The organism is Jeotgalibaca sp. PTS2502 (assembly GCF_001975685.1).
In the GTDB taxonomy this organism is placed as follows: domain Bacteria; phylum Bacillota; class Bacilli; order Lactobacillales; family Aerococcaceae; genus Jeotgalibaca; species Jeotgalibaca arthritidis.
The window spans coordinates 1,610,001-1,667,671 of record NZ_CP019433.1; the positions used below are offsets into that span (position 1 = coordinate 1,610,001).

Below are 57,671 nucleotides of genomic sequence, written 5' to 3' on the forward strand. Positions count from 1 at the left end.
TATTTGAACAAGAGCTGATTTCACGGTACGTGTCTTGCGCTGGCACCCATACTTCAACGTCATATGTTTTAGCTGCAGAGAATCCCATATCACCCGTACATAAAACGATTGTGCGGTGTGGTAAGTTTAAGTTTCTTAAAACAGATTCTGCATTATTAGTCATTTTTTCTAATTCATCGTATGATGTTTCTGGTTTACTAAATTTCACCAATTCAACTTTGTGGAACTGGTGCATACGAATTAATCCTCTCGTATCACGTCCTGCACTTCCCGCTTCTGAACGGAATGATGGACTCATCGCTGTAAAGTAAACAGGCAAATCATCTTCAGATAAGATTTCATCACGGTAGTAGTTGGTTAGCGGTACTTCTGCTGTAGGAATCATTGAGAAGTTACGGTCGTCAACAACTGGGAAGACATCTTCTTTAAATTTAGGGAATTGTCCCGTTCCGAACATTGATTTCTCATTTACCAGATATGGTGGAATCATTTCTGTATAACCATGCTCACCTGTATGTAGGTCTAACATATAATTGTAGCACGCACGTTCTAGGCGAGCACCTAATCCTTTATAGAAGACAAAACGAGATCCTGTTACTTTAGCTGCACGTTCAAAGTCAAGAATACCTAAGTTTTCTGCAATGTCGTAGTGAGCTTTTGGTTCAAAGTCAAACTCACGTGCTGTTCCCCATACTCTTACTTCAACGTTTTGGTCTTCATCTTCACCAACGGGTACTGACTCGTTAGCAATATTAGGTAAGCGATTTGCGATATAGCTCGTTTTTTCTTCAATCTCTGCTAGATCAGCATCCAATTGCTTGATTTGGTCTCCTACTGTTTTCATTTCTGCGATTTCATTATCAGCATTTTCTTTGTTACGTTTTAAAGTAGCAATCTCTTGAGATACAGCATTACGACGTTGCTTTAGATTTTCTGTTTCGACAATTTTGTGGCGACGTTGCTCATCGAGGATTGTAAACTCCTTTAATAATGATTCATCTACCCCACGTTCCGCTAATTTACGGCTGATACTAGCGTAGTCATCTCTTAATTTCTTCATATCTAACATTTCTTTTCCCCCTTTTTTGTATAAAAAAAGCCACTCCATCCCTATCAATTGGGACGAAATGGCTGTAAGTTCGCGGTACCACCCAAGTTCAGCTGTACCTAGCACAGCTGCACTTTCAGACGATAACGGGTAGACCCGAAACAATTTAGTCAATGGTTATTGTTTTCATTGTTTGCTTCATGTGTGGATTCAATAAAGTAACACATCGGTTTTCACCAACCACCGATTCTCTACGCCTATTACAAATATTTACTAATCACATGCCTAGCTTCCTATTAAGTTGTTTTTATTTTACTAAACTGAATAGCAAAGGTCAATCAACTAGTTGAAAAAACCTGTTACAAAGTCAGTTACTGCGTTCCATCCTTTTGCGGTTGTGCTAGCAACCCATCTCCAAGCTAAGGCAAAGGGATTTGCCTTTTCAACAGTTGTTGCTACTGCAACACTAACTTCATCACTTTGTGAGCCCAAGTAACCTAAATCATCGCCCTCAATTGAGACAGCAACTTTACCAACAACTGTTCCTTTTTCGATAGGCGCTTCAATCATACCATCTTCATTAAGAAGATCTTTATTTAGTGTTAAGGCTGTATCAATTTGACGGTCTTCGGAAATTGGTGTGACAATCGTCAAGTCATCGCCGTAAATCAAGCCAACCTCTTCTTCCTTACCTTTAGCAACAGCAATGGTTCCTTCTGTCTCCACAGCTGAGCCATTTTCGATAACTGTTACTTTTTCAAAGTTATCAAAGGCAAAATCCATCAAACGGCTTGTTTCCATAAAACGTGTCTCATTGTCAGTTGCGCCTATTACAACAGTAATGATACGCATATCATTCTCAACAGCTGTTCCTGTAAATGAGGCTCCTGAATCGTCTGTTGTTCCTGTTTTTAGCCCATCTACGTTCTCTCGGTAGTAAATCATACCAGGAAGCATATAGTTGTAAGTCAACATATTGATTTCATCTTCTGAACCCTCCATAAAGGTTTTTTCTACGATAGAAGATGTTTCAATGATTTCTGGGTAGTCATCTAATAAATGGTCTGCTACTATAGCAACGCCACGAGCAGTCATATGATTTTCTGTATCAGTTGCTGCTCCCGGATACAATTCGCCGTATTGCTCAGCATAATCGTTTGGAAGGCCAGTTGAGTTATAGATGCTGTAGTCTGTTACGCCCCACTCATCTAGTTTAGCTGTCATCATATCAACAAAGTCAGCCTCTGACCCAGCAATCAATTCTGCCATAGCAATTGACGCACCGTTTGCTGAATAAATTAGCATCGCTTCATATAAGTCTTTTACAGTATATGTAAAATCAACTCGAAACGGTACATTCGATAATTCATAATCTTGGCTAATGCCTAATGCGTAGCTACTAATCGGAACTTGAGTATCCCAATTAATTTGTCCTGCTTCAATCGCTTCTAGTACCAAATAAACACTCATCATCTTTGTCATGGAAGCAATTCCTAAAGACTCATCACCGTTTTGGTTAAATAAAATTTTATTTGTTTCATTGTCGATAACGAAAGCTGCTTTCGCATCTACTGTAATAGGCTCTACTGCTGCAGAAGCTGCAGGTGCAAATAAAACACTGCTCGCTACCATAGCTGTTGAAAGAGCGCCGATTGTCCATTTTTTCAAGTGATTCATTTTCATTTCAATAACCTTCTCCATTTCAATTAGCATCTATAAATATATGTTGACCATTATGTTCATTCAAACATCCTTACTCATGGTATCGGAAATTGCTTAAAAAAACAACAACTTCCCTGCTTTTTTTGGCATTCAAACAAAAAAACTCGCTAACGGGTGGACCCGTACATAGCGAGTTAACAGCTCGTTTGTTTGAGAGGCAGATGCATCACAAACTTAGTTTCTTTATCGTTGGATTCAGCATAAATATAGCCGCCATGAAGCGACACAATACTCTGAGCAATAGCTAAACCTAAGCCGGTGCCACCCGTTTGTTGGGAACGTGAAGCTTCTACGCGGTAAAAGCGATTAAAGAGCTCGTCCAGTGATTCTTTGGGTATCATCTTACCATTGTTAATAACGGAGACAACGGCTTCTGAACCTACCTTATCGGCTTCGATCCGAATCAAGTTGCCATCTTTTCCATATTTTAAAGCATTTGAAATTAAGTTGTTAAACACGCGTGCCATTTTATCAACATCAAACTCAATTTGTAGCTCTTTGGTTTTCATCTCTACTTCAATAGCCATCTCTTTACGGCTGGATTCCAACTCGAACTCTGCAGCAATCTGTTCTAATAAACGGTCGAGTTTAACAGTTTGCACAGTCAAAGGAGTCGAGGTTTGCCTTACCTTGGTATATTCAAATAAATCATCAACCAGTACCTTCATCTGCAAAGACTTGGTGTAAGCAATATGAATATAACGTTTCAAGTCTTCTTCAGAGCTGTATTGTCCTTCTTCGATGAGTCCTAAGTAGCCAATAATAGATGTAAGTGGTGTTCTAATATCATGGCTGACATTCGTAATGAGTTCATCTTTAGATTGTTCAATTTTTCGTTCTTCTTCCATAGCCATAACCGTACTTTCAACAAGACGGTTAATACTATGAACAACATCATTCATATTTCCAGATAAATTAGCTTCGATGCGATGCTCAAAATTACCTGCCGCCACATAACGCAATTCATCCAAAACATGGCGCAGCTGCATTTGTTTATAGCGACGATACAACCGCCACCATGTAAATAGCATGGCAACAATAGTCGCTGTCACTAAGATAAAGCGACGGTAACGGACTAAGACCAAGTCAACGAATAACGTTAGTTCCCACAACGTATCCCACTTTAATAGTCCTGGTGGGGGAGATTGAACCACCCGATTGAAGATAAGGACCAACCCCATGTAGATAAAGTACATAATCCCCATGGTGACGATCGCTTCAAAGATGAGTTCCCCCAATTCTTTCTTCGTTAATTTTGTTTTCAACACACTATTGGCCTCTCTCACTCTGAAATCTTATAGCCTACGCCCCAGACGGTTTGAATCACTTTCTCGCCGGCTGTCGCTTTTTCAATTTTATCGCGTAAGTGACTAACATGGACCATCACGGTTTTAGCTGACACGATACTTTCTTGTAGCCAAACCCGTTCAAATATTTCGTCGGCACTAAATACGCGATTCGGGTTGCTTGCTAATAGATACAAAATACCGAATTCTAAAGCCGTTAATTGAATTTCCTTGCCTGTTAGTGTCTTTACTTCATGCGATTCCTTGGTAATGAGTAGCGGACCAATTTCAATCACACTCTGCTCATTTTCTTGTTGTGCCATTGAGGAGCGGCGCAACAATGATTTAATACGAGCCATAACTTCCAAAGGATTGAATGGTTTGGAAACATAGTCATCTGCTCCTGATGTCAGCCCTTGGATTTTATCCATATCGGTTGATTTAGCGCTAAGCATTAAAACGGGAATATGGTTATCTTGATCTCTTAGTTCTTTTAATACACTAATGCCGTCTTTTTTAGGCATCATCACATCAAGAATAATTAATTGGATATCTAAGTTTTGTTTTAAGAGTTGCAAAGCCTCCATACCGTTATAAGCCTTTATTGCTTCGTAACCTTCGTTTTTACTATATATACTCAAAAGCTCAACGATTTCATGATCGTCATCCACTATCAAAATCTTTGCCATGCTTACACCTCTTTTTCTGTTTTTGTCTACTTATTTTAACAAATGAAAGTAAAGGAATAATTAAGAAAATAACAATTTTATACAATGATTATAGCATAGAGAGTGTGACAAAAGGCGTTTAGCTCCGAATCGTTGGACCGAAAAAACGCAGGGTAGTCGTAGACCATTCGAGTATTGTTCGGCTAACGCATGTCGGGGCTGCCTTTTGGAACACCTTTGCGCTATAAATAGACAAGACTAAGAAAAGCGGACAAGTCCGCCTTGGCCTATGAAAAAATAGGACATTTGACCCTGAATTGTCAGGAGACTTCACGCTTCAGCGGGTTAGTCGAATGATATGCGTTAGCGAGCAGCGAAGCGCGCAATGGGGCAAATTTATCTTTTTTTCACTAGGTCAGGACTTGGGAGCTAGACATTGATGGCTGAACTTATAATCCCCTAGTCTACTAAAAAAGATGCTGGGATTTTATCCCAGCATCTCATCTCGATTATCTATTAATCGAATAGTTTGGTGCTTCTTTTGTAATATGCACATCATGTGGGTGAGACTCGATTAGGCCAGCACCTGACATACGAATAAATTGGGCATTTTCGCGTAACTCTGCTAAGTTACCAGCACCAACGTAACCCATTCCTGAACGGATTCCGCCTAATAATTGGAAAATAATATCGCCGGCAGCACCTTTGTAAGCGACGCGACCTTCAATACCTTCTGGTACAAGTTTCTTGGCTTCGTTAACGCCACCTTGGAAGTAACGGTCACTTGACCCTTTTTCCATAGCTGCTAGACTTCCCATTCCGCGGTAAGTTTTAAAACGACGACCTTGGAAAATTTCGAATTCACCTGGTGACTCATCTGTACCTGCTAACATACTACCTAACATAACGGCATGACCACCAGCTGCCATCGCTTTAACGATGTCGCCTGAATACTTGATCCCACCATCGGCAATAATAGTCTTGCCGTACTCACGAGCCACACCAGCAGCGTCATAGATTGCCGTAATTTGTGGAACTCCAACACCTGCAACAACGCGTGTTGTACAAATTGAACCAGGTCCAATCCCTACTTTTACAACATCAACACCGGCATCATAAAGCGCGCGTGTTCCTTCAGCAGTTGCGACATTCCCAGCAATTAAGGTTGCTTCTGGGAATTGAGCACGGATTTCTTTTATTTTACGGAGTACACCAGCACTATGGCCATGAGCCGTATCAATGACAATTGCATCTGCGCCAGCATCTAACAAGGCTTGCGCACGTTCAAAGGTATCACTCGTCACACCAACTGCCGCAGCTACTACTAAACGACCATGCTCATCCTTAGCAGAGTTAGGGAATTCAATCACGCGCTCAATGTCTTTAATGGTGATTAAACCAGCTAAACGCCCTTCTTCATCGACAAGCGGTAATTTTTCAATTTTATATTTTTGAAGCATACGCTCTGCTTCTTTTAGAGAGGTACCTACAGGTGCAGTCACTAAGCGCTCTTTCGTCATGACCTCACCAATCGGTACTTGGTAGTCCTCAATAAAGCGTAAATCACGGTTCGTTAAAATCCCAACCAAGGCACGCTCTTCCATATCATTAACAACGGGTACACCGCTAATACGGTATTTACTCATCAATGCTTCTGCTTCAGATGCTAAATGATCTGGTGTTAAGAAAAAGGGATCAATAATTACGCCACTCTCTGAACGTTTTACTTTGCGAACCTCATCAGCTTGCGCTTTAATGGACATGTTTTTATGAATAACCCCTAATCCACCTTGACGTGCCATCGCGATTGCCATCTCAGCTTCGGTAACAGTATCCATACTCGCACTCATAATCGGTACATTTAATAGAATATTTTTAGCTAATTGAACTGATACGTCAATATCATTTGGCAACACGTGACTTTCTGCGGGTACTAAAAGCACATCATCAAACGTAAAACCTTCTTTTGCAAATTTTGATTCCCAGTTAGACATCCTAATATCTCTCTCCTTTTTCGCTACAATTTTTTAATGACTAACTTAACACCCATTCAAGGCCGAGTCAAGAATAAAGTGAAAAATCTCATTTTTTATTTTTTAAAAAGTTATCGTTCGGTTTTTGACCCAATATTGCTGCCTTCCATTCTTGTTTTTTATAATTTGTTCGTGTTTCACTTGTTTCGAGAAATAGAAAAAGAAGCTTGGCATCTGCCAAACTTCTTCTTATTTATTAGAAAATACCGCCTGTGATGCGTAGTCTTTTCTTAAAGTAAATCTTAGCTGCAAAGCCCACACCTGCAATGATCAAGTAGGCAACTGCTGGCAACGCACGATTAATGCTTACTGGAATAAAGGCTGTTGCTAAGGTCATGGCTAACATCCATATTAACATTGCCCCTGTTGTTGCAAGAATATACTTACCATAGCCACGTTTACCCTTTGGTGCATCAGGGTTCGGCGTAAATTTAGAAATGATTAACATCGCTAAACCACCAATGATAAAGTTAATCAGCAAGCTGATAATCCCCATCCCTTTTTGTGCATCTGCTCCATCTGCTGTAAACAAGCTAATACCTGATATTAAGGCAAACATAGAGCCTAATAATAAACCACCATCCATAGCAATTAAGAAGTCTGACGAGCGTCCAGGTGCTTTTTCCGGTTGTTGAAGAATACGTTCTGCGCATTCAGAAACTGTTCCGTATAATTGGCGTGCTGTCACACCTGTTTTTTGATTTTCTGCTAATTCTGTCATCATTTGATTGTAGAGCGTCGCACGTTTATCATCATCGTAATTCGCTGCTGTTAACACTTTGTCTAAACCAAGCATATATTGTTCGTTACGTTTTGTTAACTGTTCCCACAATGCCGTGTTTGCTGCTTGTAGTTCTTCTTTGGTTTGTTGCGTATTCGTTTCTGCCACTTTGCAGTCCTCCTAGGATGATCTCTTATACGTTAAAGCGGAAAAGCATAACATCGCCATCAGCAACGATATAGTCTTTTCCTTCTTGGCGAACGCGTCCCGCTTCTTTTGCAGCTGACATATTTCCGTAAGATACTAAATCATCGTACGACACTGTTTCTGCACGGATAAAACCACGTTCAAAGTCAGAGTGGATAATACCTGCTGCTTGCGGTGCTTTCATACCCAATGTGAATGTCCAAGCACGCACTTCTTGTTCGCCAGCAGTAAAGTAAGTTCCTAGTCCTAATAGCGTGTATGCCTTTTGAATCAATTGGTCTAAACCAGACTCTTCAATTCCCATTTCTGCTAAGAATTCAGCTTTTTCTTCATCATCTAAATCAGCTACTTCTTCTTCAATACGGGCACTTACGGTAACAACCTCTGCCCCTTCAGACGCTGCAAATTCACGAACCTCTTTTACCATGTCGTTGTCTTCGCCAGCCATCACATCTTCTTCAGAAATGTTAGCTACATAAAGAACAGGTTTCGTTGTTAATAGGAACAAGCCTTTAACAATGACTTCCTCTTCAGGCGTTACTTCAACCGTACGGGCTGGTTTTCCAGCTTCCAAGGCGGTCTTCATTTTATCAAGAACGGCTAATTCTTGTAACGCTTCTTTGTCTTTCGTGCGGGCAATTTTACTTACGCGTGTATGGCGCTTGTCAACTGACTCCAGGTCAGCAAGAATCAATTCTAAGTTGATCACTTCAATATCATCTAACGGACTTACTTTACCACTAACGTGAGTAATGTTCTCATCTTCAAAACAACGCACCACATGACAAATAGCATCCACTTGGCGGATGTTTGCGAGGAATTTATTTCCCAATCCTTCACCCTTGCTGGCACCTTTTACAATTCCGGCAATATCGGTAAATTCAAATGTTGTTGGTACAGTTTTCTTTGGTTTAACTAATTCTGTTAATTTATTTAGACGGCTGTCAGGTACTTCAACCACACCGACGTTTGGATCAATGGTCGCAAACGGATAGTTCGCGGCTTCGACTCCTGCTTTTGTAATTGCATTGAATAAAGTAGACTTACCAACGTTTGGTAGCCCTACAATTCCAGCTGTTAATGACATACGTTCCCACTCTTTCTATTATTAAGCTTTTTGTTACGATTCAGCAACGGCAGCTTTAATTAGTACTTTTTTCATTTTTTTCTCAAAATCACGGCGTGGCATCAAAACCATTTGACCGCATTTATGACATTTGATGCGGATATCCATCCCCATCCGAATGATTTTCCATGAGTTACTCTGGCAGGGATGCGGCTTTTTCATCTCAACAACATCATGAAGGTCATACTCTTTGTGATTCATTTGCTGAAACACCCCTTTCTAATCATCAAAATCAACATTTAATAATTCTAAAATACGATCGAGATCGTTTGGTGATAAGTATTCAATTTCAATCTTTCCTTGTTCACCTTTTGGCGTAATCTGGACGGATGTCCCAAAACGATCCATCAAACGCTCTTCACTCTCCAAAATATAAGATGGTTTTGCAATCTTTTGACGTTGTTTCTTTTCTTTCGTCTCAGTTGGCTCTGTCATCTGTTGCACCAGTAGTTCCAATTGACGAACAGTAATACCGTCTTGAACAACTCGTTTAGCCAGTTCACTCATCTGTTTTTGGTCTTTTAATCCTAACAAGGTTCGCGCTTGTCCCATTGTTAAATCGCCATTTCGAAGCAACACCTTTACGTCTTCGGGCAAAGTTAACAAGCGTAAGTAGTTTGCAATGTATGGACGACTCTTGCCAACACGTTCTGCAACTTGAGCTTGTGTTAGTTTCAATTTATCACTCATCATTTGGTAAGCTTCGGCCTCTTCTAAGGGTGATAGATCTTCACGTTGTAAGTTCTCAATCACTGCAATCTCAATCATTGCTTGCTCGTCAAACTCACGGATAATGGCTGGTATACTTTCTTTCCCTGCTAAGCGAGACGCACGAACACGGCGCTCACCGACAATGATTTCATACCCTTTTACGCTTGATTGACGCAAAATAATCGGTTGAAAGACACCATTTAATTGGATCGAATCGGCTAACTCTTTTAGAGCCTCTTCGTCAAAAGTTTTACGCGGTTGGTAAGGGTTGGGGCGAATGTCATCTAAGCTAATTTCTTGAACCTGTTCTGTTTTCTCGTCAATTTGTTCAATATCTTCAAAACTACTGAATAGTGCGTCAATGCCGCGGCCCAAGCCTTTGCTATTTTTATTCGCCATCTGCTAACACTTCCTTTGCTAGTTCTAGGTAAACTTCCGCTCCTTTTGAACGAATATCATAGTCGATAATAGACTGACCATAACTTGGTGCTTCAGAGAGACGAACATTACGTGGAATAATGGTCTTATAAACTTTCTCTTTGAAATACTTCTTCACTTCTTCAACGACTTCAAACCCTAAATTTGTGCGGGCATCCAACATTGTTAGTAACACACCTTCAATTTTCAAATCTTTGTTAAAGTGCTTTTGCACTAAACGGAAGGTATTCAGTAACTGACTCAATCCTTCAAGGGCATAGTATTCACATTGAACAGGAATTAAGACAGCATCACTTGCTGTAAAGGCATTAATGGTCAAGTGACCTAATGATGGCGGACAATCAATGAAGACATAATCATAGTCATCTTTTAAATCTGCCAATGCCTTACTCAATCTTGCTTCTCGATGGGGTTGATTAGTTAATTCAATCTCCGCTCCTGCCAACTGAATCGTTGCTGGCACTACCCATAAATTCTCACGTGAAGAAGGTTGAACGGCATCTGCGATTGAAATCTGGTTAACCAAAACATCATAAATATCCTTGTCTACATCTGCTTTTGAAATTCCTAATCCACTTGTTGCATTCCCCTGTGCATCACTGTCAATCAGCAATACTTTTTTTCCTGAGTATGCTAATGCTGCTGCTAGGTTGACAGTAGTGGTTGTTTTACCAACACCACCTTTTTGGTTTGCAACTGCAATGATCCGTGCCATTTACTTTCCTCCAGTTCTTCTTAGTCAAAATAAAAAAAGAGAAAAAATGTTAATGAGCATCTTTTCTCTTACGCATTCTTCAAAATGACTGCATCATTTATCGCTCATGTATAGTTTCTAAAATACTTAATAGGAAGCTCGTCCTCATATACCAACTTATTGTACCAAAAAGCTTGTTAAAAAAATACCCTTTCGCTTGCTTTATTGGCTTATAGTGGGCTCTTATTTGGTGTTCCTGGTTTTCTTGGGTACTTTTTAGGTGTTTCTTTTGTTTTGTTAATCATAACGATGTGGCGTTCACCAGCATCTAATGGCAAGTCAAAGGCGTAATCCTCTTCAATTTTACCACCTAGTGTTGCGATCGCTTTTTTTGCATCATCCAATTCAGCTTGTGAACTTGCTGCCTTCATCGCTACAAAGTAGCCGCCTTTTTTAACTAATGGCAAGCACAGCTCACTCAACACACTCATTCTCGCAACAGCGCGAGCTGTTACAAAGTCATACTGTGCTCTAAATCTTGGATTTTGACCAAATGTTTCAGCACGGTCATGGAAGCAAGAGACACCACTTAAGCCTAATTCATCAATTAGCAGTTGTAAAAATTGGATTCGTTTATTTAATGAATCAACAATCGTTACTTTTATTTCTGGAAAAGCAATTTTTAATGGAATACTTGGGAAACCTGCACCAGCTCCCACATCACATAAGGAAATCGGTGTTTGAAAGGCCTCAACATGTAACCCTAATGTGACAGAATCATAGAAGTGTTTTAAATAAACTTCTTCTTTCTCTGTAATTGCTGTTAAATTAATTTTTTCATTCCACTCAACAAGCAATTCATAATAACGTTGATATTGTGCCATTTGCTGGTCGTTTAAGTTAACGCCCGCTTCTGCAAGTGCGTCTTTAAATTGTTCTGGATTCATTTATTATTCCCTCATTCTGTTAATGTCAATGTTGCTGAAACGGCTTGCCCGCTAATTTGTTTAATAAGGCGGTAGTTTCCTTCATTCAGCGTATTCTTATCTAATAAGTCAAAGCTAATCGTTTCATTGTTTTCACTGTTTGCTTCCAAAATATAAGCAATCATAATCCAAGATACTTCTCCTTCAAAAGGCACCTCATACCACTCACCCGCTATTTCTTTTTCCAGTTTAAACTCAACCCCGTAAGAGTGTTCTTCATTGGATTCATTTTTGATGGTTAGTGCGATTGATTCGGTTGTTACAGGATATTCAGTCGGTGTCACTAGCATAGTCACACCATCCAATTGATTTAAGTCTGAATCTTGATAGGCTGATGGTTCTAAATCTACCGTTTTTTGACAAGCAGACAGGAAAGCAAGCAACAATAAAACCGTAAGGATAAACGCATTTTTCTTTTGAAGAATCATTTCTGTTCACGTCCTTTTTAGAGTAGCTGACTTTTTCCTTTCTATTATACATGAATGTTATGGTAAATGGACCCTCCTATTTAACACTAATCATTTTAAAAGTAAAAATCGAGTGTTTTCATAACTATATTTATATTCAATTATTAGACATCGTTCCGTATTTTTGTTATAATTCTATAGTAGAAATCAAGATATACTCAAAAAGAGTGTTCATTTATTATCTTTCGAAAGGAGTTTTGTGTATTGAACGCACTAACAGAAAAATTTAGAGAAATAGCCATTGGCGTTCTCCCAATTGTGGGGACTGTTCTCTTATTACACTTTTTTGTCACACCGCTAGAAGGCGTCATTCTTGGCCGTTTCTTGCTCGGTTCTGCATTAATTTTAATTGGTATGCCACTTTTCTTGCTCGGCGTTGATATCAGTATTAGTCCGATTGGCGAAGATATGAGTCACTCTCTCATTCAAACCAATAAGATGAAAATAGTTGTTCTCGGCAGCTTCCTTTTTGGTTTTATTATTTCAGTCGCTGAACCCGATCTTCATATTTTAGCTAAGCAAGTCAGTGTTGTAACGAATCATTTAATTCCACAAATGCTACTTGTGATTGTCGTGTCCTTAGGGATTGGTCTGTTAATCGCTCTGGGTATGTATCGTATTTTAAAACGCATCCCCTTGAACCGCTTCATGACCATCATTTACGGACTTATTTTTATTTTAGCCCTATTTTCAAGCGGGGATTTCTTAGCGATTGCCTTTGATGCTTCCGGATCAACAACTGGTTCGGTAACGGTTCCCTTTATGCTTGCGATGGCAGCCGGAGCTTCTGCTATTACCCGTAGTGGTAGCCAAGAGGATTCGGATAGCTTCGGTCTATTAGGGATTGCGTCTTCTGGTGCAATCGTGGGTGTTTTATTAATGGGGATTATTGGTGGAAAAGGTGAACTAACCGGCGCTCTGCCGCTAGATGAGGTGGCCTCTGGGTCAGTTATCAGTGCCTTTACTCAAATGATTCCATCGACTGCTATGGAATCGTTACTGTCTCTTTTACCCGTTCTTGCTTTGTTTTTAATTGTCAATGCGATTAGTTTGAAAAAGAAAAAACGTGAGCTACAACGTATTGCCGTTGGTTTGTTTTATACTGTTGTCGGCTTAATTTTATTCTTAACTGGGGTAAATGCCGGCTTCATGGATGCCAGCCGTCGTTTAGGCTTTTTACTGGCTGAAAACCACTCTGCTTTCTTCGTTATTTTAGTGGGTGCCGTCTTCGGTATTCTCACTATTCCGGCCGAGCCGTCTGTTTACATTTTGAACAAACAAATCGAACGTGAAACAACCGGTGCGATTAAATCACGTACGGTCATGATCAGTCTCTGTATTGGTGTTGGTGCAGCAGTTGGCTTGTCTATTTTACGGATTATGGTGCCAGCCTTGCAACTTTGGCATATCCTATTACCAGGTATGATTATTGCCATCGTTCTTTCTTATTTCGTTCCCGATATTTTCGTTGGGATTGCTTATGATTCCGGCGGTGTTGCTGCAGGTACGATGACGGCTACCTTCATCCTTCCTTATACGCAAGGTATTGCTGAATCTTACCCAATGGCGAATGTCTTAACCGATGGCTTTGGTGTGATTGCTCTAGTTGCTATTACGCCGATTATTACGGTACAATTGCTAGGTTGGATTTATCGACTACGCACCAAAAATGATCATCAAAAAACGGAGGGTGAGGTTTATGAATAAAGAAATGCTGTCACAAACGAATCTTTCTGAATTAGACCAGAACTACACGCTATTAACTGTCATCGTTAATCAAAACAAAGCTGAAAAAATTACCCAATATGCCAAGCGAATTGGGATTAAACGCTATACTAGTTTCCGCGGTAAAGGAACGGCAACAAGTGCCATTTTACAAATGCTAGAAATTAGTGACATCAACCGCGAAGTGATTATCTTTATCATTCCGACTGTTCAAGTCGATGAAATGATGGCAAAGTTAACGGAGAAATTCCATTTCGAGAAACCGAGTCAAGGGATTCTCTTTACAGTCAAGTTATCGCACGTACTTGGTATTACTCACAAAGCGCCAGAAAATAGCGTTCCCGACACCAACCTTCACACCGATTTAATTGGGATGTGTACGATTGTTGATAAGGGACTAGCTAGCGACGTCTTGGATGTTTGCAACCGTGATAGTTTCCTAGGTGGAACGATTCTGCCAGCTCACGGCTCTGCTCGTGAATCGGTTAAAATTTTTAACTTTGCGATTGAACCGGAAAAGGAACTAGTTTTAATGCTTATTCCAGTAAATAAGGCCAACGACATGAAAAATCGATTGGTTGAAAAATTGAACTTAACGGATAAAAATTCCGGTATCTTCTTTACCTTTGCCATCGATCAAGTCAGAGGCCTGAAGAAAAAAGAAGGCTACGAAGATAGCGAACATGATATTAAAGAACGACTAGCTGACTGGGAACATGAAGAAGCGCATTACGATGCGATTTGGACTATTGTGCCAGAAGGTTATGACGGTGATGTCGTACGAGCTGCTGAAAAAGGTGGCTCACAAGGTGCAACCATTCTTTCTGCAAGAGGTGCCCATGTTCGTGACCATAGCTTGATGATTGCTGATATTGAACCGGAACGTGAAGTGGTCATTGTGATTACAAAACGTGACGCAACGTATGGTATTTGTAAAGAAATCAACGAGAAATTCCGTTTGGATGATCCCGGTCAAGGTGTTGTTTTCGTCTTCCCTATTCATGAGCCAGTTGGTTTGTTAAATAAATAAAAATAAGATTACTTGGGGCGCCAGCTAGATAAAAAAGCTGCCATCCCAAGTTTTTTATTGCTCAATAAGGTGAATCATGTCGAGTGAGGCGGAAAATAGAGGCCTACTCGACATGATTTTTTTTTTATGTCGACTGAGCCCAAAATTGATATGCTCCCCCTAAAGTAGACACTTGAAAAAGTAAAACTACTTAAGGGGGAGCATATCACTTCTGTCTTTTTGTTGTGTCTCGGTTGCCCGCTCTTTTTTTCTATGCCATAATAATAAGTATGTTTAAGTGATGTCACTAATTAAAAAGGAGGTTCCTATGCTTAAACGATTTTTCTCCTATTATCGCCCTTATAAATCATTGTTTATCCTTGATTTTACATGTGCTGTTATTGCAGCCATCTTAGAGTTGGCCTTTCCTGTTGCGGTCAACAATGTGATTGATTCTATTCTACCATCAGGCAAATGGAGTCTCGTTATTATCGCATCTTTAGCCTTGTTATTACTCTATGTCATCAACACGGCTATGCAATACATCGTTACATACTTTGGACACAAGCTAGGCGTTAATATCGAAACCGATATGCGTCAAGAACTGTTCAGTCATATGCAAAAGCAAAGCTTTAGCTACTATGACAACAACAAAACCGGTAAGTTGATGACACGTCTCACCACCGATTTGTTTGAAATTTCAGAAGTGGCCCATCACGGACCTGAAGATATTTTCATTACGATTATTACCTTGTTGGGTGCCTTCTTACTGATGTTGCAAGTCCATACTAAATTGGCGATTGCGACAGTCTGCTTGATTCCACTCATCATGTTCGCAGTGTCTTACTTCAACCGCAAAATGACGAAAGTAAACACACGCATTTATGAAGACTTAGGCGAATTCAATGCTGGCATTGAGGCTTCGGTCAGCGGTATTCGCGTTGTTCAAGCTTTTGCTAATGAAGATCACGAAGCGGAACGCTTTAAGTTTTTAAACCAAGCTTATCGCAAATCAAAACTGCACTTCTATAAAATGATGGGCTTGAGCTCGTCTTATAACTATTTGATTATTCGTTTAATTAACTTGTTTGCCCTTTTCTTTGGTTCTTACTACACCATTCAAGGTGAGCTAAGTTACGGTGACTTTGTTGGATTTATTTTACTATCCAATATTTTTGTTCGTCCGATTGAAAAGGTTAATAATATGATTGAACTTTATCCTAAAGGAATTGCTGGGTTCCGTCGCTTCGCTGAGGAGATGGACCGTCCGTCGCTGATTACTGATAAGGCAGATGCTATAAGCGTTGACGGCTTAAACGGGAATATTTCCTATGAGAATGTCTCTTTTTGGTACGACGAATCAGAAAAAGTATTGGATAATATTAGCCTGACGATTAAAGCAGGCGAGACGGTTGCCTTTGTCGGTCCAAGTGGGGCTGGTAAAACAACCCTATGTAATTTGCTGCCACGATTTTATGACATTAAGGAAGGCCAGATTACGGTTGACGGCTATAATATTCAAGATGTGACGATGGCGTCGCTGCGGAATGAGATTGGTGTCGTTCAACAAGATGTTTACCTCTTCCCAGGAACCATTCGAGAAAATATTGCTTATGGAAAACTGGATGCTAGCGAAGACGAGATTAAACGCGCGGCTCAATTAGCCAACCTTGACCATGTGATCGCTGCTATGCCAGAGGGATTAGATACGGTGATTGGTGAACGGGGTGTAAAACTGTCAGGCGGTCAAAAACAACGTCTTTCTATTGCACGTATGTTCTTAAAGAATCCACCTATCTTAATTTTAGATGAAGCAACCTCTGCACTTGATACCGAAACAGAACAAGTCATTCAAGAATCACTTGATTCCTTGGCAGTAGGTCGAACAACCTTAATTATTGCCCACCGTTTAGCAACCATTAAACATGCAACACGTATTGTGGTGGTTGATGAAACAGGGATTTCTGAACAAGGAACTCACGATGAACTGATGGCCATTAACGGCACTTACCGCCGCTTGTACGAAGCACAGTTTTTAGATTAATGATTGCCATAAGGAGGAAACCTAATGATAACCTTTTTCGATTGGACCTTTTACTATCCAGATCATTTCAGAATTTATAGCGATTTAGAAGAAAAAAGAATTGCTTTTCTATCCGCAGGAGATGATGAGATTCACCTCACCTTAGAAGTCGTTGATAACCAACTTGTTTTTCATCCACGTTGGAATGTCAATGTGATTGTTTTAGGTGATAAGGAATTCCGTATCACAACGAATGATTAAGAGAAAAGGCTAGAAGTTCATCTTCTAGCCTTTTTTTGCAGGCATTTTTTTGATGAAATCCTTCTTTTATTAAATTACTATGTTAAAATAATAGTAATTTAATTAAAACGGAAGGAGTTAGATAATGGTTATAGCTGTCTTTAAGGAAACATGGCGGCATTTGATTCGCCATAAGAAAAATAGATTAGTCTTTGTACTGGCGCTCATTGGCATGGTCGTCTACAGTGGGTTTTTACTACCCCACCAAGACGATATTCATACCATTGATCTTGATAAACTAGAAATGAGCATCCACGCCAATAAAGGAATTATGGAAACGGCTGCTGAAAAGGAGAATTTCAGTGTCAACCTCTTTACTGGCAGATCGGCCTATGTGGACGGGAAGCTAAAATACGAAAATAGTAGCGCCCTTCTTAACGCCATTGAAAATGGTGACGTGTCACGCTATCTCGCTATTAGTAGGCAGTATGTACCCGATTTCCATAGGGAGAAACAAACTGAATTCTACCAAAAGAACTCGCTCTTCCCTGACAAGGACTACCTTTTTGATTCACTGACATACAGCAAGCGATTAGAGAGCTATCCAGCTGAAGATTTATCTTTTCATGTTGTCCAAGAAAAAACAGCCTGGCAGCAAATCCAAGTCTTCCTAAGTAAGTGGGGCCCAACTGTCCTCGTGACACTTACCCTTTTTATTGCCTGTGATGTCTTTGTACTAGGCGTAAAAAAACGAACCCAACATATCGGCGTGCCAATAGCTTGGGGGAGCTACCTCTTCATCCAATCACTCGCTATTATTGCCTTTATTTTGGTAATGCTATCTACTTTGGCAGCCAGCTTCTTCCTAATAAACGGCATTTTATATGGCTTTGGCTCACTCAATTGGCCAGTGGTTCTCTTTAACTACAGTGAGGACTTTTTCTTTTCAGAAGTTTCCCCCTTCACCTTAGTGAGTATAGGAAGCTTTTTAGCTCAAGCACTTCCTTTTTTAATCGTATTTATTTACTTTTTCACACGACTATCAGCCTTTTGGTCACTCATTTTCAAGCAAGAAGTCGTCGTTTTCCTAGCAGGATTATTTACCCTCCTCTTTGAGAAACTCTACTTCAGCCGCACAACGAGGGACCTACTCGGCATCGACATCAGCTACTTCCCCCAAACCTACTTTGACTTTGGCAAGGTGATGACCGGGGAAAAGAACTACCTCTTGAATACCTCTACAGTGACTGCTGGACGAGGTATCGTGGTTGTTTTGGTGGCGGTTGTCTGCCTAGAACTTCTACTCGCTCTTGCAGCACGCTTACGAACACGACAAACATTTATTGGTTAAAGGAGGAAAAAGATGCATCTAGCAAAATGGGAATGGAAAAAAATAATGCGCGATTGGAAAACCCGTCTCTTGTTACTGGGCTTTTTCCTCTTCTTTAGCTCATTTTCCCTTCTATATAAACAACAAACGCTCACTTTCCCTGAAGCGGAAATGAATGAGCAGTACCAAACCATTCACCAGCTCTTTAACTCGATTCCAGAAAGTGTCTTCACTGGTGAAGATGGTAAAGATGTTTACGATACCATGGCTAAACAGCAAATGTTATATGGTATGCAGCTATATATTTTGTCTAAACGAGATGGCAATGAAATTAAGGGTTTGGAGCATGTCTTTGACAGCTATTTAGAAAACGGGGTTAATATTGCCCGCAATAATGCCTATTTACTCGAACTCGATCAGTTTGAATACTATGATTATTTGATTAGTTATTTGCCTGATGAAACGGATATTTATAGAGACTTAGCCTTTTTCAACTATATGGACGAAAAAGGGATTGATATCGAATGGAACGCCTTCTCGGCTAGCACTATTTTAGTTGAAGAAGTCAATATGATGATTGGACTGGTTCTGTTTCTTTTCGTCGCTCTACTCGCTTGCGACAGCTTTAGCCGCGATCAATTGAAAAACTGGAGTATTACTCACGGCTTACCCGTTCATTGGAAAAAACAATGGCGGTTGCGTAGCTTGCAACTCTGGTTATTGATGTGGGCAGCCTCTCTTTTAGGGCTAGCAACGAGCTACATCATTAGTTTAATCGTGGAAACGAGCGGAAGCTTAATCTACCCAATCATGATTAACTGGCAAGGCGGTTATTTACCTATTCCCGTTTGGCAGTATGTCTGCCTTGCTTTAGCCTTTGCCATGATGGTTAGCTTTGTCCTCATGCTCTTAGCAACCGGATTGAGTTGGATCTTTAGAACCATTTATTTAACCATTGTGACCATCGTTGCCTTATTCTTTCTTCCATCATTATGGACAGTCATTCAGCCCCTGTCATCGTGGCAGCCTAGCCTTTACTTCCATATTGAGGATGTCTTTACGAGCGACACATTCGCACAACTCGGTGTCAACATTTGGAAGGGCCCGATTGTCATGATCGGACTAGTTGTGATAATCGAACTGATTTTCCATGTGGTTTTCGACCACATTCAAACCCAAACACTCGGATTAAAAAGGAGGACGAGTCAATGACTTTATCCATAGCTGACTTAACCGTCCAATACGGCGATCGCACTATTCTAAATCAGATTAGCTTTGATATTGAAAAAGCATCCATTATCGGTTTGGTTGCACCTAACGGAACGGGAAAAACCACCCTATTCAATGCTATTATGCGCTACATCCCTATTAAAGGTGGCAGCATCACCATTGACGGCAAAACCTATAGCAACAGCCGAAAAGATATTTTAAAGCTCCATCAACAAGTCACCTTTTTTCCTGACCAAGCAGACTTGTACGAGAATTTTTCAGGCCGCGAACATATCCAAATGTATGCTGATATTTGGCAAAAAAAAGCCGGACAGACCGTTGATCAAATTATTGATCGACTACATATGAATCACTACGTCGACCGCCATGTTCACACTTATTCATTAGGAATGCGTCAACGCCTCTGTTTCGCCATGATGTGCGCTGCCGATACTCCTATTATGTTGATGGATGAAGTGATGAACGGACTGGACCCTGAAAATGTCAATCTAGTATCGAGCGTTCTGAATCACTTACGCTCTGAGGGGAAAATTATTATGGTTGCCTCTCACTTACTCGACAATCTCGATGAATACGCTGATAAGGTTTACTTTTTAGAAGATGGGAAGTTTGTTTATATTTCTGACCACCATCAAGAAAAAGATCAGTATGTCAAAGCAAAACTTGCAAAAGCCGACTATGATCGCTTACTCCCACTTCCAGAAGGCAGCCTTTATTTAGACAATAATCTCTGCTGTATTCCGGTTAAAGACGACCAAGAAGCCCTTCATTACGTTAGCCAGCTACGTCACTACAAGGTGGAACAATTGTCAGTTGGGCCATTAGGAACGGCTGATCATTATATTCGCATCTATGATTTTACAACAGAGAATAAGGAGTGATGGCATGAAAAAAATCACAATTCCTTTGCTTCTCGCCATCACGGTTTTAACAGGCTGTTCATCCTTTAAGGGGTTAGCTAGTGAACGCTATGATGGCCGCGTTATTGAACAAGATTCCGCTGCCATTCTGGCTTATCAAGAGAATCAAGTCATTCTTGGCGAAGAGAAAGATGCTTTAAATCCATCCCTTCCCGATTTCTTTTTCCAAGAACCACTGACCTTTGTAGGAGACGAGCTCTTTATACCCTTGAGTGAAACGCCAGTTGTTGTGGGCGATGATGTCCCCCAAGGCCGCTATATGATTAACCGCAACTTTACAGCGGCTCAAGTCACCATCGCTGATGAAACTGGTGAAACGCTCTTTAACTACGTAATGACTGACCAATCTGGGCACTTGGAACTTAATCTTTACGACGGGATGCAACTAACCGCCAATCAAGAAAATGACCAGCAATTTCTTTACCTCACCAATTCCGATTCACCGCCGCCTAATGTGCCCGTTGTGATTATCGGCCAAGGTCAACCCCTGATTGAAGAAGGCGACTATGAATTAAATAATGGGGCCTATTATGTCGGAACTGATTTAGAAGCAGGCAGCTACGAAATGTCATTGTCTTTGTCTTATGGCAATGACAGTTTGAAGTATGTCTATATCTTCAATCCCGACCATAGCTTCCAAGTCATCGAATTACTATCTCGTTTCGAAAGCAAGCCGACTGATGTCAACCCTGTTGTAACCCTTGAGGACGGACAATTCCTTTATATTCAAGATATGTCTTCAGTCTTATTAAGTCCAATTTAAATGAAATCAAAAAGAGGAGCTGAATTTTTTCCAGCTCCTTTTCATTTACTCAAGTGTGCGATACAGCTTTAAAAATTGAGCTGTATCGCACACTTTTACCTTGAAATGTAAGATACAGGCCACTTCAAACAGTCTGTATCTTATATTTAGGACCTTGAATGTAAGATACAGCCGATATTTTTAGACTGTATCTTACATCTCGACAAAAAGAGAGGCTGGAAAATTCCAGCCTCTCTTTTTCGTTTACTTAGAATCAAATGATATCGTCCAGTTTTCCATTGCAACATGGGTTAAATCTGCTTTTAGGTAAGTTGTCCCATTTATTTCAAATTCAGCTTGTGTTTGGTCTATTAATTGCTGGCGCAAATGGTCTAGCCCTGCTTCTGAAACATGATGAAGGCTACTTTCTCCCTCTCTATTAGTTAGTTGAACCTCACTTTGATAATCAAACACCATCTGATAAGAATGGCCATTCTTTTGTCCTGCTTCTAACAACTGAATACCTCGTTTGTTAGGGAGTTCACCTATTTCACCGTGCTGATCAGCCATGCCATGGAAAGGCTCCACGCATAAGAACGGTGCTTCAACACCTTCTTCTGTCCACACACATAAATAAGGAAAATCATTCATGAAAATGGTCACGCTATGCTCGGTTTGATCAGATACTAGACTGGCTTTTTGAAGAGCGCCATCCTGGCCATCAATAATGAGACCCGCACCAAACAGCTCACGGTCTACTTTCAATTTCCCTTCCTTAACGGCAGTTAGCGGACGTTTAATACCACTCACATAAGGCGCAGGATTCATCTCGTGATACTCAAAATCGGTCAGCGTGTTATTGTTAAAGTGAAGCTCATAATCTTCAAAGCGACCCTCGCCATTTAACGGCACGTTAAAGGCTGGATGCCCGCCTAAGGAATAGGGCATTGTTTCGTCAGAACGATTTTCGACTTCAAATAAAACGGTGACTGCATTTTCAATTAAAGTATAGGTTAACTTTAATTGAAAGGCATAGGGATAGCGCGCAAGTGTCTCGTCATTTTCCACTAAGACAAAAGAAGCCGATTCTGCCGTTTGTTCCACAAGCTCAAAGTCATTATCCCTAGCAAAGCCATGTTGAGTCATCTCGTAAATTTGGCCATCCTTGATGTGCTTATTATCAATCAAGCGACCGACAATCGGGAATAAATTAGGTGACTGTTTCGACCAAAACCCTTCCGCCCCTTGCCAAATATAATCAAACTGCTCTGGCTTATGAAAGACACTTTGAAGCTCCGCTCCTTTTTTGGCAATTGTTACTTTCAATCGTTCATTTTCTAAAACAACCATATCATTCGCCCCACTTTGCTCTTTTTTAAAATTATACCCTAGACAACAAAAAAAGCACAGAAACGGCTCGCTTCTGTGCGGATTGTCATAGATTAATCTTGTGGGCTAACATCTTTACGTTTGTCTTCAGTGTGTTGGGTCATCATGTGCTCAGCAACTAATAAGAGAATGGGCAGCACGACATCATCCGCATAACCTGCAATCGGTAGAAAATCAGGAATCACATCAATGGGACTAATCACATACAATATAATCCCCGCAATCAGCCATCTTTTCCGTTTATCTAACTGACCGCTCATTACGGCTGTTGTTAATTGTTTGATCTTTGATGTCGGGGTTGTGGTTAAGCGTTTCTTCGTTTTCATGGTCTCCCTCCTTCAATACCATAATTATAAGAAAAAGGAGCGGTTTTGTTATCGGTCGGAAGGATGATTTTCATTCAAATTCGAAGTAAAGCATTTGTCTTTCCGCCTGGTTTGCGTTATCCTTGGCTTGTAAGACAGATGATTTACTAACCAAATTTGAGGAGGAATACAGATGTTGAACATTGGAATCATCACAGGTAGTACTCGCCCAAACCGTAACAGTATCAAGGTCGCAAATAAGCTAAAAGAATGGGCTGACAAGCGACAAGATGCAACATATGAGGTAGTAGATATTGCTGATTACAACTTGCCCCTTTACAATGAGCCCATCTCCGCTGCTTACAGCCAAGACTATCAAACGCCAGAGGCAAAACCTTGGTCTGAAAAAATTGCATCGCTAGATGGTTATATTTTCGTGACACCTGAATATAATCACGGAATCACATCAGCTCAAAAGAACGCCATCGACTATCTATATGTCGAATTCAATAACAAACCTGCCGGAATTGTTAGCTACGGCTCATCAGGCGGTGTCCGCGCAGCAGAAGCATTGCGTATTGTTTTAGCAGAATTACAAGTCGCATCCGTTCGTACCCATGTAGCTATGTCACTCTTTACTGACTTCGAAAACATGAGCGAATTTACACCAGCTGCCTTACACGAAGATACCTTTAATGCCCAACTCGACCAAGTCATTAGCTGGGGCGAAGCATTAAAAACCGTTAGAGAAAAATAACTGATAATTGCCCATAATAAAAGCATCACATCCACTCATCAAGAGCGGTTGTGATGCTTGTTTATTTATTATAGGAAAATATCCCCTTGCCATTCCCATTGATCGAAGTAATCAAGGTCGGCTTGTTCCAATTTGAAATCAAAGATTTCAGCGTTTTCTTTAATTCGTTCAGAATGAACGGATTTTGTTAACGGAATATAGTTTTTATCTAAGCAGTAGCGTAATAACAATTGTGCAATGCTTTTTTTGTATTTCTCTGCCATCTTAACAATAGCATCGTCCTCTAACATTTGTGGAATCGGTGATAGTGGTGACCACGCTTCAATCGCCATACCCGCTTCACGACTCATCGCAACTGTTTCTGTTTGTAAAACACCTGGGTGAAGACGAATTTGGTTAACCATTGGCTTAATACGACAGTTTGGTAGCAAGTTCTCTAAATGCTTTACTTTAAAGTTGCTGACACCAATTGCTTTTAATTTGCCTGCTTCATACGCTTCTTCTAGCGCACGCCATGTTTCAATGTTATCTTCTGCCCAATCCTCTTCATGACCCGCAACCTCTGGCCAGTGAATTAAGAACAAGTCCATATAGTCAGTTCCCAATTTCTCTAACGACTCATCAATCGTACGAACCGCATTTTCATAACCATGGTTGGAGTTATTTAACTTGCTCGTTAAGTAGATTTCCTCACGCGGCACACCGCTCAAGCGCATCCCTTCCCCAACCAACGCTTCATTGCCGTACATTTGCGCTGTATCAATATGACGGTAGCCTAATTCTAAAGCAACCTTCACACCTTCCACACACTCTTTCGGATCTGTATTACGCCAAGTTCCGTAACCTAGAACTGGAATCGTTGTTCCATTACTCAATGTCACTTTTTCATTTCCAAACATATCATTCACTCCTCAAAACAGTTTCTTTTACTATTGTAACCCATTTCAACTAAGAATTTCTTCTGATTTGATTTCTTTTCAGATAAGAAAAGCGGACAAGTCCGCCTTGGCCTATGAAAAAATAGGAAATTTGACCCTGAATGAGCAGCGAAGCGCGCAATGGGGCAAATTTATCTTTTTTTCAGTAGGCCAGGACTTGGGAGCTAGACATTGATGGCTGAACTTATAATCCCCTAGTCTATAAAACAAGATTAAGCAATAAATAAATGAAGTAAACCACCAGCAGAATCAGTCCTTCTCGCTTACTAATCACCAATTTTTTAGTATTAAAAATAAAATAGGTCAGCATCCCGATGACGAGGACTGCCAGCGGAAAATGAAGCTGGTAAAAAATAGTCGGCACGCCCAATCCTGCTGGCGAAAAGGCAATGGAGACACCGAGTACTAAAAGTAAATTGAGGCTATTGGCACCAATAATATTTCCGATTGCTAATCCACCATAGCCTTTCTTAACTGAGGCATAAGTGGTGCTCAATTCAGGCAAACTCGTTCCCAAAGCAACCACCGTTCCCGCGATCACTGCTTCTGAAACGCCCAGCCGGCTAGCGGCCGTCTCAACCGTGCTCACCAAAATACTGGCGCTGGCAGCCACCCCAACGGCACTAATGAAAATAATCAATCCTTCTTTCAAAAATAAGGCAGTTGGTTCGTTTGGCTCAACCGCTTTTTTCTTTTGTTCTGCTTCCTCAGCTGGTTTTCTAAATGACAACCTCATATAGAGAACTAACCCTAATAAAAGAGTCACTCCGATTAGTGGATGAATCTGTCCTGCTGAGAAAAAATGCTGGTCAAAGGGATATTTGCTCGCCACTATCATCAAAAGAATTGGCCCAATTAAAAAGGGTAATCGACTGGCGGTTGTTTTGGCTACGGGCATACTGCCTGCTAAACTGCCTATGCCTAATACTAAGGTAGTATTGGTTACCACAGACCCAATCGCATTGCCTAAAGCAAAGTCAGTTGTGCCGTTGATAAGGGCAACGACAGAGGTGGCTAGTTCGGGAAGAGTGGTTCCGAGTGATACAATGGTTGCACCAATGAGAAGTTCCGATACGCCGAATTGACGCGATAACGTTACTGCGTGGTCAACCAAATGATCCGTCGCCTTAGATAAAAGATACAAAGATGCTGCAAAAATAAGCATTAGAATCGGCCAAGATTGGCTAGAAATAAAAGTTGTCATTGCTACTCCTCCTAACATGAACATAAAAAAGCGCACGCTCAATAACTTCTTCCCACCCCTGAAGAAAAGTCCTTGAACGCATGCGCTCAACCGTATGTCATTATTTCAAGACTATTATATCAAAACACTGTGTCCTGACAAGAATAATCGACTTTTATTAGTTACTTGTTTCCAACACCGTATATCTCCCGCTTTGAACATACACCATTAAAACAGAAATATCTGCTGGGTTTACACCACTGATGCGGCTAGCTTGAGCGATTGTTTCAGGTTGAATTTTTTTCAATTTGTCTTTTGCTTCTGTAGCAATGCCATTGATGGCATCGTAATCGATATTTTCTGGAATGCGTTTCTCTTCCATTTTCTTCAATTTTTCTACTTTAGCAATGGCTTTTTTAATATAGCCTTCGTACTTAATTTGGATTTCGATTTGGTCAATGACATCACTTGCTAATTCTTCTTCAAGTGGTGCGAATGGCGATAATCCTTTGTAGTCCAACTCTGGACGTTTCAGTAAATCACTGAATAAGAACCCATCTTTCAATGGTGCTGAATTGCGTGACGCTAGGAAAGCTTGCAAGTCTTCTGTTGGTTTAAGGCGAATCGTTTTAATACGCGCAATCTCTTCGTTAACAGCTTCTTGTTTTTCTAAGTATGCTTGGTAACGATCTTCGCTCAACAAGCCAATCTCATGGCCGATCTCTGATAAACGAATATCAGCATTATCGTGGCGTAATAGCAATCGGTATTCGGCACGAGAAGTTAGTAAACGGTAAGGTTCTAGCGTTCCTTTTGTAACCAAATCATCGATCATAACGCCAATGTAGCCATCGCTACGTTTTAAAACAAGCGGCTCTTTTTCTTGAACCGAAAGTGCGGCATTAATTCCGGCGATAATGCCTTGTCCAGCAGCTTCCTCGTAACCAGATGTTCCGTTCATTTGGCCTGCTGTAAATAGATTTTTTACCAATTTTGTTTCTAGTGACGGACGTAGTTGGTGAGGTTTGACTACATCATACTCAATGGCATAACCTGTCCGCATCATTTTAGCATTTTCTAAGCCATCAATAGAATGTAGAACTTGCAATTGAACATCTTCTGGTAAAGAAGACGACAAACCTTGCACGTAAACTTCTTCGGTGTTGCGTCCTTCTGGCTCTAAGAACAATTGGTGACGCGGTTTATCGCTAAAACGAACGACCTTGTCTTCAATTGATGGGCAGTAACGAGCGCCGACCCCTTCAACAATACCGGTAAACATTGGCGCGCGGTGCAAGTTATCACGGATAATTTGATGGGCCTCTGTTCCTGTATACGTTAACCAGCAAGACAATTGCTCTTGTAAGTAATCCTCATCTTTAGAGCTAAAGCTAAAATGATTTGGTTCTGCATCTCCGGGTTGTTCTTCCGTTTTAGAGTAATCAATCGATGATGATAAAATTCTTGGCGGTGTTCCTGTTTTAAAACGTGCCAAGTCAAAGCCTAATTCGATTAAGTTTTCAGACAGTTTAATCGATGGTTGTGAATTGTTTGGACCTGATGAATATTTTAGTTCACCAATAATAATTTGGCCGCGAGACGATGTTCCTGCTGTTAGGACAACCGCTTTTCCTCGGTAAATAGCACCAGTATGGCTAACCACACCTTTAACTTCACCGTCTTCAACGATTAATTCTTCTACAATCCCTTGTCTCAATAACAAGTTATCTTGCTTTTCGATAGTCTTTTTCATTTCTTGGGCATAGTCATTTTTATCTGCTTGCGCACGTAATGCTTGAACAGCAGGACCTTTCCCAGTATTTAGCATCCGCATTTGCACATAAGTTTTATCAATATTACGACCCATTTCGCCACCGAGAGCGTCTACTTCACGTACGACAACCCCTTTAGCAGGGCCACCAATGGATGGGTTACATGGCATAAATGCCACCATATCTAAATCAATTGTCAATAAGACTGTTGAGCTACCCATTCGAGCCGCTGCAAGTGCAGCTTCCGATCCCGCGTGTCCAGCACCAACGACAATCACATCAAAATTTCCAGCTTCATATCGGTTCATTCGTTTATTCCCTTCTTTATGTCGACCTTTATTTTCCGAGGCAGAATTGACTGAATAGTTGTGTCAGCAATTCATCCTGAACAGTGTCACCTGTAATTTCACCTAATAGTTCCCAAGCTCTCGTAAAGTCAATCTGAACCAGATCAACCGGCATAGCCATTTCAATACCAGAAATAACTTCTTCTAAAGCTTCTTGTGTGTCATGTAAAAGTGCGATATGACGGACATTAGAAATGTAAGTCGCGTCCTTCTCACCCGTTTCGCCAGCAAAGAACATAGCAGCGATTTGTTTCTCCAATTGGTCCAATCCTGTTTGTTCCAACATAGAGGTTGTAATAATTTGCTCTGGCTTGCTCCATTCGGTTAGCTCACTAACCGATACCTTTGCGGCCAAGTCACTCTTGTTTAATAAAATAATGCGGTTCATATCTTGCGTTAAGTCAAGTAAAGCGCGATCTTCATCAGAAAGCACTTCATTTTGGTTAATCAATAACAAGATTAAGTCTGCCGCCAACAAAGCTTGACGACTACGTTCTACACCAATTTGTTCAACAATATCGTCTGTTTCACGAATTCCCGCTGTATCAATCAATTTCAAGGGAACGCCGTTAACATTGACATATTCTTCAATCGTATCTCGGGTTGTTCCTGCAATATCCGTTACGATTGCTTTTTCTTCTCGAATCAAACGGTTCAACAAGCTTGATTTCCCAACATTCGGGCGACCAATAATGGCAGTTTCTAGTCCATCACGCAAAATTTTCCCTTGTTTAGCTGTTTTCAGTAGTTGGTCAACATGACCTTGTACTTCAATGGTTTTTTCCTTCAATAGTCGCGTTGTCACTTCTTCAACATCATCGTACTCTGGGTAGTCGATATTCACTTCCACTTCTGCCAATGTATTTAAAATAATTTGGCGAATATCGCGAATCAGATGAGACAAATCGCCATCCAATTGGCGCAAAGCCACATCCATCGCTCGGTCTGTTTTCGCCCGAATCAAGTCCATAACAGCTTCCGCTTGGGAGAGATCAATCCGCCCATTTAAAAACGCCCGCTTAGTAAACTCACCCGGTTCTGCTAACCGCGCGCCGTGTTGTAAAATAGTTTGTAAAATGCGGTTCACACTTACCACACCACCGTGGCAGTTAATCTCAACAACATCTTCTTTCGTAAATGTCTTAGGCGCACGCATAATCGTTACCATGACTTCATCAACTACTTCATCCGTCTTAGGATTATGAATATGGCCATAGTGAATGGTATGGCTATCAACATCTTTCAGTTGCTTCGATCCTGACTGGTATAAGCGATCAGCGATTGCGATCGCATCATCACCACTTATTCTTACAATTCCAATTGCCCCTTCTCCTGGAGGCGTTGAAATAGCTGCAATTGTATCAAATTCCGTTATCATCATGAGGGATTGCCTCTCCTTCCTATCAGTGTTTCATTTTTGCGCATGAAAAAAGTGCCCACTCCACCCGTTGTCTGTTCGGATGGTTAAGCACTTTGACTGCGTCACACATGTTGGTTATTTTATTGGTTCTTTCACAATTGAATTCTAAGAAATTATACCGACATTGCTTACTAAATGCAAGTCCTTTGTTTCAATTTTAATATACTTTTGAGACTAGGTTTTTTCATAAACATCGTGTTAAGATAGTTGGAAGACGATATGAAGAAAGGACTCACTTATGAAAATCATCATCTCACCCACTAAAAAAATGGTCGCCGAGACTAACAGTTTCTTGGCAGAAACAACGCCCCTTTTTCTTAAAAAAACACAGGTCATTCTCGATACTCTCAATAGCCTCACCTACGAGGAAGCGAAAGCGATGTGGAAGTGCAATGATCAGATTGCCGCAGAAAATAGAGAGCGCTTGAAGCAAATGGAGCTGGCTAATCAACTATCGCCAGCTGTGATGAGCTATAAAGGTTTGCAGTTTCAATATATGTCTCCGGATTTGTTTAGCGAAAATGCTCTAGCTTATATGAAAGAAAATTTGCGAATTTTATCTGGTTTTTATGGGGTCTTGCGCCCGTTTGATGGCATTACGCCCTACCGTTTGGAAATGCAGGCGCCACTTCAAGTCGATGGCCACAAAAATCTCTATCGCTATTGGGGACGTCATTTGTATGACGCCCTTGATTTCAGTGACGGACCGGTCATTAATCTAGCTTCCAAAGAATATACTAAAGCCATCAGCCCCTACCTCAAGGAAGGTGATCAGTTGATCGAAATCATGTTTGCTAATCTAATTGATGGCAAGTTGAAGGTAAAAGCAACACTAGCTAAAATGGCACGCGGACAAATGGTGCGTTATATGGCTGAAAATCATGTTGAAGCGGTCGAAGACTTACAACACTTTGACCATCCTCATTATCAATTTTCAGCAGAGCATTCGACCAGCCAAAAATATGTTTTCATTTATCAGGACTAAATCACTGACCTTCCTTCGATTTTACTCACTAATTATGATAAAATTTAAGGGAGAAGGCGCATACCAGAAACAGACCAGTATGGGCTAAGGAGTTAAGGAAAATGAATAAATTTCATGAAATTTTTAGAGACCTCAAACAACGAATCGAACAAAGAGAATACCCTGCTGGCAGCCTGCTGCCCAGTGAATTAAACTTGGCCCAAATGTACAGCGTATCACGGGAAACCATTCGAAAAGCACTGCGTTTATTATTGGAAAGTGGCTATATTCAAAAGCAACAAGGAAAAGGCTCGATTGTCTTGGACATCCAGCGCCTGCAATTTCCCGTTTCTGGATTAACCAGTTTTAAGGAGCTTCAAGATGGCCAGCAAATTAATAGCGAGACGATTGTCCTTCAAAACAAAGTAGAAACCATTCCGCGCTACTTAGCCGAACGTTTCCACATTCCCGAAGACCAACAAGTGATTAGCTTAGTGCGCTTGCGTAAAATTTCAGGCGAAGTCATCATTTTGGATAAGGATTATTTGCTGCGTGATATTGTCGGCTCTGTGCCAACCGATGCAGCCGAAGTCTCCCTTTATGACTATTTAGAACAAGAACGACAGCTCAATATCGCCTACGCTAAAAAAGAATTCGTCGTCGAACCGATTACCGAAGAAGACAAACATTATATGAACTTGAAAAACGATACCCATGTCGTTGTCGTTAAGAGTGAAGTCTATTTAGAGGACACCCGCCTCTTCCAATATACCGAATCACGACACCGCCTAGACCGCTTCAAGTTCGTTGAGTTTGCTAGACGAAAACATAGTTTGTGAGAAATAGTCAGCAACAAGAGCGCCCCTTAGAAAAAGGAGCGCTCTTGTTTTGTTATTTATTTTGTTCCGATTAGTTGTTTACCATAAGTTGCTGGCGTTGTTGTTGATGATAGAACTTTACGTCCTGTTTCCTTATCGTTGAAGTATGTTACCTCTACCACTTCTACGATTGAGCCGTTTGTTCCTTCTTGGTTGAAAGACTCACTTGCTGATTTAGTTGGGTCTTCCGTTACCACTTTACCCGCAATGATTGGTGTTGTTGTTGTTACTTGTTTTACTGTTGTCTTTTCCATTGTTCCTACGATATCTGTTGGGAATTGCGGCTCTACATTAATATGTTTAATAACTTCTACCGACACTCTGTCCCCATTTACAAATACTTCTTTTGATACGTAATGGGCTAAACCGTTAACTCGTTTACCCGTTGTGATTCTTTTACCTTTTTCTACCGTGTTATCATACTTGATAATCTCTCCGATTGGTATAATATTTGCCTTATCCTCTCCAAGATACTCTTCTACTGTTTGTCCTTTTTCGTTTTTATATTCTTTTATTAAATCAAATCTACTAATCAAATGTTCATTGTCTACTTCTGTTAGAGCCGTTGTAACATATGATTCACCTGTATTAACTTCGCTGATTACTTTCTCAGAGCTTACTGCTGCACCGTTTTTGTGTTCGATTGTATATGTTTTTGCTACCGGTGTTTCAGGTGTTACTGGCGTTTCTTCTTCTGGTGTTTCAGGTGTTACTGGAACCTCTGGTGTTTCTGGAACTTCTGGTGTTTCTGGCGTTTCTGGTTTTTCTGGTGCTTCTTCAACTGGTTTTGATACTTCTGGTTTTGATTCTTCTGGTTTTGATTCAACTGGTTTTGATACTTCTACTGGTGCAAGAACTACGTTACGGTCAGCTTCAAGAACATTGATTAACAAATCGCCTACTAAGATAAAGTCTTTATCGCCAATTCCGTTTGCGGCTGCTAATGTGTCAACGTCTGTCCCGATAATTTCTGCAACAATACTTAGCGTATCTCCCCATTGAATCATATATGCGGCTAAGCCAAGCTCTTTTTGACGTGCTATTTCAGCCTTGACTTGATCTAAGGTGTTTGGACTCCAAGAAATCGTTACGCCTTCAAAAGCTTTCTTTGATTCATCTGCTACTTCTTTAGCTAGGTCTACCTTACCTTCAAATGATGTCGCGTCTGACCTCAGTACATACGCAATTGCTGTGTCTGATACTATGGTTGCTTGAGCAATGTCTGCGCCAAGCGCAACTACACCAAATAATGCAACCGCTACCCAAATCCCTTTTACTTTACGCATGACTTTGTTTCCGCTTTTTGTTCTTGCCGATCTCACATCTAATCCCTCCCAATAAAGTTAATATCTAGTTATTATCATATCTTTTATCTTAATATAGATTGCAATTCATATTATATTCTGTTGCATAAACGCACAAAAACAGGAAATAGTGCCAGCCCTTTTTTCGTGATGTAAGATACAGACTGTTTGAAGCGGCCTGTATCATACATTTCAAGCTAAAAGTGTGCGATACAGCTCAATTTTTGAAGCTGTATCGCACATTTGAGTAAATAAAAAAAGAGCTGGAAAAAATCCAGCCCCAGCCTATCCCTATTTTTTTCTCTTCTATTTAAAGCCATCAATTTCTTCTTCCCAAATCAGGTCGTCTAGTTGGTAAATTGCCTGTAGTTCTTCGTAGCGACTTCTTAGGCGTTTTGCAAAGAAGCTTGCTTCGATAAACATGAGATTATGGTAAAGGCGCGCAATTTTCTGCAAGTCTTCTGGACGCTTTTCTTTCACCGCATTGTGAAGAGCTTGAGAAATAGTGAAGTAACCTTGTACGCTGTGGAAGGTGCGATTAACAACAAATTTTTCAAACTGCTCAATCACATTTTGTGCATGGCTTAATTCTTTACGTTTTAAAAGCTCAAAATGTGCTTCATCGGTTAGGATGATGAGGTTCAGATTGCGCTCAAGGAAATAGGGATCCGCGGCTCTTCGAAAGGTCCGATTAAGGTAGTACAGAATTACCGAACTCTCCATGCGGTCCAAGATAAAGGTAAACAGATACATTTCCTTGAAATCCCAATTTTGGACTTTAAAAAGATAATCCTTAAGGTCTTGTTCTTGCTTAGCAGCCGTTTCGCCACCCATTTTTAGTCGCACTTGAATCGCCATCATGCCGTAAATATCATAGGTTCGCTTGGCTTTGCTTGCAAAAAGGTCTGCGATTTCTTTCATATGGGCAACATCATTGCTAGTCATGGCATCCATCATCAAAAGGGTATCCTCATTGCTACGCTGGATATTATGATCAAATAAACCAGCCTCTCTAAAACTCAAATCCATTTGACGCAAAATATAAAGGAGCTTGTCAATCGCCAATGTTTGACCCTGTTTAACAAAGCGTGAATAAGAAGAATGCGAGACATAATCACCGCAAATAACTTGCATGGACAAGGCTTTCTTCTTACGTAGGCTCTCAATTAATTCTTTATGGCTCATGGTCATTATTTAATCAGCTCCATTTCTTGGTGTGGGATATTTAATTCACGACAAGTTTGGGCGATAAATTGCGATTGATGAGCCAAGTTTAAATCAGAATAAAAAGCGCTCAATTTGTTAATTTGGTCGACCGCTCTCTCAGCATCAGCCGTAAAATAAAGATGAATATTCTGGTAGAATTGTTGGGATAGTTTCCACCCCAAATCGAGTGGATCCAAGTAAATCTCTTCTAACATTTTGTAGTAGTGGGCAGCTTTTTTTCGTTGACCTGCGGCGAGGTTTTTGATGTACATCATGCCGCAAACATAGAATAAGTTTTCAGCCAAGGCCGTTTCTTTTAAATCCGTTAGTTGTTTTAATGGTTTTTTTACAACGGCTTCGGCATCCGCTAATGTCATATAAGGCAATAATAGTTTCAGCGCGAAAAAGTCATTATCGCTCAGCGCTTTGTACTGCTTGATGTGGTCTTGGACGACTTCAAGCTGCTGTTGGCGATGAGGGTCTTCAGAAAGTTGACTGGCCAGAGCAGTTGATACCATTAAAAAGCGTTCGTCGTAAATGCCCCAGTCCTTTGTCTTGTGAGGACTTGCTTGAAAGTCCATATATCTAGCTTGATAATCAGCGACTAACTGCTGAACAAGTGCTAAATCATGGTAGCCTTTCGCATGATTTAACATCGCGTAGTGGTGTTTAATTCTGAAAAAATCTTGATAATCTTGTAAAAACATCGCAAAAGTCATATGTAATCGGAAAACTAATTTCATAAAGGAGTCTGCTGCGATCATTGTCTTCCCGCTGACAAAGCGAGAGTAAGTCGAAGGTGAGATAATCCCTTCGCATAGGGCACTGATTGTCATATTACGATTGCGTCGTATTCCATCGATTACTAAACCTAAATCTGATTCATCCATAGTTGGGCCGTCCTTTTTAATGTAATGTGCATTGTAATTTTAATCACAAGTATATCATATCGTTACATTAGTTTGTGCTTTATATAGAGCAAGTGGCCGTTCAATAATGCTATTTCACTCTTTTTTCTTCACAATTGTGTTACATTATTATCATCTTTTAAAAGAGGTGATGTTCGTTGCAGTCAGATATGACAAATGGCCCAATTGCCAAACTGCTGATTCGATTTTCGATTCCTATGATTTTAGGGAATCTGATTCAGCTTTCTTATAATGCCTTGGATTCTATTATTGTTGGTCGCTGTGTCGGCAAGAATGCCCTTGCCGCAGTCGGAACGTCCAATCCGATTATGACCATTATTGTTTTGAGTATTAGTGGGATTTTATCCCAGCCTTACAATGGTAATACGACTTGAAATTGAATGTGCTGATTTGAAAGAGCTAGCGCATGAATACTGCCACCATGTTGGTGAACAATCGCTTGAGCCAACGATAGCCCAATCCCATAGCCACCAGCACTTTGATTGCGCGACTCATTTTCGCGATAAAACCGATCAAACAGTCGGTCCAAATCTTCTGGCATAACCGCCACCGTATTTTGAACCGATAAAACAGCTTTTTTATTGTCCGTTTTTAAGAAAAGCGGACAAGTCCGCCTTGGAAGCTAGACATTGATGGCTGAACTTATAATCCCCTAGTCTATCAAAAAAGAGCGCCCATTCTACATAAGCACTCTCTTTAAAATCTTCTTATTCAACCTTACTCAACTTATAATATTCCAATGTTTGATAGTCAGCTAAGATGATATTATTATCGTCCATAAAGTTTATCAACAAGGTCAGCTCTGTCTCACTATCATAGGTCTGTCCGTCTATTGTTTCTGTTAAGTAATCAAGTTGGAGTAAAGCATATTCGGTATCATTCTCTGGATGGATAAGCGGAACAACATCCGTCACATCAATTAATAATACATTTTCTTCTTTCATGTTGCTGTCTTTATACCATTTTAATTCGCCTGCATTAAAGTGCAGGTAGCCTGAGTCGCCAGCATCCCATGTCCCATTAAGTACTGTATGAATCTCTTCTTTTGTTTTTGTCGGTTCATGACTGAAATCAGCCATGCCTAAAACTTCTTCTATTCGCTCGTTTGTGAGTGCAACTCTCTCTTGATCATTATATTCTTCTTTTGGAGCTGTTAACTTAAAGGTATAATTATACAACTCAAAACCAGAACGATAATAATACGTTTGATCAACTGATTGCAACTCTTCGCCGTCTGATTCGAAAGTTATTGGTGCTGTTTCAACATGAAACCATTCTCGATTGTTTATCGTTACCCTTTCTTCTTTTACAACTTCGGTAACGCTAAACTCCGTAAGCTCATCATCTTGCAGATAGTAATAAGGTAGGTAATCATAATCAAGCGGAACCAAACGATAACCAACATCTACAGTTGATAGCAGAGATTTTTCATCTGTAAACCAAAAATTATTGCGTATCTGAATTTCATCCCCCATACTAAACTCTTGATTTAATGTGGGTTGCAACAAATCCGACTCAAGAATCGGCATTTCATAGGTCAATGAATTCCCCAAAGTAAAGCTTTCAGTTGTATATTCAACTTCATATTCTGTACTACATGCTCCTAAAAAAACAGCTAAGCCAGCCACAAGTAAAATCTTTTTCATAAGCGCCTCCTCTTTTCATACTATTGTTTCTTATATTATACTGAATTAATAAAAAGGTTTCATTTGATAGGGTCCTGTAGAGTTTAAAAAAATAAAAAACTGTCTTCATGTAACAAAGAGCACTTTGCCTATGATGACAGTTTCCATATTTTTTTACTTTCTTATCACGAATCCGATAGGGGCTGCCATTTACGATGATGATCAAAATGAGCAGCTTCTTTTTGAGCTGATTGGATAATCTCGACAGGATAATCTAAAACTTTAAGCAAGGAAATCGCATTCCTTACTCGTGCAGGTCCTGATTTTAGCAGATAATCAAAAACGACTCCCTCTTCTTTCGTGACACTTTCAGCAAAATGAACATTCTTGCAACTTGTTTTTAATATTTCGGTCAATTCAATATCATGGGTCGCAATAAATGCCAGACTCGGAAAATTCCGAAGCCAATGAACGACACTTGATGAAGCAGCAATCCGTTCAATTGTATTCGTCCCTTTCAGAATCTCATCTATGAAACAATAACACTTCTCATTTGTTTCCACTTGTGTTAACAAACGCTTAATCGACTTGATTTCCGCAATAAAGTAACTATCTCCTTCAAAAATATTATCTTCTACCGCCATAGAAGTTATGACGTGTCCCGGGGCCAAAGAAAAGCTGGAAGCAAGAGCCGTTTGTATGGTCTGAGCAAGGATACAATTAATTGCAACACTTTTGATATAGGTAGACTTTCCAGACGCATTTGAGCCCGTAACCAAAGTATTCTTTTTCCAATGTAATGGATTAGTAACAGGTTCTTCTAAAAGAGGATGATAAATGCTTTCTGCAGTGACACCATCTTCTTGAAATTCCGGCTCACAACTCAACGGCATATAGGTCCGGAAATTTAGGATGGCAACTGCTAGCTCTAACTTCCCTAAAAGCTGCCAAACTTGAATCGCTTTTTTCTGATTTTTCTGCAAGCTGTTCAAAACAAAACTATAAGAAATAAAAGGAAGCATGACTACCATATTTAAATAATCGAATATCAAATCCGCTTCCGTATTGCCTTTTAAACGAAAAGCGAAGCCGAATTGAGGAATAGTTCGGAGTGGCTTTAATGCCTCTTGTAACGGTTTTTGCAAAGGTGTTTCAATCTTTGCTAGTTTGTTTGCAGTCGCAATCATCTGAACGAAATAGCGCATGCTGTTTAATTCCGTTTCAAGAGAAAGTTTTTTTATCATATAATAAATCGGATTTAAGACCGCACTAGCCAATAAAAAAAATCCCCCAGCTAGTTGTCCGAAAAGCAAAAGAAGTACGCCGATAAAAGGGAATAAACCTAATGCTAGATAGATATACAAGTTACCTAGTTGATTTTGCGGCTTTGACAGATAGGCTGTTACTAAGTTATTATCTTGCTTTCCTAAACGTGCGAACTGATATTGTACTTTCTCTCTTGTTTGAGGATTTTCCTCATAATATTTTATTACCTTCTCCAACTGTTCATCTTTTTTAAAATGATAATTGCGAAGTTGACAGTATAAAGCCTGAGAGCCTATGCTGGAATAAGTAGCATTGATTGTTTCAAAAACGTCAAATAAATCCAGATCGTTCCAAGTAAGATCATCAATTTCAGAGTCCCATTCAGAAAAGGTTTTTTCAGTTTGCCAAGCTGTTTTCAAGCTTTTCTCCTTATCAAAACGAATTTGGTAGGGAGCTTCCCCCCACTGATTCCGTACTTTCGCTTTCAGTTTCAGGCGGTTGCGTATTTCCATGAAAATAATTACGCAACACACAGCCACTACGATACTTATTACTATATAACGATCCCCCATTGCTAACTCCCTCTATAACCCCTATGAGATTACTTCCTTTAAAATTCCAACTCAATTAAGAGCGGTGTGTGATCTTGCCGAATTCCAGAATCAAGCATTTCCGACTTGACTACTTTATCTGCTAGTCGATCGCTTACTAGAGCGTAATCAATTCTCCAGCCTGAATTATTAATTTTACTTGTCTTTCTTCATCCGTGAATCCCGCAGAGAAATGATTGCGATCGGGGTGAGCCAAGTCTATTTCCTCATGAGCGACATTAAAGTCTCCCACTGCCAGTACTGGTTTTGTTTGGTCTAATTGGGATAAATATTCTGCGTATTTTTGATCCCAAATTTGGCGGTCTTCTAATCGTCCCAATGTATTTCCAGCATTCGGAGTATATACTTGTGTGACAAACAAATCTTCAAATTCCAAGGTAATGATTCTACCTTCTGCATGTTTCTTTGTTAATCCTTTTGCGGTTAGTTTTGTTTCTTGAATCGCAATGATATCGGGATTCAAAGCAAGTATATTCCTTAGTACCTCTCGCGTCAGCAGTGCACGATTTGAATCACTGGTTAAAGCAGCATTTAATGAATCTATATTCCATGAAATTAACTTCATTTCGTTTCATTTTTTCATTAATTTTTCGTAAAACACTTCGTTTTTTTGTTTCAGCAAACTATTTTTTGGATAAATAAAATATAAGGGACGATTGATTAAAAAATCCTTTATATTTAGATAGCACAATTCACCTTTTTCGACTTCTTCTTTTGCAACTTCTTCATACATGAATGAGACAGCATCTGATTTCTTTAATATATTTTTTATAATTGAAAAACTACTGATTTCATGAATCTTTGAAACGGATAGCAGCGAATCATTTGTTTCATATAAAAAATTTTCGTAAATTTCTCTTGTTCCCGAGCCTTTTTCTCGTAAAAGCAAAGGATATTCATGTATATCGCTTATATTCACTTTGGAATTTTCCAAGGGGTGACCTTTTCTGCTTACGGGAAGAAATTTTGTATTCTGAAACTCAAAATAATGAAACAACGATTTATCAAATATCCCTTCGATAAATGCACAAGATAATTCATTGTTCAGTAACATATCAATAATCATTTCTGTATTTTTTACAGACACAGAAATGACTTCGTCAGAATCACTTAAATACGCACTCAGATAATCTGGTAAATAGTAATCAGCGATCGACAATGTTGAACCAATCTTAATAGATGTCTCAACTCTCTTTATTTGATCGATTAATTGCTTCTCATTTGCAAGCTGAAAATTTGCATAACTGTATAGTAATTTTCCTTGTTCAGTTAAAGTCACTGTTTTACCATCGATTATAATCAAACGACATCCATAATGTTCTTCAATTTTCTTTATATGCTGGCTAACAGCAGGTTGGGTTAAATTCAACGCATGAGCCGCTTTTGTATAGTTTTTATATTTAGCCACTTGCACAAACGTGAGTAGTTTTGTATCTAGCATGGAACCCTCCTTAATGTGATTTTTACTCCTTTTACCATAACATAACCTTATCAACGATAACAAATCATAATTGGATTTTATCGTTGTGCCCTTGTAAAATTACATTAGATTTATAAATTATTCTTAATGGAAGGAGAAATGTATGAAAAAGCTATTAAATTATTTACCTGGTTTTTCTCTTGCTTTATTACTTGCCTTAGTCGCACGGTTCATACAGTCTTTATTGCCTATACCCATTGTTAGTGATTCTTTGATCGCACTATTTCTTGGGATACTTTTAAATAATTTTTGGAAACCTAGTAAAGAAGTAACGGTGGGGTTAACATTTACGTCTAAAAAAATACTTAAATTTTCAATTATATTATTAGGTGCTTCTTTAAGTATTGAAACCATTCTAACTGTTGGACGCTTATCTTTAATTGTCATGCTCTTTACTTTAGTAACCTGTTTTGGAGGAGGATACTTTGTAGGGAAATGGCTTGGTTTGAATTGGAAACTCTCTAACATGATTTCTGCCGGGACAGGAATTTGTGGTGGTTCTGCCATTGCTGCTCTCGCTCCTGCGATTGATGCGGAAGACAAAGATATTGCTTATGCAATGTCTGCAACCTTTCTTTTCGATGTAATTATGATTATCTTATTTCCTATTATGGGACGGGCGTTAGGTTTAAGCGATATCGCATACGGTTTATGGACGGGTACTGCAGTAAACGACACTTCAAGTGTAGTTGCTGCTGGATATGCATTCAGCGAAGCAGCAGGTGATTTTGCTACAATGGTCAAGCTGACTCGCACCCTATCTATTATTCCAACTGTATTGATTTTCTCTTTAATTAACACTTATTCAAATAGAAAAAACTCGGTTACTTTAAAAACAAAAAATGAAAAAGTAAATTTAATTTCTCTCTTTCCCTGGTTTATCATTGCATTTGTGGGTATGTCTGTGATCAATAGTATGGGATTCATTCCTCTTCCGTTCTCTAATGCATTGAAATTATTAAGCAAGTTCTTAATGGTTTCTGCTCTAGCCGCAATCGGTATGAATACAGACTTCAAAGAGATGAGAAAATCTGGCCTTAATCCCATGATTCATGGGTTCATTATTTCTACTCTAGTCGTGATTGTAGCAATCACTGTAGAATTTTTCATGGGAATAGTGTAACAACAAGAATTTCAGGCCAATAGCTACGATTCGTTTAATTTCCCGGAGGCAGAAAAAAACTTATATTACCCTACTCCATAAGAAAAGCGGACAAGTCCGCCTTGGCCTATGAAAAAATAGGACATTTGACCCTGAATTGTCAGGAGACTTCACGCTTCAGCGGGTTAGTCGAATGATATGCGTTAGCGAGCAGCGAAGCGCGCAATGGGGCAAATTTATCTTTTTTTCACTAGGTCAGGACTTGGGAGCTAGACAGTGATGGCTGAACTTATAATCCCCTAGTCTAGGACAAAAAAAGTGATTGAGCATCCCACTCAATCACTTTTTCAAAACTTATTCAATAACGCCTTCCATATCAACTCTGAAGGATTCGCCTTCTTGCATGGAGTAGTGGCCTGATTCATAAGCGGCACCCTCAATCGTCAATAGCACTTCTTCTACGCCATAGTAAACGCCAATGGTATTGACGATTCCTTGCAATAGAAGTGATTCTCCTGAACTACCCGCATTCATATTGCCAACTAGCTCTTCTGAAAAATCAACATAAACTCTGCCATCTTCATTCAAGTACAAACTATTAATCGTTGTTCCTTCTGGAATTAAACGGCCGTATTCAACATCTGGCACTTGTTCTAATAAATCGGAAATAACCTCTCTCGTTACATCATTGGTAAAGAAAGCGACATTCACATCTGCTGTTTCAATCCCCATAGCATTGGCATCTGGGAAGAAAGCTCTGATAACTGTTGATTCTGGTGTATCTGCGATTTGCTCAGCTAATGTTGAAATAACTTCATAGCTAGCTTCTGTATCGGTAGCCACTTCTTTAATTAAGCCTATGCCGACAGAATAATAACGTGTCGTAATAGCATCGCCTTCTGTTGTCGTTACTTCGATTGCTGGGAATACGCCAAGTGGTGTTTCCACATCAACATCCACGGCTGTAATTTCAGTCGTTGAACCTGATAGATTTTCCCAACTATTACCTACTTCAAGCGGTTCTTTTAATAAAATAGTTCCTGCGTCATCACTTGTCTGATCCAACATATTTTCACGGAAATATGTTTCTGGACGCGTAAAGGTTTCGACTAATTGACCATCTGAATAATCTAAGACAGATACGATTTGCGTACCGCCATTATTTTTAACATATTGTGCGCGATTTTCTTCGATGTATTGCGGATACCAGCTGAATGTCGCATACTCACTGCCTTCGCCTTCATAAGAAGACCAAACATTCTCTACGAAAGGAAAATAAGCGGCAATCGTATCGGTTTCCTCTTCTACAGAGCTTGATTCCTCAACGGATGAACTCTCCTCAATACTACTTTCCGAACTTGCCGGCTGTGACGATGAATCCACAACTGTGTCGTCTTCCTTAGAACAAGCAACTAAAAATGCTGCCAGCAAACCAAATACTAATAATCGATTTCTCTTCAAACTAATCCCTCCTACCATCTTTCTTGCTTTAATTATATCATAATCAAACTTTGATACGAAATCAGAAAAAGCTGAGTGGAAGTTGGGGATTTTCCAGCTTCATTTTGTCGAAATGTAAGATACAGACTAAAATTATCAGCTGTATCTTACACTCAGGTACCTAAATGTAAGATACAGACTGTTTGAAGCGGCCTGTATCTTACATTTCAAGGTAAAAGTGTGCGATACAGCTCAATTTTTGAAGCTGTATCGCACACTTCTTGAGCAAATAAAAAGGAGCTGAAAAAAATTCAACTCCTCTCAATCCACTTCTTATACTTTAAATTTCAGAACCTCTTTATGGAGGCTGTCAGACATCATTATGATTTCTGTGGCGGTGTTTGCGATCACTTCAGCTGTAGCGAGTTGTTCTTCACTTGATGCTGAAATTTCTTCAGAATTGGCTGCTGACTGCTCAGCGATTTCTGTCATATCACTTGCCTGCTTACCGATTTGTTTTGATGCTTGATCCACTTGGTTTAACATTTGTGATAAGTTGTTGACACGAGATGTAATATCTTCTACAGAATGCTTAATCTCATCGAAGGCACTGCTCGTTACTTCTACAGCAGACTCTTGTTCAATAACAGCTTGTTTGGTAATGGCCATTTTCTCAACGGCAATCGAACTCATTTTTGTTATTTCAGTTACATAAGTAGTTTTTTTATTAATATATTGGTTATTATTAAGGCTTAGAATTGAGTTGAGTTCACCTCCACCATATTGTTATTTATTGCATGTAAACAAAAAAACATTTACTTTTAACAAATTAATGTCTATCATATATTTTATATAAAATAATGACTTTTTGAGAAAGTAGGGAATCAAAATGAACAAGAAAACGGCCTTATCACTTATCTTTCTACCTGTATTATTAATGGGGATTGATGCGTCTGCTACACAAGCCATCAATGACTATATGTTACGCTCATTTAATCCAGCACCTGCTTATTTTTCTATCTTTTTACAAATTATTCTTCAAGGTCTCACCCTTATCATCTTGTACCACAGCTTAGTTTATAAAAAAGAAAAAACCTATCGCCTAACTCTAGCTGTCATGCTAGTTGCCTGTGTTTTGATGCTCTTCTTATCAACGGCGCTAATTATTCCTTTCCAATTCTATCTCATTACACCATTCCTAATCGCTTATTACGGCAGTGGCTTACTCTATAGTTTATTGTCTAAATAAAAAACGAGCCTGCCACCAAAAAATTGGTAGAAGGCTCATCTTTTATTTGATTAAAAAGGCCACTGTTTCATAAGGTCTAAGCGTTATTTGGGATGTTAAGCTTGCACCGGGATAATTACCAATAACCACTTCTGCTCCCTCTTGCACCCATTCTTCTGGAATCGTTAAGCTATAATCCGTGCCGTAAAAATGATTTAAGACGAGTAGTTTTTCGCCATCTTTTTCACGGATATAAGCATAGACTTCTGGGTCATCAAGCAAAATACCTTGGTAGCTACCATCAGAAATAATGGGCATCGATTTACGAAGCTGAATCAGTTTTTGGTAGTAAGGGAAAATGCGTCCTTCTGCCAGTTCCTTCTCAGCATTAATGTCTAGGTAATTATCAGCTACTTTCAACCATGGCTCAGCCGTTGAAAAACCAGCATTTAAACTACTGTCCCACTGCATCGGTGTTCGGCTATTATCACGTGATTTTTGCTTAATAATAGCAATAGCTTCTTGATGGCTCTTGCCATCCAATCGCATGCTCTCATAAGCATTATGGGTTTCAATATCAACATACTCATTAATATCACCGTAATCAGGATTGGTCATTCCAATTTCTTCACCTTGATAAATATAAGGTGTCCCCCTCAGCAGATGAATGGCCTGCGCCAACATCGTCGTTGTTTCATAAGGGAAACGCTCAGGATCCCCGAAGCGGCTATTGGCGCGCGGCTGATCATGGTTATTCCAGAACAAGGCGTTCCAACCATTGCCATCCGACATGCCACTTTGCCATTCATCCAGTAATTGTTTCAGCTCGATAAAATCAAAGGGCACATCTGACCATTTTTCCCCGTCTTGATAGTCCACCTTCAAATGATGGAAACTGAAAATCATCGACAACTCATTACGATCAGGATTAGAATACAAAACGCCATTTTCAACCGTTGTGGAAGACATTTCCCCAACCGTGATAATGTCATCATATTGTCCAAAACTCGCTTGATTTAATTCACGAACATAGTCGTGGACAATCGGTGTGTCGGTATACAGACCCTTTTCATTATCACCATCACTATCTACTAATTCTTCTGCTTTACCGATAACATTCAAGACGTCAAAGCGGAAGCCACGAATCCCTTTTTCCAGCCAAAATTGAACAACTTTATACAATTCTTCTCTGACTTTTGGATTTCTCCAATTTAAGTCGGCTTGGGTTTTGTCATACAGACATAAGTAATAATTACCTGTCTCACCAAACTCATCCCACGCATCGCCACCAAATTTCGACTGCCAGTTTGTTGGCAAGCTGCCGTCCTCTTTAGGAGAGCGAATAATGTAGTAGTCTTCGTATTCCTTTTCCCCAGCTAGGGCACGTTGGAACCACTCATGAGTTATTGACGTGTGGTTAAAGACCATATCAAACATTAATTCAATATGTTTTTCTTTTGCTTTTTCAATCAATTCTTCCAAATCTGCCATACTACCAAAGACAGGATCAATGGCCGTATAATCCGTTACGTCATAGCCGTTATCTTTTTGAGGAGACAGGAATACGGGATTCATCCAAATCATATCAATCCCCAGTGTTTCTAAATACGGTAATTTTTCAATAATCCCGCGAATATCGCCAATCCCATTACCATCCGAGTCATTAAATGATTTCGGATAGAGCTGGTAAATGACCTTTTCTTTAAAATTAGCCATAATAGCCTCCTTCTCTTCTAACAAGGAGACAGGCCAAAAGTGAGCATACTCTTCTTCTGTCCTGTCCGTTTTTATTATTTTTGTGATGTTTCAATAACAGGTGCATCTTCGACATCACCTTTTGGTACAAATAAGTTGTTCTTTTCAAAGATAATCGTTAATAGAATCGGAACAACAATTGCAATTGCCATACTTACAAAGAACATTGGCCAGTGCTCAAATTGAATGGATAAGAATCCAGGAATCCCGCCGACACCGATTGATGCTGCTGTTACGCCTGAGAGAACTGAAACGAAACCAGCAATCCCTGAGCCAATCATTGCTGCAATGAATGGGTAAATGTACTTAATGTTAATACCAAACATAGCCGGCTCAGTCACACCTAGGTAACACGAAATCATCGCTGGGATAGACACTTGCTCTTCTTTCTTATTTCCGAGGTGCATGAAGATAATCGCTAGAACCGCAGACCCTTGAGCGATGTTTGATAAAGCAATCATTGGCCATAATTGTGTGCCACCAAAGTCAGACATTAACTGCAAGTCGATGGCGTTGGACATATGGTGAAGCCCTGTAATAACCAGTGGTGAGTACAACGCACCAAAGACAAGTCCAAACAACCAGCTGAAGCTGCCTGTAATTCCTGCATAAACAACATCTGAAATCCAGTTACCCACTTGCCAACCAATCGGTCCTAAAATGGTATGCGCCATTAAAACAGTTGGTAGTAAAGCAAAGAATGGCACAAAAATCATTGAGATGGCTTGTGGAATCCATTTACGCAACCAAATTTCTAAGAAGGCCAATGTAAAGCCTGCTAGCATGGCTGGTAGAACTTGTGCTTGATAACCAATCATATCAATTTGGAAGAAGCCAAAGTCCCATACTGGAATGTCTGTTGCAGCAGTTCCTGCCACACCATAGGCATTCAACAGCTGAGGTGATACTAAGGTAATCCCTAGTACGATACCTAGAATTTGGGTTGTTCCCATTTTCTTCGTTACGCTCCATGTAATCCCAACTGGTAGGAAGTGGAAAATCGCTTCACCAATCAGCCATAGGAAGTGGTTCACACCTGACCAGAATTGATTCACATTAACAATTGTATTATAGATGGGTTCGCCCGCTGTTGTGAATGCTGGGGCACCATCCACCATCGCTTGCCCTAGTGATTGAAATTGAATACCTTCTAAAATATTACGAAACCCTAAAATAAGACCCCCGACAACAATGGCTGGAATAAGTGGAGTAAAAATTTCTGCTAAAACGGACATAGCGCGTTGAATCCAGTTTTGATTTTGTTTAGCTGCTGATTTGGCTTCGTCTTTCGATACGCCTTCTTTTCCAGAAACCTTAGCGAATTCATTATAGAACATAGGAACTTCATTACCGACAATGACCTGGAATTGCCCTGCTTGCGTAAACGTTCCCTTTACTGATGGAATATCTTCAATCTTCTTCACATCAGCTTGATCGGGATCATTTAAAACAAAGCGCATCCGAGTTGCACAGTGAGTGACTGCTGAGATATTATCAGAACCGCCAATATGTTCCAATAAATCTTTTGCATCCTGCTTAAAATCTGCCATACTCTTTTCCTCCTTTTGTTAGACAACTTGTATAGACAAGTTACTTTATACTTTCATTCTACCTTGTTCATTTTAAAATTGCAACCGTTTACCACTCTGTTTTTTGAACTTAAGGTCTAAAAGTGTCGAGTGGACTCTGTTGCGGTGGCTCACTCGACATGAATGGGGAGATTTATGTCGAGTCGAGCCTTTTTTCTAGCCTCACTCGACACTTTTTCCCTAAATCATGTCGACTGGCAGATTTTTTAACCTTCAGTCGACATTTCTCTCCCTCAACGCCCCATAAATACGACGATAAGAGTAAATTCCCCCGCACCAATCATGAATTTGAGCCGGCGTTGCCACCATCGCCGGAAATAGCAGCTCAAATTCCTCAACTGTCCGCCTAATCGCCTGAATGGCCGTCTCTTTATGACCGCAAGTTAGGCAAATGCGTAGCTGCCGTGTGTGGCCACCGTCAAAGGACGCACACTGCGGGAAACAAATCCCCTTGCGAATAGCGTCATACTCATAGTGAGGAAGATTATGCGCACGGTAATCCGCCTGATGATGGGAAAGCAAACAACTAATGAAAGAATCATGATCGCCCAACTCCTCATAAGGATAGGTTTGCTCTAAGTGCCGCTCTAGCTGGGGAAGAAAAATATAATTAGAATCCACCGGCGCCTGATACATAAAGAAAGCAGGATGGGTAAAAACAATGTGCTCCTCAATCCTATAATCATAACCCTGCCAGCGCACAAAGTTAGACAAGTTGGATTCTGCTCGATCCGATTGCCCAGTTGGGTTTGCCACTCGAAAGTTTGACAGCTTTCGCAACTTGCCATTTTCATAGATATAATCATGGGTCAGATGTTTCACCTCATATAAATGTAAGGTCTGTCCCTTAATAATCAGCGTATCAAGTTGAAAGTCATTGGTATAGACACTCAAATTGAGATCATTCAATACGGGATATCGCTCTGAAATCGTCTGAGTATAACGGTCTAACTTCTCTTCTCCTTGATGCCCCCTTTCTTGGCGGAAAAAGTATTGCTTGTCTGGCACACTTAATGATGTCCTCTTGCTCAATGCCTTCATTACTTTCAAAGCTGTCGATTCGGATCTTGCCTTCAGAAACATAACAAAATCTCCCTTCTGTTTTTTTCTTCTACTAATAAGATTCGCAAACAATGTCGTTTTCCGTTTTTTATTGGAAATAAAAAAACAAGACTGAGAAAAAATTTCTCAGTCTTGTGTCTACATATTATTTTTATGTGCTAAGTTCTCAGCTGGTCTGTCGCTCATTCGCTGAACCAAATCATGTTTAAAAGTTTGTGGCTGCTTTTTTCTCATCACTTTTCGTTCAAGCGATGGGAAAAAGATCAATTTTTTATAATAATTTAAGCTGGATGCTAGCAAGTAAGCTTTCCGGCTGGGGTGGCGCTCATAAGGTGCATGCAGAAAACGGGTTACTTTTCCTTGATTATAGAAATGTTTAACCTTATTGCGTTCTCCTTTTGCTACCATGTGCAACAATAAGGGTTTGGGTAAAACCGTATAAAGAATGTCCTCGGCCGTTGTTGATTCAGCTATCTCGCGGTTAAAAATAAAGTCCTCGACATAATAACGGGCGACGTTATTTCCTGATGCGGTCACATAGTAGTTGCTCGATCCTAAGCGGCCGTTCAGTTCAAAGAACACATACTCGTCGCGCGCTTGGTCGTATTTCACATCGAAGGTGGCAAAGCCATAAAAATCGGAGGCCGCTAATAATTTCTTCACGGACTCTTCGATTTCAGGTTCTCTGCGCACAATCCCTGCCAAACTGTTCCCGATTGCGGAAGGAGTCGGATCATCAACCAAAACGTTGGAATAAGACAACAGCTTTAGCTGACGGTCTTTCTTGGCAACATAGGCTGTCACAATGCCCAATGTCTGGTCGTCTCCTTGAATATACTCTTGAACAATCAATTCACCAGAGTAACCATTTTTATAAATAAGGGCGATTTTCTCAGAAGCCTCTTGCTCGTCATAACAAATATAAACTTTTTGTTTGCCTTCGAATCTCAATGTTTGATAATCAGGTGTTTGTGCCGGCTTAACAATAACCGGAAATCCCAATGAAAAACGGCGATTATCGCTATTTAAAATACTAGTACGTGGATAAGGCACACCTATCTGCTGGCAGAGTTCATAGAAGCTCGATTTAACGGTGACTTGATCATAAGTTTCTCTCTCAACATAAGGGACTTGCCACTTTTCCGCAAAGCGATGACGATGCTCAACGAGTAATTCAACATAACAATCATCACTACCAAAAATAAGTTTCTCTGCCTCTGGATAATCACGATCAATTTGATCGAGTGTTTGTAACAATTGGTCAATATCCATCGGGCTTGCTTGTAAATAATGGTCAACAATTCGTGAATGAAGAATTGGACCTGTTTGATAAGGGCTGATAACAACTGACTGTTGATCATATGCTTCATAAAAAGCCTGAGCCAGTCCATATGCACCTCGGTTTCCTCCCAGTATCACGGCTAAAAAGCGATTTGACTTTGTACTCTCCAATTTCTTCATTCCTTTCATTTGACCCAGCATTAAACAATAAAGTATGCTTTCTTGCGGAAATCATACTGGAGAGAGCCTCGTTCTTTTTGTTCCTGATCTGAAACTAACACGCCTTCTTCCAAGGTTAAAATACGGTATTGAAAATTTTTAATAACGTCTTGATCGTGGGTAGCCAAAATAATAGTGGTCCCACCTTTATTGATACGATAGAGCAAACGGAAAATCTCCATAGACGTTCTTGGGTCTAGATTTCCGGTTGGCTCATCAGCAATTATCACTTTCGGATTATTAATAAATGCTCTAGCAATAGCAACCCGTTGCTGCTCACCGCCAGATAGTTCGTGCGGATAGCAATGCGCGCGATCACCTAATTCGACTAAGGTTAGGGCACGGCGAATGTTACTATCTAGCTCTTCAGGAAGCGTATCAATACTTTCTAAAACAAAAGCGATATTTTCATAAACGGTTTTATTTTGAAGGAGCTTGTAATTTTGATGCACCACGCCTACTTCACGGCGAATTTTATAGTAGTCACGTTTTTTTAGTTTGCTCGTATCGTGACCACAGATAATTGACTTGCCTTTAGTGAGCGATTCTTGACAGGATAATAGCCTAATTAGAGTCGACTTCCCAGAGCCACTCGCCCCTAGGAGATAGACGAACTCTCCTTCCTTAATAGAAAAAGAAACATCCTTCACGCCAGTGACATTGTTCGAATAAATTTTTGTAGCTTGATGACACTCAATGATATTCATTACCATACACTCTTTCTACTGCTTAAACTGATTAATCATGCCCATCAGTTCATCCGTACTTTGAGCTGCCTTAATATTCATGGCATAAGCACGTTGAACAACCATCATATCTGTAAAACGAGTTGCTAAATCAACATTTGAATTTTCAAGGTATCCTTGTAAGACAGTTGCCCCTTGATCTAAAACGGCTGTTGCGCCGTTTGCCAAGGCATATTTATTCTCACCAACTGCAATCAGTTGGTCTGCTGGAATTTGATAGACGGGAGTATCAATCGGATCGCCATTCGTTGACACCGTTAAAGCCTCTCCTCTAGCATTCACTACGACGTTATTTTGATCGATATGGAAATTACCATCTCTTGTATAGTAAGTATTGCCATCTGCTGCTGTGACTTGGAAAAAACCATCTTCCTTGATAGCAAGTTGGTAGTCTCCTTCACTAGCAACAAGGCTGCCTTGTTGCATATTCAAAGTAGAGACTTCATTTCTTGAGCCACTGCTAATCTCAACTAATAAATCATTGGTTGTAACGGTTTGATTGGTCAGCAATGCTTCAAATTCTGATTGGCGACCTTTATAAGCTGTGGTATTCACATTGGCGATGTCATATGAAATAGTATCCATCGCATTTTGATAAGCTTGCATACCACTTCTTGATATTCCTAAAGCTGGATTCATGAATTAGTCTCTCCTTCTATACTTTTCCAATTTCATTTGTCGCACGACGCAGTGTTTCATCCGTTGCCTGAAGTGCGCGTTGGTTTGATTCAAATTCACGTGAAATCTTCATCAATTCTACCATTTCATCTGCTGTATTCACATTTGATAACTCGATATATTGCGTTGGATTTGTCTCATCTTGTTTCAACGTTCCTGGTTCTTGGTTCACATACACTTCATCAATATAATTGCTAAAAGTAAAACCGCCAATATTTGCTTCTTGATCACGATTTGGCCCGCCTAAATGGTTAAACATCTGACGTTCAGCTTCCGTACTCTGCACAGAGCGCTGTGCTTGATAGCCCGGTGTATTAATATTTGCAAGGTTTGAACTGACCATTTCTTGTTTTCTTTGCAAGTTAGTAAAATTTTGTTGTAAGGTATTAAAACTTCTAATCACGGTATTCCCTCCCGATATACTCTCTTAGCTTCGTAATAGCTTTCCCGTGAATCTGAGAAACACGCGGAACTGAAATATCAAAAATATAGGCAATGTCTTTAAGTGGCATTTTTTCTGTATACAATAGTTGTAGAATTTGTTGATCTCGTTCTGATAAGTGTTCAATAGCTCGTGCTAGGTAAGCTTTTCTTTCTTCTAATAGCAAAATATCCTCAGCTTGGTCGACACGTTTATCTTCGATAAAGTCGCCCAAGCTAGCACCGCCACTCTCATCCGTGAAAATTAACTGCTCAAGACTAGTAGCAGACAATTGGTTGATAATGTCATAAATATCATCCAGCTGTCGTTCTGTTATCGCCATTTTACTTAAAATTTCTTTTTCTGTTGGTTCTCGTTTCAACTCTTTTTGTAAGTCTTCTTTTGCTAGGTAGAATTTCTTTACCTTGTCCATACCGCTGCGAGCAACATGAGAGACCTTGCGAACTTCATCAATAATCGCACCGCGAATTCTTAAATAGGCATAACTTTCAAACGGGACTTTTTGTTGATGGTCATACTTTTCAATCGCATCCATCAATCCAATCACACCGAAGTTGATTAAATCCCCACGTTCATATTCACGACTTTTTATTTTAAGGCCGTTAACAACTTTCTCCACTAATGGTAAATATTGGAGAATAGCATCGTCACGGCTTTGATTTACTTCAGAATACATGGCTCACCTCCTCGAGAACTTGACTAGGCAATAGAATCGACCATCCCTGCTGCGGTAATCGCAATTTCATTAGGTACTTCATTTAATGACAGCACGGCTAACTCAGGGAAATTATAATGAATTAAATTCTTCATAGCAGGACGAATTTTTGGTGATACAAGTAAGACGTGTGGAATACCTTGTGTTTCTAGTTGATAGTGGACAACCTTCACGCTATCGAACAGTTTCGTAATCACGTCTCCCTGTAACACAGGAATAGAACCTGCTGAAGATTTTTGAATATTTCGGCTTAATAATTCTTCTGTGTCTGGATGAACGGTAACCACATTTAAGGTTTGTGACTCATCCATATATGGTTGAACAATCGTATATTTTAGAGCTTGACGAACATATTCCGTTAACAGTTCTGTATCCTTTACTGTATTACCATAATCTGCCAATGTTTCTAAAATAGTAACCATATCGGTAATCGGAATCTGTTCTTTCAGAAGATTTTGTAGGACTTTTTGAACTTCACCTAAACGTAAAACGTCAGGAATCAATTCATCAATAACCACATTGTATTTGTCCTTCAATCCTTCTAGCAGCTGTTTCACTTCTTGGCGTCCAAGTAGGGAGTAGCTGTTTAGGCGGATGGTTTCTTTTAAATGGGTAACTAAAACGGTCAATGGATCAACAACGGTGAAGTCATTAATTTCAGCCATTTCGCGGTCAGACGACTCAATCCACAAGGCATCCAAACCAAATGCTGGCTCCTTAGCAGGAATTCCCTTAAAGGTTACATCCTGTCCGTCAGGTAGGAGCATCAGTTCCTTATCCATATAGAGATTACCCTTAGCTTGGGTATTTCCTTTAATTTTAATGGCATATTCGTTCATTTCTAACTGTAGATTATCGCGAATACGAATCGGTCCTAATAACAAGCCCAACTCCTGAGCGAATTGTTTACGGATAATGAGCACTTGATTCATAATATTCTCGTCTTTTGTTTCATCAGCGATTCCAATCAAGCCGTAACCAATTTCAATCGAAATGGCATCCACTTGATGAGGCACGATGGCTTCCTTCGTATCCTTATCTCGCTCCGTTCTCTTTTGAGCAAGTACGGCTTGCTCATTTTGAATGGATTTGGCTGTTTCAGCCTTCTCGTTTTCATTCAATAAGTAGCCACCGACACCAGCCGATAGACCAATCAGAAAGAATGATACTGTCGGAAAACCCGGTGTGAAAGCAAAAATAATCATTAAGGCTGCTAGAATAAACATAACCTTGGTCGTTGAAAATAATTCTGGTAGCAACGAACTACCAAAACTCTTGGATGTTCCTGAACGAGTCACCAAAATACCCGAAGCAATGGAAATCAATAAGGCAGGAATCTGGCTGACAAGGCCATCACCAATGGTTAGCTTACCAAACTGGTTCAAAGCTTCCCCTATTCCCATACCATGTTGTAAGGAGAAAATAACAACCCCACCGATTAAGTTAATCAAGGTGATAATAATACTGGCTGTTGCATCCCCTTTTACAAACTTACTCGCACCGTCCATGGCACCGTAGAACTGTGTTTCACGTTCTAAGTCTGTCCTGCGTTTACGAGCTTCTTCTTCAGTAATTAAGCCTGATGCCATATCTGAGTCAATCGACATTTGTTTACCCGGCATCGCATCCAAAGTAAAACGAGCTGACACTTCAGATACACGACTCGACCCACTCGTTACAACAATCATTTGAACGATAAAGATAATTAAAAAGATAACCGTTCCGACAATCATATTATTACCGGCCACTAAGTTAGCAAAGGTATCAATGACTTGCCCGGCATTACCCTCTGTCAAAATCAAACGTGTTGAGGCAATACTCAATCCTAGGCGGAACATGGTTGTAATCAACAGAACCGTTGGGAAACTTGAGAATTCCAATACACTTTTAGTGAACAAGGTCAGTAGTAAAATCGTAATCGATAAGGCAATGTTTAAAACAAACATAAAATCAAGTATAACAACTGGCAAAGGAAGAATAATCATCGCCAAAATCATTACAACAAAGATCGATACACTAATATCCATTGTTGCGGATTTTCTTTGCGCCTTCTTCAAAATATTCATAGACATATTTTTTCTTCCTCCATCATTTCAGCTTGTTATATTTTTTTCTTCTTCAGCTCATCCATTTGGTACACAAGCGCCAGTACCTCTGCGATAGCTTGGTACATATTAGCTGGAACAGCTTGACCAGCATCAACCGACTTGTACAAAGCACGCGCAACAGGTTTATTTTCCATAATCGGAACGTCATGTTCCTTAGCCCGTTCCCTAATAATAGCAGCCATATGGTCCGCTCCCTTGGCAACCACAATCGGCACCTCATCCTTAGAACGATCATAACGGATGGCAATAGCTAGATGAGTTGGGTTAGTAATAATAACGGTGGCTGTTTCCACATCTTTTAGCGCACCGCGCGTTAGTTGTCGGTATTTTTGTTTGCGTTGAGACTTCACTTGCGGGTCTCCTTCGCTTTCTTTATATTCGTCTTTTATTTCTTGCTTAGTCATCTTCATTTTTTTCTGGAAGCTATATTTCTGATAAGCAAAATCTGCAGCTCCTAAAACGAATAATAAGGCCGCTAATTTGGTGCTGACGCTTTTAATAATTTCTAAAACTAAAAAGTATAATTTTTCAGCGCCCACCATACCGGCGTTTAAGGCATAATAACCCGCCATTTCAGCCGACGATAGAGCCACCCACACAAGTAAAGCCAGTTTAGCGAGGTTTTTAACCAAGTTAAACAGGGCAGTCTTACTGAACATATTTTTAAGGCCGCTCACCGGATTTAAACGATTAAGCTTTGGTTTTAAGGACTCTTTCGAAAATAAGAGGCCGACTTGTATCACATTTGCGACATAAGACCCAACAAATCCCACTGCCAAAAAAGGGCCGACAAACACAAAGAAGTAAAGAACTGCTTGAATACCAATCTTATTGAGGTCATTCTCAATGTTCTGAACCGATTGCGGTAATGTCAGCATACGAATTAAAAAAGGATAGGCCTTCTGCAAGGTATTGGTTACCAACGACACACCCACTAGAGCAAAAATAGCAAATGTAATTGAGCTAGATAGCTCTTGGCTCTTTGCCAATTCCCCCTTTTTCCTCGCATCGCGAAGCTTCTTGGGGGTGGCCTTTTCTGTTTTTCCATCTTTTTCTGACACGGTTTCTCACCCTCTTATCCTAGCGACAGTGATTGGATAAATTCATTGGTATATTTAATCATCAGTGGCAAGAAAGACGATAGATTGTCCATCAGCACTGGTAAGAAAGCCAGCATAAAAATCGTTATGACTAGCACTTTCAATGGCATACTTAAAATTAAAACGTTAATCTGCGGAACCGTTCGAGACAAGACACCGAGCAAGATTTCCGTCAGCAATGCCACAATCATTAATGGCGCAGCCAAATTAAAGGCAGCAGTAAACACCATTGAAAACAACTTGACGATGCCTTCTGTTTGGACAACGGCAACCGTTGCAACAATGGGAACTTGATCAAATGACTGGACAATGGCTTGAATCATCAAGTGATGCAAGTCACCAAGAAAGAAAATCGCCAAGGCAAACCAGTAATATACCTTTCCAAGAAAGGACATATTCACACCTAATGATGGATCTAACAAAGCCGCCATCGTGAAACCAGCTTGAGCATCTGCAAATGATCCGGCCATCTCAGCCGCACTAAAAAACAAGAGCGAGATGTAGCCAATCGCTAGCCCAATCAATACTTCCTTAATGGCTAAAACCATAAATGATGGGAAGCTATATGCCACCGAAAAAACCGGCATAACACTGTAAACCGGCATGCTTAAGCCAACCGATAAGCCAATCTTCATCATGGGAGGAACTCCCTTTAGCGAAAAACCAGGCGAAACGAAGATAAAAGCACTGACACGCATCAAAACCAGTAAAAATACTTGAACACTTGGCGTCACGCTCTCACTCCTACAAACCCGAAATCAATTCAAAAATCCGTTCAGTAAAACTAACAATCACATTCAGCATAAAATTTCCTAGTACAATTAATGAGCCAATAACCGCCAGTACTTTGGGTACGAAACTCAAGGTCTGTTCCTGAATTTGGGTGGCTGCTTGAATAATACTAATCAACAAACCAACAACCAAAGCCACTAATAAAACAGGACCTGCTACCGTAATAATGACTACGAAAGCTTCTCGTACAATATCTAAACTACTCTCTAACGTCATCTCTATCCCTCATTCTTTTATACTAGAAAAAGCCCAATACGACTGATTCAACAACTAAATACCAGCCATCCACTAACACAAAGAGTAAGAGCTTAAATGGCAATGAAATCATAACCGGCGACAGCATAAACATACCCATGGACATGAGGATGCTGGCAACGACCATATCAATAATTAAAAATGGAATAAATAATAAGAATCCGATCGTAAAGGCTGTCCGTAATTCGCTAATAGCGAACGCTGGAATAGTAGCAGACAGTGGAATATCTGCTCGCCTTTCAATGTCTTCTGTTTGATCCGATAACTCTAAAAATAATTGCAAATCTTTTCCTCTTGTTTGATCAAGCATGAAGTCCTTAATCGGAACTTCTGCTCTTTCTAATGCGACTTCTAAACTAATTTCATCATTTAAAAAAGGCTGTAACGCCTCGTCATTCACTTGAGAGTAAATGGGTTGCATGATAAAAATAGTTAAGAACATAGCCAAGCCAGTTAACAACATATTCGGCGGATTTTGTTGGGTTCCTAATGAACTTCTTAAGAAAGATAGGACCACAATAATCCGTGTAAAACTCGTTGTTAAGATTAAAAAGGCAGGAATAATACTGAGTAGACCAAGCAAGACATACAACTTAACAGAATCAGGAGTTGTCGCGCTGTCTGTCAGTAGGTTATCGAGTCCTGTTGCTTTTATGGCAGGCATATCGAAAAGAAAGAAGAAAAGAGTAAGCAATAGTGATGTTATTGCTTTTTTCAACTGTTGCTCCTCTTTTCCTTCATTTGATTAAACAACATGGACGAAGGGGTTACCCGCTTCATCTCGCTAGCATCGATTTCCTTGAGAATCTCATTATGTTGTTCGGTACAGCTCATTAAGTAGTATTTCTCCATTACTTCAACAATACAAATAGAAGAAGTCCGACTCAGTGCTAGCCGTTCGATTACTTTCATATTTGGACTGCCTTTTGAAGAAAGTTGGTTCATCTTCTGCAACAAAATATTAGCTGAAAAGATAATCACTACAAGAGCTACAACCATCTTTAACACATATGTTATTCCCACTGAATTCAACACCTTTCATACTTATTGCATGACCATATTAACCACGTAAATGTCTGCGACAACATCTCGTCCCATCACGTCATTAATTGCTGCTTTTATTTCTTCTTTAACAGTTAAGCTCCCATTTTCTTCTGAGAAGATGGTTGCTCTTGTTTTTTCTCTTAAAATGGCAATGACAGTGTCTCTTACCACTGCCTCTTCTGCTAGTAAAGCTTCTTCATCTTCAGCGCTAGTTACAAGAAATGAAAATTCAATTCGTAAGTAACTATTATCATTTGCTGAAACGGGCTTCAAGTTTAACAGGAATTCGGAGAATGGCACGGTGATTTTCTCAACCACGACCTCTTCTTCCTTATTGAAGAATTCCTGAATTTTACCAGAACTAACCATCGATCCGATTACACCGCCACCGATTGCTAACACACCTACTAAAAGG

At 40.0% G+C, this 57,671-nt stretch carries 56 protein-coding genes, 1 pseudogene and 1 other annotated feature (2 of these 58 cut by a window edge); of the genes and pseudogenes, 14 read left to right on the top strand and 43 right to left on the bottom strand.

Annotated elements, in window-relative coordinates; translation table 11 throughout:
* The 12 genes from serS to BW721_RS07965 all read right to left on the bottom strand — a co-directional run.
* A protein-coding gene (serS, locus tag BW721_RS07910) for a serine--tRNA ligase (RefSeq protein WP_076767669.1) crosses the window boundary here: on the bottom strand, window positions 1–1,069 show its 5' portion. The gene continues 233 nt to the left of window position 1, outside the view; only the first 1,069 of its 1,302 coding nucleotides appear in the window; the start codon lies at window positions 1,067–1,069; the stop codon falls past the left edge of the window.
* A gap of 46 nt (window positions 1,070–1,115) precedes the next feature.
* Window positions 1,116–1,343 (bottom strand) — a binding site (T-box leader).
* Between the two features lie 47 nt (window positions 1,344–1,390).
* The gene (locus tag BW721_RS07915; protein WP_076767671.1) at window positions 1,391–2,731 is read right to left on the bottom strand and encodes a serine hydrolase; all 1,341 of its coding nucleotides are present in this window, start codon (window positions 2,729–2,731) and stop codon (window positions 1,391–1,393) included.
* 173 nt (window positions 2,732–2,904) lie between these two features.
* Window positions 2,905–3,975, bottom strand: coding sequence for a sensor histidine kinase (locus BW721_RS07920; RefSeq protein WP_083686916.1), 1,071 nt, complete (start codon window positions 3,973–3,975; stop codon window positions 2,905–2,907).
* A 77-nt stretch (window positions 3,976–4,052) separates the two neighbouring features.
* A complete protein-coding gene (locus BW721_RS07925; protein WP_076767675.1) occupies window positions 4,053–4,745 on the bottom strand; it encodes a response regulator transcription factor in 693 nt (230 codons plus the stop codon).
* Between the two features lie 488 nt (window positions 4,746–5,233).
* Window positions 5,234–6,718, bottom strand: a complete 1,485-nt coding sequence (guaB, locus tag BW721_RS07930; RefSeq protein ID WP_076767677.1) for an IMP dehydrogenase — start codon at window positions 6,716–6,718, stop codon at window positions 5,234–5,236.
* A 235-nt stretch (window positions 6,719–6,953) separates the two neighbouring features.
* A complete protein-coding gene (locus BW721_RS07935; protein ID WP_076767679.1) occupies window positions 6,954–7,646 on the bottom strand; it encodes a DUF1129 domain-containing protein in 693 nt (230 codons plus the stop codon).
* A gap of 25 nt (window positions 7,647–7,671) precedes the next feature.
* Window positions 7,672–8,772 carry a redox-regulated ATPase YchF gene (gene ychF, locus BW721_RS07940; protein ID WP_076767681.1) on the bottom strand — a complete coding sequence of 367 codons (1,101 nt, stop codon included), beginning with the start codon at window positions 8,770–8,772 and terminating at the stop codon, window positions 7,672–7,674.
* 33 nt (window positions 8,773–8,805) lie between these two features.
* Window positions 8,806–9,012 carry a DUF951 domain-containing protein gene (locus BW721_RS07945; RefSeq protein ID WP_076767683.1) on the bottom strand — a complete coding sequence of 69 codons (207 nt, stop codon included), beginning with the start codon at window positions 9,010–9,012 and terminating at the stop codon, window positions 8,806–8,808.
* Window positions 9,013–9,030: 18 nt separating this feature from the next.
* Entirely contained in the window at window positions 9,031–9,921 is an 891-nt protein-coding gene (locus BW721_RS07950) for a ParB/RepB/Spo0J family partition protein (RefSeq protein WP_076767684.1), read from the bottom strand.
* Window positions 9,911–10,675 carry a ParA family protein gene (locus tag BW721_RS07955; protein ID WP_076767686.1) on the bottom strand — a complete coding sequence of 255 codons (765 nt, stop codon included), beginning with the start codon at window positions 10,673–10,675 and terminating at the stop codon, window positions 9,911–9,913. The genes BW721_RS07950 and BW721_RS07955 overlap by 11 nt, the downstream gene beginning before the upstream one ends.
* A gap of 209 nt (window positions 10,676–10,884) precedes the next feature.
* A complete protein-coding gene (gene rsmG / locus BW721_RS07960) occupies window positions 10,885–11,601 on the bottom strand; it encodes a 16S rRNA (guanine(527)-N(7))-methyltransferase RsmG (RefSeq protein WP_076767688.1) in 717 nt (238 codons plus the stop codon).
* 11 nt (window positions 11,602–11,612) lie between these two features.
* Entirely contained in the window at window positions 11,613–12,068 is a 456-nt protein-coding gene (locus BW721_RS07965) for an immunoglobulin-like domain-containing protein (protein WP_076767690.1), read from the bottom strand.
* A gap of 243 nt (window positions 12,069–12,311) precedes the next feature.
* Here BW721_RS07965 and BW721_RS07970 point away from each other — a divergent pair, with 243 nt between their 5' ends.
* The 8 genes from BW721_RS07970 (at window position 12,312) to BW721_RS08005 (ending at window position 21,347) form a co-directional block, all read left to right on the top strand.
* Window positions 12,312–13,814 carry a DUF1538 domain-containing protein gene (locus BW721_RS07970; protein WP_076767692.1) on the top strand — a complete coding sequence of 501 codons (1,503 nt, stop codon included), beginning with the start codon at window positions 12,312–12,314 and terminating at the stop codon, window positions 13,812–13,814.
* The gene (locus BW721_RS07975) at window positions 13,807–14,862 is read left to right on the top strand and encodes a P-II family nitrogen regulator (protein ID WP_076767694.1); all 1,056 of its coding nucleotides are present in this window, start codon (window positions 13,807–13,809) and stop codon (window positions 14,860–14,862) included. The genes BW721_RS07970 and BW721_RS07975 overlap by 8 nt, the downstream gene beginning before the upstream one ends.
* 307 nt (window positions 14,863–15,169) lie before the next feature.
* The gene (locus BW721_RS07980) at window positions 15,170–16,885 is read left to right on the top strand and encodes an ABC transporter ATP-binding protein (protein ID WP_076767696.1); all 1,716 of its coding nucleotides are present in this window, start codon (window positions 15,170–15,172) and stop codon (window positions 16,883–16,885) included.
* 24 nt (window positions 16,886–16,909) lie between these two features.
* A complete protein-coding gene (locus BW721_RS07985) occupies window positions 16,910–17,125 on the top strand; it encodes a hypothetical protein (protein ID WP_198031334.1) in 216 nt (71 codons plus the stop codon).
* A gap of 124 nt (window positions 17,126–17,249) precedes the next feature.
* The gene (locus tag BW721_RS07990; RefSeq protein ID WP_076767697.1) at window positions 17,250–18,455 is read left to right on the top strand and encodes a hypothetical protein; all 1,206 of its coding nucleotides are present in this window, start codon (window positions 17,250–17,252) and stop codon (window positions 18,453–18,455) included.
* Between the two features lie 12 nt (window positions 18,456–18,467).
* Window positions 18,468–19,646 (top strand): hypothetical protein, encoded by a 1,179-nt coding sequence (locus BW721_RS07995; RefSeq protein WP_076767699.1) that lies wholly within the window; start codon window positions 18,468–18,470, stop codon window positions 19,644–19,646.
* On the top strand, window positions 19,643–20,545 hold the full coding sequence (locus BW721_RS08000) for an ABC transporter ATP-binding protein (protein ID WP_076767701.1): 903 nt from the start codon (window positions 19,643–19,645) through the stop codon (window positions 20,543–20,545). The genes BW721_RS07995 and BW721_RS08000 overlap by 4 nt, the downstream gene beginning before the upstream one ends.
* Window positions 20,546–20,549: 4 nt before the next feature.
* A complete protein-coding gene (locus BW721_RS08005) occupies window positions 20,550–21,347 on the top strand; it encodes a hypothetical protein (RefSeq protein WP_076767702.1) in 798 nt (265 codons plus the stop codon).
* Between the two features lie 243 nt (window positions 21,348–21,590).
* Here the strand turns inward: BW721_RS08005 and BW721_RS08010 are convergent, their stop codons facing one another.
* Together BW721_RS08010 and BW721_RS12335 are read right to left on the bottom strand one after the other, a co-directional pair.
* The gene (locus BW721_RS08010) at window positions 21,591–22,676 is read right to left on the bottom strand and encodes an aldose 1-epimerase family protein (protein WP_076767704.1); all 1,086 of its coding nucleotides are present in this window, start codon (window positions 22,674–22,676) and stop codon (window positions 21,591–21,593) included.
* Between the two features lie 92 nt (window positions 22,677–22,768).
* Window positions 22,769–23,041 (bottom strand): DUF1232 domain-containing protein, encoded by a 273-nt coding sequence (locus tag BW721_RS12335; RefSeq protein ID WP_083686837.1) that lies wholly within the window; start codon window positions 23,039–23,041, stop codon window positions 22,769–22,771.
* Window positions 23,042–23,213: 172 nt separating this feature from the next.
* On the opposite strand from BW721_RS12335, the gene BW721_RS08020 reads away from it, so the two are divergent.
* Window positions 23,214–23,777 carry an NADPH-dependent FMN reductase gene (locus tag BW721_RS08020; protein ID WP_076767707.1) on the top strand — a complete coding sequence of 188 codons (564 nt, stop codon included), beginning with the start codon at window positions 23,214–23,216 and terminating at the stop codon, window positions 23,775–23,777.
* A 68-nt stretch (window positions 23,778–23,845) separates the two neighbouring features.
* On the opposite strand, the gene BW721_RS08025 is transcribed toward BW721_RS08020, so the two are convergent.
* The 4 genes from BW721_RS08025 to mnmE all read right to left on the bottom strand — a co-directional run bounded on the left by BW721_RS08025 (window position 23,846) and on the right by mnmE (window position 29,395).
* On the bottom strand, window positions 23,846–24,676 hold the full coding sequence (locus tag BW721_RS08025) for an aldo/keto reductase (RefSeq protein ID WP_076767709.1): 831 nt from the start codon (window positions 24,674–24,676) through the stop codon (window positions 23,846–23,848).
* Between the two features lie 238 nt (window positions 24,677–24,914).
* On the bottom strand, window positions 24,915–25,919 hold the full coding sequence (locus BW721_RS08030; RefSeq protein WP_076767711.1) for a sodium:calcium antiporter: 1,005 nt from the start codon (window positions 25,917–25,919) through the stop codon (window positions 24,915–24,917).
* A gap of 157 nt (window positions 25,920–26,076) precedes the next feature.
* The gene (gene mnmG, locus BW721_RS08035) at window positions 26,077–27,978 is read right to left on the bottom strand and encodes a tRNA uridine-5-carboxymethylaminomethyl(34) synthesis enzyme MnmG (RefSeq protein WP_076767713.1); all 1,902 of its coding nucleotides are present in this window, start codon (window positions 27,976–27,978) and stop codon (window positions 26,077–26,079) included.
* Window positions 27,979–28,006: 28 nt separating this feature from the next.
* Entirely contained in the window at window positions 28,007–29,395 is a 1,389-nt protein-coding gene (mnmE, locus tag BW721_RS08040; protein WP_076768687.1) for a tRNA uridine-5-carboxymethylaminomethyl(34) synthesis GTPase MnmE, read from the bottom strand.
* Between the two features lie 280 nt (window positions 29,396–29,675).
* On the opposite strand from mnmE, the gene yaaA reads away from it, so the two are divergent.
* Together yaaA and treR are read left to right on the top strand one after the other, a co-directional pair.
* A complete protein-coding gene (yaaA, locus tag BW721_RS08045) occupies window positions 29,676–30,422 on the top strand; it encodes a peroxide stress protein YaaA (protein WP_076767715.1) in 747 nt (248 codons plus the stop codon).
* A 101-nt stretch (window positions 30,423–30,523) separates the two neighbouring features.
* On the top strand, window positions 30,524–31,240 hold the full coding sequence (gene treR / locus BW721_RS08050; RefSeq protein ID WP_076767717.1) for a trehalose operon repressor: 717 nt from the start codon (window positions 30,524–30,526) through the stop codon (window positions 31,238–31,240).
* Between the two features lie 56 nt (window positions 31,241–31,296).
* On the opposite strand, the gene BW721_RS11820 is transcribed toward treR, so the two are convergent.
* From BW721_RS11820 to BW721_RS08070, 3 genes are all read right to left on the bottom strand, one after another.
* Complete coding sequence (locus BW721_RS11820; RefSeq protein WP_156892217.1) at window positions 31,297–32,601, bottom strand: G5 domain-containing protein; 1,305 nt, start codon at window positions 32,599–32,601, stop codon at window positions 31,297–31,299.
* 288 nt (window positions 32,602–32,889) lie between these two features.
* Complete coding sequence (locus BW721_RS08065) at window positions 32,890–33,774, bottom strand: Rgg family transcriptional regulator (RefSeq protein WP_076767723.1); 885 nt, start codon at window positions 33,772–33,774, stop codon at window positions 32,890–32,892.
* The gene (locus BW721_RS08070; protein WP_076767725.1) at window positions 33,774–34,679 is read right to left on the bottom strand and encodes a helix-turn-helix domain-containing protein; all 906 of its coding nucleotides are present in this window, start codon (window positions 34,677–34,679) and stop codon (window positions 33,774–33,776) included. The genes BW721_RS08065 and BW721_RS08070 overlap by 1 nt, the downstream gene beginning before the upstream one ends.
* Window positions 34,680–34,855: 176 nt before the next feature.
* On the opposite strand from BW721_RS08070, the gene BW721_RS08075 reads away from it, so the two are divergent.
* Entirely contained in the window at window positions 34,856–35,092 is a 237-nt protein-coding gene (locus tag BW721_RS08075) for an MATE family efflux transporter (protein ID WP_198031335.1), read from the top strand.
* On the opposite strand, the gene BW721_RS08080 is transcribed toward BW721_RS08075, so the two are convergent.
* The 5 genes and pseudogenes from BW721_RS08080 to BW721_RS08100 all read right to left on the bottom strand — a co-directional run bounded on the left by BW721_RS08080 (window position 35,071) and on the right by BW721_RS08100 (window position 39,661).
* A complete protein-coding gene (locus tag BW721_RS08080) occupies window positions 35,071–35,259 on the bottom strand; it encodes an ATP-binding protein (protein WP_198031336.1) in 189 nt (62 codons plus the stop codon). The two genes, BW721_RS08075 and BW721_RS08080, sit on opposite strands and share 22 nt — an antisense overlap.
* A 166-nt stretch (window positions 35,260–35,425) precedes the next feature.
* Complete coding sequence (locus tag BW721_RS08085; RefSeq protein ID WP_076767729.1) at window positions 35,426–36,364, bottom strand: hypothetical protein; 939 nt, start codon at window positions 36,362–36,364, stop codon at window positions 35,426–35,428.
* Between the two features lie 164 nt (window positions 36,365–36,528).
* Window positions 36,529–38,181, bottom strand: coding sequence for a MutS-related protein (locus BW721_RS08090; protein WP_076767732.1), 1,653 nt, complete (start codon window positions 38,179–38,181; stop codon window positions 36,529–36,531).
* 38 nt (window positions 38,182–38,219) lie between these two features.
* Window positions 38,220–38,785 (bottom strand): annotated as a pseudogene (locus BW721_RS08095) (endonuclease/exonuclease/phosphatase family protein).
* A gap of 6 nt (window positions 38,786–38,791) precedes the next feature.
* The gene (locus tag BW721_RS08100; protein WP_076767734.1) at window positions 38,792–39,661 is read right to left on the bottom strand and encodes a LysR family transcriptional regulator; all 870 of its coding nucleotides are present in this window, start codon (window positions 39,659–39,661) and stop codon (window positions 38,792–38,794) included.
* Between the two features lie 142 nt (window positions 39,662–39,803).
* Here BW721_RS08100 and BW721_RS08105 point away from each other — a divergent pair, with 142 nt between their 5' ends.
* A complete protein-coding gene (locus BW721_RS08105; protein WP_076767736.1) occupies window positions 39,804–40,823 on the top strand; it encodes a YeiH family protein in 1,020 nt (339 codons plus the stop codon).
* Between the two features lie 333 nt (window positions 40,824–41,156).
* Here BW721_RS08105 and BW721_RS08110 read toward each other — a convergent pair whose 3' ends face one another.
* Both BW721_RS08110 and BW721_RS08115 read right to left on the bottom strand, forming a co-directional pair.
* A complete protein-coding gene (locus BW721_RS08110; RefSeq protein WP_076767738.1) occupies window positions 41,157–42,263 on the bottom strand; it encodes a GerMN domain-containing protein in 1,107 nt (368 codons plus the stop codon).
* Between the two features lie 312 nt (window positions 42,264–42,575).
* Window positions 42,576–42,935, bottom strand: a complete 360-nt coding sequence (locus BW721_RS08115; RefSeq protein ID WP_076767740.1) for a hypothetical protein — start codon at window positions 42,933–42,935, stop codon at window positions 42,576–42,578.
* Window positions 42,936–43,131: 196 nt separating this feature from the next.
* On the opposite strand from BW721_RS08115, the gene BW721_RS08120 reads away from it, so the two are divergent.
* A complete protein-coding gene (locus BW721_RS08120; protein WP_076767742.1) occupies window positions 43,132–43,491 on the top strand; it encodes a hypothetical protein in 360 nt (119 codons plus the stop codon).
* 42 nt (window positions 43,492–43,533) lie between these two features.
* Here the strand turns inward: BW721_RS08120 and treC are convergent, their stop codons facing one another.
* The 15 genes from treC to BW721_RS08195 form a co-directional block, all read right to left on the bottom strand.
* Window positions 43,534–45,186 carry an alpha,alpha-phosphotrehalase gene (treC, locus tag BW721_RS08125; protein ID WP_076767744.1) on the bottom strand — a complete coding sequence of 551 codons (1,653 nt, stop codon included), beginning with the start codon at window positions 45,184–45,186 and terminating at the stop codon, window positions 43,534–43,536.
* A 74-nt stretch (window positions 45,187–45,260) separates the two neighbouring features.
* The gene (treP, locus tag BW721_RS08130; protein WP_076767746.1) at window positions 45,261–46,775 is read right to left on the bottom strand and encodes a PTS system trehalose-specific EIIBC component; all 1,515 of its coding nucleotides are present in this window, start codon (window positions 46,773–46,775) and stop codon (window positions 45,261–45,263) included.
* Between the two features lie 252 nt (window positions 46,776–47,027).
* The gene (locus tag BW721_RS08135; protein ID WP_076767748.1) at window positions 47,028–47,897 is read right to left on the bottom strand and encodes a nuclease-related domain-containing protein; all 870 of its coding nucleotides are present in this window, start codon (window positions 47,895–47,897) and stop codon (window positions 47,028–47,030) included.
* Between the two features lie 117 nt (window positions 47,898–48,014).
* Window positions 48,015–49,328 (bottom strand): carboxylate--amine ligase, encoded by a 1,314-nt coding sequence (locus tag BW721_RS08140; protein ID WP_156892218.1) that lies wholly within the window; start codon window positions 49,326–49,328, stop codon window positions 48,015–48,017.
* A 29-nt stretch (window positions 49,329–49,357) separates the two neighbouring features.
* Window positions 49,358–50,083, bottom strand: a complete 726-nt coding sequence (locus BW721_RS08145; protein WP_076767751.1) for a cell division ATP-binding protein FtsE — start codon at window positions 50,081–50,083, stop codon at window positions 49,358–49,360.
* Between the two features lie 15 nt (window positions 50,084–50,098).
* A complete protein-coding gene (locus BW721_RS08150; RefSeq protein ID WP_076767753.1) occupies window positions 50,099–50,761 on the bottom strand; it encodes a flagellar hook-basal body protein in 663 nt (220 codons plus the stop codon).
* A gap of 16 nt (window positions 50,762–50,777) precedes the next feature.
* Window positions 50,778–51,203 (bottom strand): flagellar basal body rod C-terminal domain-containing protein, encoded by a 426-nt coding sequence (locus BW721_RS08155; RefSeq protein WP_076767755.1) that lies wholly within the window; start codon window positions 51,201–51,203, stop codon window positions 50,778–50,780.
* Complete coding sequence (locus BW721_RS08160; protein ID WP_076767757.1) at window positions 51,196–51,918, bottom strand: sigma-70 family RNA polymerase sigma factor; 723 nt, start codon at window positions 51,916–51,918, stop codon at window positions 51,196–51,198. The genes BW721_RS08155 and BW721_RS08160 overlap by 8 nt, the downstream gene beginning before the upstream one ends.
* A 23-nt stretch (window positions 51,919–51,941) precedes the next feature.
* Window positions 51,942–54,029, bottom strand: coding sequence for a flagellar biosynthesis protein FlhA (flhA, locus tag BW721_RS08165; RefSeq protein ID WP_156892220.1), 2,088 nt, complete (start codon window positions 54,027–54,029; stop codon window positions 51,942–51,944).
* 29 nt (window positions 54,030–54,058) lie between these two features.
* Window positions 54,059–55,126, bottom strand: coding sequence for an EscU/YscU/HrcU family type III secretion system export apparatus switch protein (locus tag BW721_RS08170; protein WP_076767758.1), 1,068 nt, complete (start codon window positions 55,124–55,126; stop codon window positions 54,059–54,061).
* A 14-nt stretch (window positions 55,127–55,140) separates the two neighbouring features.
* Entirely contained in the window at window positions 55,141–55,863 is a 723-nt protein-coding gene (locus BW721_RS08175) for a flagellar biosynthetic protein FliR (RefSeq protein WP_076768689.1), read from the bottom strand.
* A 46-nt stretch (window positions 55,864–55,909) separates the two neighbouring features.
* Window positions 55,910–56,173, bottom strand: coding sequence for a flagellar biosynthesis protein FliQ (gene fliQ / locus BW721_RS08180; protein WP_076767760.1), 264 nt, complete (start codon window positions 56,171–56,173; stop codon window positions 55,910–55,912).
* A 22-nt stretch (window positions 56,174–56,195) separates the two neighbouring features.
* On the bottom strand, window positions 56,196–56,876 hold the full coding sequence (gene fliP, locus BW721_RS08185) for a flagellar type III secretion system pore protein FliP (RefSeq protein ID WP_083686918.1): 681 nt from the start codon (window positions 56,874–56,876) through the stop codon (window positions 56,196–56,198).
* A 50-nt stretch (window positions 56,877–56,926) separates the two neighbouring features.
* Window positions 56,927–57,235: a flagellar biosynthetic protein FliO gene (locus BW721_RS08190; RefSeq protein ID WP_076767764.1), complete on the bottom strand. Its 309-nt coding sequence runs from the start codon at window positions 57,233–57,235 to the stop codon at window positions 56,927–56,929.
* 21 nt (window positions 57,236–57,256) lie between these two features.
* Window positions 57,257–57,671, bottom strand: the 3' portion of a protein-coding gene (locus tag BW721_RS08195) for a flagellar basal body-associated FliL family protein (RefSeq protein WP_076767766.1). Its footprint extends 53 nt past the window's final position; the window shows 415 of its 468 coding nt (coding positions 54–468); its start codon lies off the right edge, out of view; the stop codon is at window positions 57,257–57,259.

Bases quoted from the DNA above. Each gene is read 5' to 3' on its own strand.
- BW721_RS07980 (WP_076767696.1), top strand. From the start codon at position 15,170: ATGCTTAAACGATTTTTCTCCTATTATCGCCCTTATAAATCATTGTTT.
- fliQ (WP_076767760.1), bottom strand. From the start codon at position 56,173: ATGACGTTAGAGAGTAGTTTAGATATTGTACGAGAAGCTTTCGTAGTC.
- BW721_RS08005 (WP_076767702.1), top strand. From the start codon at position 20,550: ATGAAAAAAATCACAATTCCTTTGCTTCTCGCCATCACGGTTTTAACA.
- BW721_RS07950 (WP_076767684.1), bottom strand. From the start codon at position 9,921: ATGGCGAATAAAAATAGCAAAGGCTTGGGCCGCGGCATTGACGCACTA.
- BW721_RS07985 (WP_198031334.1), top strand. From the start codon at position 16,910: ATGATAACCTTTTTCGATTGGACCTTTTACTATCCAGATCATTTCAGA.
- BW721_RS07925 (WP_076767675.1), bottom strand. From the start codon at position 4,745: ATGGCAAAGATTTTGATAGTGGATGACGATCATGAAATCGTTGAGCTT.
- BW721_RS07975 (WP_076767694.1), top strand. From the start codon at position 13,807: ATGAATAAAGAAATGCTGTCACAAACGAATCTTTCTGAATTAGACCAG.
- BW721_RS08080 (WP_198031336.1), bottom strand. From the start codon at position 35,259: ATGCCAGAAGATTTGGACCGACTGTTTGATCGGTTTTATCGCGAAAAT.
- BW721_RS07995 (WP_076767699.1), top strand. From the start codon at position 18,468: ATGCATCTAGCAAAATGGGAATGGAAAAAAATAATGCGCGATTGGAAA.
- BW721_RS08115 (WP_076767740.1), bottom strand. From the start codon at position 42,935: ATGAGTTCGATTGCCGTTGAGAAAATGGCCATTACCAAACAAGCTGTT.
- BW721_RS08030 (WP_076767711.1), bottom strand. From the start codon at position 25,919: ATGACAACTTTTATTTCTAGCCAATCTTGGCCGATTCTAATGCTTATT.
- BW721_RS08105 (WP_076767736.1), top strand. From the start codon at position 39,804: ATGAAAAAGCTATTAAATTATTTACCTGGTTTTTCTCTTGCTTTATTA.
- BW721_RS08000 (WP_076767701.1), top strand. From the start codon at position 19,643: ATGACTTTATCCATAGCTGACTTAACCGTCCAATACGGCGATCGCACT.
- BW721_RS08010 (WP_076767704.1), bottom strand. From the start codon at position 22,676: ATGGTTGTTTTAGAAAATGAACGATTGAAAGTAACAATTGCCAAAAAA.
- guaB (WP_076767677.1), bottom strand. From the start codon at position 6,718: ATGTCTAACTGGGAATCAAAATTTGCAAAAGAAGGTTTTACGTTTGAT.
- flhA (WP_156892220.1), bottom strand. From the start codon at position 54,029: ATGTCTATGAATATTTTGAAGAAGGCGCAAAGAAAATCCGCAACAATG.
- fliP (WP_083686918.1), bottom strand. From the start codon at position 56,876: ATGCCTGCCATAAAAGCAACAGGACTCGATAACCTACTGACAGACAGC.
- BW721_RS08065 (WP_076767723.1), bottom strand. From the start codon at position 33,774: ATGACCATGAGCCATAAAGAATTAATTGAGAGCCTACGTAAGAAGAAA.
- mnmG (WP_076767713.1), bottom strand. From the start codon at position 27,978: ATGAACCGATATGAAGCTGGAAATTTTGATGTGATTGTCGTTGGTGCT.
- treP (WP_076767746.1), bottom strand. From the start codon at position 46,775: ATGGCAGATTTTAAGCAGGATGCAAAAGATTTATTGGAACATATTGGC.
- BW721_RS08145 (WP_076767751.1), bottom strand. From the start codon at position 50,083: ATGAATATCATTGAGTGTCATCAAGCTACAAAAATTTATTCGAACAAT.
- BW721_RS08020 (WP_076767707.1), top strand. From the start codon at position 23,214: ATGTTGAACATTGGAATCATCACAGGTAGTACTCGCCCAAACCGTAAC.
- BW721_RS08175 (WP_076768689.1), bottom strand. From the start codon at position 55,863: ATGCGTGTCAGTGCTTTTATCTTCGTTTCGCCTGGTTTTTCGCTAAAG.
- BW721_RS07920 (WP_083686916.1), bottom strand. From the start codon at position 3,975: ATGGGGATTATGTACTTTATCTACATGGGGTTGGTCCTTATCTTCAAT.
- mnmE (WP_076768687.1), bottom strand. From the start codon at position 29,395: ATGATAACGGAATTTGATACAATTGCAGCTATTTCAACGCCTCCAGGA.
- BW721_RS08090 (WP_076767732.1), bottom strand. From the start codon at position 38,181: ATGGGGGATCGTTATATAGTAATAAGTATCGTAGTGGCTGTGTGTTGC.
- ychF (WP_076767681.1), bottom strand. From the start codon at position 8,772: ATGTCATTAACAGCTGGAATTGTAGGGCTACCAAACGTTGGTAAGTCT.
- BW721_RS07945 (WP_076767683.1), bottom strand. From the start codon at position 9,012: ATGAATCACAAAGAGTATGACCTTCATGATGTTGTTGAGATGAAAAAG.
- rsmG (WP_076767688.1), bottom strand. From the start codon at position 11,601: ATGAATCCAGAACAATTTAAAGACGCACTTGCAGAAGCGGGCGTTAAC.
- BW721_RS08025 (WP_076767709.1), bottom strand. From the start codon at position 24,676: ATGTTTGGAAATGAAAAAGTGACATTGAGTAATGGAACAACGATTCCA.
- BW721_RS08070 (WP_076767725.1), bottom strand. From the start codon at position 34,679: ATGGATGAATCAGATTTAGGTTTAGTAATCGATGGAATACGACGCAAT.
- BW721_RS07990 (WP_076767697.1), top strand. From the start codon at position 17,250: ATGGTTATAGCTGTCTTTAAGGAAACATGGCGGCATTTGATTCGCCAT.
- BW721_RS08100 (WP_076767734.1), bottom strand. From the start codon at position 39,661: ATGCTAGATACAAAACTACTCACGTTTGTGCAAGTGGCTAAATATAAA.
- BW721_RS08150 (WP_076767753.1), bottom strand. From the start codon at position 50,761: ATGAATCCAGCTTTAGGAATATCAAGAAGTGGTATGCAAGCTTATCAA.
- BW721_RS08120 (WP_076767742.1), top strand. From the start codon at position 43,132: ATGAACAAGAAAACGGCCTTATCACTTATCTTTCTACCTGTATTATTA.
- BW721_RS07915 (WP_076767671.1), bottom strand. From the start codon at position 2,731: ATGAAAATGAATCACTTGAAAAAATGGACAATCGGCGCTCTTTCAACA.
- BW721_RS12335 (WP_083686837.1), bottom strand. From the start codon at position 23,041: ATGAAAACGAAGAAACGCTTAACCACAACCCCGACATCAAAGATCAAA.
- yaaA (WP_076767715.1), top strand. From the start codon at position 29,676: ATGAAAATCATCATCTCACCCACTAAAAAAATGGTCGCCGAGACTAAC.
- BW721_RS07965 (WP_076767690.1), bottom strand. From the start codon at position 12,068: ATGATTCTTCAAAAGAAAAATGCGTTTATCCTTACGGTTTTATTGTTG.
- treC (WP_076767744.1), bottom strand. From the start codon at position 45,186: ATGGCTAATTTTAAAGAAAAGGTCATTTACCAGCTCTATCCGAAATCA.
- BW721_RS08160 (WP_076767757.1), bottom strand. From the start codon at position 51,918: ATGTATTCTGAAGTAAATCAAAGCCGTGACGATGCTATTCTCCAATAT.
- BW721_RS07955 (WP_076767686.1), bottom strand. From the start codon at position 10,675: ATGGCACGGATCATTGCAGTTGCAAACCAAAAAGGTGGTGTTGGTAAA.
- BW721_RS08085 (WP_076767729.1), bottom strand. From the start codon at position 36,364: ATGAAAAAGATTTTACTTGTGGCTGGCTTAGCTGTTTTTTTAGGAGCA.
- BW721_RS08135 (WP_076767748.1), bottom strand. From the start codon at position 47,897: ATGTTTCTGAAGGCAAGATCCGAATCGACAGCTTTGAAAGTAATGAAG.
- treR (WP_076767717.1), top strand. From the start codon at position 30,524: ATGAATAAATTTCATGAAATTTTTAGAGACCTCAAACAACGAATCGAA.